Origin of the sequence: Aeromonas sp. FDAARGOS 1418, assembly GCF_019048585.1 — a bacterium.
Lineage (GTDB): Bacteria > Pseudomonadota > Gammaproteobacteria > Enterobacterales > Aeromonadaceae > Aeromonas > Aeromonas caviae.
In genome coordinates, this window is sequence record NZ_CP077387.1 from 1,075,001 (window position 1) to 1,131,469 (window position 56,469).

Genomic DNA, 56,469 nt, shown 5'->3' on the forward strand with positions numbered 1-56,469 from the left:
CGACTTACATTTTGTAGCGAGGTTAACCGTATAGGGGAGCCGTAGGGAAACCGAGTCTTAACTGGGCGTCTAGTTGCAAGGTGTAGACCCGAAACCGGGTGATCTAGCCATGGGCAGGTTGAAGGTTGAGTAACATCAACTGGAGGACCGAACCCACTAACGTTGCAAAGTTAGGGGATGACCTGTGGCTGGGGGTGAAAGGCCAATCAAACTCGGAGATAGCTGGTTCTCCCCGAAAGCTATTTAGGTAGCGCCTCGGACGAATACTACTGGGGGTAGAGCACTGTTTGGGCTAGGGGGTCATCCCGACTTACCAACCCCATGCAAACTCCGAATACCAGTAAGTACTATCCGGGAGACACACGGCGGGTGCTAACGTCCGTCGTGAAGAGGGAAACAACCCAGACCGCCGGCTAAGGTCCCAAAGTTCTGGTTAAGTGGGAAACGATGTGGGAAGGCTCAGACAGCTAGGATGTTGGCTTAGAAGCAGCCATCATTTAAAGAAAGCGTAATAGCTCACTAGTCGAGTCGGCCTGCGCGGAAGATGTAACGGGGCTCAAACCAGGCACCGAAGCCGCGGATTCACACTAAGTGTGAGTGGTAGGGGAGCGTTCTGTAAGTCTGCGAAGGTGTGTCGAGAGGCATGCTGGAGATATCAGAAGTGCGAATGCTGACGTAAGTAACGATAAAGGGGGTGAAAAGCCTCCTCGCCGGAAGACCAAGGGTTCCTGTCCAACGTTAATCGGGGCAGGGTGAGTCGACCCCTAAGGTGAGGCCGAAAGGCGTAATCGATGGGAAGCAGGTTAATATTCCTGCACGACTTGTAATTGCGATGGGGGGACGGAGAAGGCTAGGTGGGCCAGGCGACGGTTGTCCTGGTGAAAGTGCGTAGGTGGTGTTTCTAGGCAAATCCGGAGACACAACACTGAGACACGAGACGAACGCACTACGGTGCGGAAGCCATTGATGCCCTGCTTCCAGGAAAAGCCTCTAAGCTTCAGATTACAAGTCATCGTACCCCAAACCGACACAGGTGGTCGGGTAGAGAATACCAAGGCGCTTGAGAGAACTCGGGTGAAGGAACTAGGCAAAATAGAACCGTAACTTCGGGAGAAGGTTCGCTCTTGATGGTGAAGTCCCTTGCGGATGGAGCTGTCGGGAGTCGCAGTGACCAGATGGCTGGGACTGTTTATCAAAAACACAGCACTCTGCAAACACGAAAGTGGACGTATAGGGTGTGACACCTGCCCGGTGCCGGAAGGTTAATTGATGGGGTTAGCGCAAGCGAAGCTCTTGATCGAAGCCCCGGTAAACGGCGGCCGTAACTATAACGGTCCTAAGGTAGCGAAATTCCTTGTCGGGTAAGTTCCGACCTGCACGAATGGTGTAACCATGGCCATGCTGTCTCCACCCGAGACTCAGTGAAATCGAATTCGCCGTGAAGATGCGGTGTACCCGCGGCTAGACGGAAAGACCCCGTGAACCTTTACTACAGCTTGGCACTGAACATTGAACCTACATGTGTAGGATAGGTGGGAGGCTTTGAAGGCGTGACGCCAGTTGCGCTGGAGCCGTCCTTGAAATACCACCCTTGTATGTTTGATGTTCTAACGCAGGGCCCTGAATCGGGCTCGCGGACAGTGCCTGGTGGGTAGTTTGACTGGGGCGGTCTCCTCCCAAAGAGTAACGGAGGAGCACGAAGGTTGGCTAATCCTGGTCGGACATCAGGAGGTTAGTGCAATGGCATAAGCCAGCTTAACTGCGAGACGGACAGGTCGAGCAGGTACGAAAGTAGGTCATAGTGATCCGGTGGTTCTGAATGGAAGGGCCATCGCTCAACGGATAAAAGGTACTCCGGGGATAACAGGCTGATACCGCCCAAGAGTTCATATCGACGGCGGTGTTTGGCACCTCGATGTCGGCTCATCACATCCTGGGGCTGAAGTCGGTCCCAAGGGTATGGCTGTTCGCCATTTAAAGTGGTACGCGAGCTGGGTTCAGAACGTCGTGAGACAGTTCGGTCCCTATCTGCCGTGGGCGTTGGATGATTGAAGGGAGTTGCTCCTAGTACGAGAGGACCGGAGTGAACGAACCTCTGGTGTTCGGGTTGTCACGCCAGTGGCACTGCCCGGTAGCTAAGTTCGGAATCGATAACCGCTGAAAGCATCTAAGCGGGAAGCGAGCCCTGAGATGAGTCATCCCTGACCCCTTGAGGGTCCTAAAGGGCCGTTGGAGACCACAACGTTGATAGGTGGGGTGTGTAAGCGTAGCGATACGTTGAGCTAACCCATACTAATTACCCGTGAGGCTTAACCATACAACACCCAAGAAGTGTTCTAAGGCTTGTAGCAAATACGAACGAATTACTTACATCAGCTTTTTCAGATTGAAGATTTTGCCTGGCGGCAATAGCGCAGTGGAACCACCTGACCCCATGCCGAACTCAGAAGTGAAACGCTGTAGCGCCGATGGTAGTGTGGCATTCGCCATGCGAGAGTAGGACACTGCCAGGCACCCAATTAAACGGTGACGTGAAAAAATCACGTTACTGGCTGCGAGGATGACACCTCACAAACAAGCAGCAAATGATTTAGCGAAAGCTAACCGAATGCGGAGCGGTAGTTCAGTCGGTTAGAATACCGGCCTGTCACGCCGGGGGTCGCGGGTTCGAGTCCCGTCCGCTCCGCCACTAAATTGAAAGGCCTTCCCTATCGGGAAGGCCTTTTTGCTATCTGACATTTACCCAGTCTCTCATCCTCAGTAGCAGGTAGCTTGGTTGGGTTATCACCCATCCCTACGGCAATCTCCGCCCTATAGAATGGCATTCATGCTTCATTCGTGGTCACACACATAGACAGTTCAGGGATGACTCAACAATCTGCCTGGCTGAGCAGAAGTCAGTGGCCATCGTTACCTGGAGTTAGTCGCCGGGAAATATCCTGGCTGGTTGGTTGCGGCTGATCTGCTGTGTTCTGAGGGCCTAGTGGATGTCGCTGAGCATAGACGAGGGAGGGCGGAGGAAAGGCAAGGAGCGCTACTGTGGCTGCCTCTGGTGGGTATACAAACAGGTTATCAGTGATGCAGATGGCGTGATGTGGGCAGGATCGCTCAGGCTGATTCCATTCTCTGATGTGTGGCCGCACAAAAGAAAAGGGGACAGCAGATGCTGTCCCCTCAAGTCATTTCGTCCATTCCCTGAACTGCCATGCTCCCTGCAATCCTTGACGCTATCCTTTCCTTTGGAAATTCCCCTTCCCAATCCGTTGGGGTGTCCTGTGGCCTTCCTAGCCTGGCAATCTGTCCTGATTGCTTCACCCTCTCCTTCCTGGAGGTGTCCATTACCACATCCCGTGGTGTTCCTGCGTCATCCTGACTGATAACCACCCTGGCTATCACACTTCATCTTGAAGCTGTTCCTGACCGCGTCTTGCGGTGTCCTTACATCCTTGATGAGCGACAATCCGTGCCACTCAACCTCATCCCGAGGTATCCAACTACCGCATCCTGCGGTTGTCCTGTCGATCCTTGTGATAACCATCCTGGCTATCAACCCCATCCCGAGGTGTTCCTTGCCCACATCCTGCAGGCTATTCCTTGTTTATGCGCTGTTTCTGCATCCTGCCGAATCAGCTCGTCCTTGTGAGACCCATACTAAGGCAATTGCAGGCTCGAACAAGGAGTGCAATCGGATTGCGCTCCGTGATACGCGGTACAGAAATGGGCTTGTGTGGAATATTGTCTACGTTTATCAGTCACTTAGATAGTTTCCATGGAAAGCATACCCAGTGCGGGATGGCTTCACGTACGGTTCAACACTGAGGGGTCTTACAGGGGGAATGGCAGATCTCTTACAAGCAGAAATCGGTAGGAAAACGATGGTACAGCCGCTTCAATCAGGGGTGTAAGAGTTCAAAATTAATTGAATACTTATGCTTTAAAAGTAGACAAAAGCCGAGATAAATCTCGGCTTTGTATTGTCTGCTGGTTTCTTTAGCTGACCCTTGTCCCAGGAGTCGGGTAGGCCTTGCGCAGTGATTCGGGTGCAAGTACCTCCAGGTTGCCGCTCATGTTGTTCAGCCAGGAGCGGAACTCGGGCGTATCCTGCACTTCGGTCTCCACCACCACGCTGCGCTTGTCGTAACGGGTCATACGCGGGTTATGCCCCGGGATTTGTCCATCGATCAGGGTCGGGCAGTTGGCATCGATGCGCCCGACGAAGCGGATCGGACCGCTGACGTCCTGATAACCCTGGTCGCGGATCAGCTTCTGGATATTGAAGTCCTTCGGCTGGGTCGCGCTGAAGTTGGTCAACTCCACGTTCTTGATGTGATCGAACGGAATGCCGTAGACCTTGGGATCCAGCTCGGACAGGGTACAGAGCAGGATGGGGCCATCGGGCTGGTTCAGGATGCCGAGGGGATTGATGCGGTCATAGCAGAGCCAGACAGTACGCTCCTTGATGACACGCTGGATCTCGGCGCTGAACTTGCGGCCACGCCAGAGGGCGTCGCGGATCAGGGTGCTGCGGCGGATCTCCGGATTGCCGGCGAAGGGGCGAGGTGACTGGTGCACGCTCTCCAGCCAGCGCTCGGCCAGTTCGCTCTGGCTGTCGCGGATCACCTGACCAGCCTTGTCGATCAGCGGGTTCAATTCGGTCAGCACGCTTGCCGGCAACAGTTGGCTTGCCTGGTCGCTCCAGGTTTTCAGGGCCACTGCCAGCGAGAGCGGCATGATGTTGGCAAAGTCATTGAGACCATGGCGCTCGAAGCACCAGCCATGAGGCTTGCTGCGCTCATCGGAGGTGAGGTCGAACAGTCCCATGCCGGACATCTCTTCCAGGTCCCGTTGCACGGTACGGAGACTGACGTGAATGCCTTCCTCTTCCAGTTTTACCTGGAGTTGGCTGGCGGTCAGCTTGTAAGGGCGGTGCGGGATGCAACGCGCCAAGGTCAGTTGTCGTAACAGCTTCTTACTCATGGTGCATGCCTTCACTGGTTTAGCGTTGAGTGTATCCTAGCTATGGCCTGCGACAGTCTATGTCGCAAGTTTTGCTGCGACAACTGTCGCCATTTTCATACATGAAGAATCAAGTCATTGATAAATAAAACAAAACAACAAGCAAAAGGGGTTGTTTGAGCCCTTTTTTTATTGAAAACAAGCCTTGCGAGGATGCTCGCGACCAGGGTGACAGGAAGGAAATGGAAGCAGTAAGGAGGGGGAGGTGGGAAGGAGGTGGGGGACGGGCCCCCACCTCGACACGTCGTTATGCCAGCCAGGACCAGGCTGATTTGGTGATGGCTGCGCCCACCATGTAGCCGAATACTGCGAGAGCGGCCACTCCGGCCACCAGCTTCTGACCGCGGGCAGGGCGCTTGAGCGCCATGACGCCCAGGCCGATGTAGATCACCAGGGCAATCAGCTTGGCCATCAACCAGGGCTGCTGGCCAGGGCTCATCTGCAGGGTCACCGCCAGCAGCACGCCAAACAGCAGCAGGAAGGTGTCGTTGATGTGGGGCAGCACCTTCAACCATTTCTGTTGCAGCCGCCCGCTGCCCGCCAGCGCCAGGCTCCAGCGGTAGAGGAAGAGCAGCAGGCTGACCAGGGCCAGGGTCATGTGAAGGTGTTTGAGCATGGGGTAATAGGCAATCATGTTGCTTCCTTGTCGTTGTCGGGCAGACCGCTGTTCCATTGATGGGCGTGGGTACGCTCCTGTCCTTCCTGGTCGTCTTGCAGCAGGTCGGAGAGGATGTCGCGGTATTGCAGGCTCTTGTTGATATAGGTGTGCTCGTCGTCCAGGTAGTTGACCTGTTCCCGCAGCAGCCGGTTGTCATACTGCTTGAACATCTGCCCCGCACGCCAGGCCTGATTGGCCCTGAATCCCAAGAGGGTGAGTGCTTCTACCCCAAGATCCACGGCCGACCCCAGGGTTTCGCGGTGCACGCTGTCTATCCCGTGGCGCAGGATCTCGTGGGCATGGGGTCTATCCTGGGCACGGGCCAGTATTCTGAGGTGCGGGAAGTGCTTTTTCACCATCTCGATCACTTCGAGGGAGGTGGCCGGGTCATTGAGGGAGAGCACCAGGAGTTTGGCCTTGTGGGCGCCGGCCGCGTGCAGCAGGTCGAGTCGGCTGGCATCCCCATAAAACACCTGGTAGCCGTACTTTCTCAGCATTTCTATCTGGCTGGCATCCTGCTCCAGGATGGTGGTGCCAATACCATGGCCGTGGAGCAGACGCCCCACTATCTGACCGAAGCGACCGAAGCCGGCGATGATGACCGGGTGTTCCACCAGCTCGGGCTGTTCGTGTTCGGGGGTGTCGCTCTGGTTGCGGTAGTCGAACCAGGGCTGGATCACCCGATCGTTGAGGATAAGCAGCAGCGGTGTCAGCGCCATGGAGAGGGCGACGACCAGAGTCAGCAGTGAGATGGTGCTGCCCGGCAGTACCTTGTTCTGGGCGGCGAACGAGAACAGCACGAAGGCGAACTCACCGCCTTGGGCCAGGGCCAGGGCGAAGGTCCAGCGCTGGTTCGGGGAGAGGCGAATGACAAAGCCGAGCCCCATCAGCACCAGCCACTTGAGCACCATCAGACCGATCACCAGTGCCGGGATCAACAGGGGATGGGCAGCAAAGAGGCTGAAGTCGATGCCGGCACCCACCGACATGAAGAAGAGGCCGAGCAGAAGCCCCTTGAACGGCTCTATGTCTGCTTCCAGCTCGTGGCGGTATTCGCTGTCCGCCAGTACCACGCCGGCGAGGAAGGAGCCGAGGGCGGGGGAGAGACCGACGGATTCCATCAGCACGGCGATGGCGATCACCAGCAGCAGGGCGGCAGCGACGAAGATCTCCCGCATGTGGGACTGGGCGATGGCGCGAAACACCGGCCGCATCAGGTAATGACCACCCAGCACGATGCCGGCGATGGCGGCCACCACCAGCAGGCCGTGCTGCCAGCCTGCCAGCTCTGAGCTGCCGCTGCTGGCGACCGGCGCGATGGCCAGCAGCGGCAGGATCGCCAGGATGGGGATGACGGCGATGTCCTGGAACAGCAACACCGCAAACGCGGAGCGGCCACTCTCGCTCTGCATCAGTTTGCGCTCCTGCAGGCTCTGCAGCACGATGGCGGTGGAGGAGAGCGCAAGAATGAGACCGATGGCGAGCCCCTGCTGCCAGGGCAGACCCAAAAGATAACCCACCCCGGTCAGGGCGACACTGGTGAGCAGCACCTGCAGACCACCGGTGCCGAGGATGGGCCCTTTCAGTTGCCACAACAGGGCCGGGCGCAGCTCCAGACCGACCAGAAACAGCATCAGCACCACCCCGAACTCGGCGAAGTGCATCACGTCTTTCTGCTCGCCCACCAGACCAAGCAGGAAGGGACCTATGATGATCCCCGCCAGCAGGTAGCCAAGGACGGAGCCCAGCCCCCACCGCTTGGCCAGCGGGACGGCGATCACCGCCGCCGAGAGGTAGATCAGGGCATCAAACAGCAATCCATGTCCCATCAGCGGCTCCTCCTTAACATGATGAATGCCGGTGAGGGCTGGCCGGGCCTGCGCCCGGATCGAGTGTGTGTCATGGGAGCACTCCCAGCAGATCGCGCAGATAGGGGCTCTCGGCCAGCTGGGCCGGGGTCAGCTGCTCGTCACGCAGGGCGCACAGCAGTTGGCGATAGTCCTGGCCGCAGCGGCGCAGCGCCTCGGGATCCTCGAGTTTGTGGAAGGAGTGCAGCACGAAAGGGGGCAGCCAGCGCATGCCGCACAGCTGTGCGGTCTGCTGGAAGGGGAGCAGGAAGTCGAGCAGCGGGCGCTGGTTGTAGCCGGCGCGGCAGTAGGATTCGGGGCCGCCCCCCGTGGTGATGGCGCTGAGCCACTGCTTGCCGCTGAGGGCGTGGGCCTCGGGGCCGTAGGCATAGCCGTACTCCAGCACCAGGTCCATCCACTCTTTCATGATGGCCGGGCAGGAGTACCAGTAGAAGGGGTGCTGGAAGACGATGATGTCGTGCTCCGCCAGCAGGGCCTGTTCCCGTTTCACGTTGATGAACATGTCCGGATAGCGCTGGCAGAGATCGTGCAGGGTGATCCCCTCCAGCCCCTCGATGGCGTGCAGGAGTTGCTTGTTGGCCCGGGAACTCTGCAGCGCCGGGTGTGAAAAGATGACCAGAATGCGTTTCATGGGATTCCTGAAGAGGGTCTGCTGCCGGCACATGCGACAGATTGTGAGCTGAAACGTTATCAAGAAGCTCCCTGGCCCGCCAGTTCCGGGATCAGTGCGCGCAGCGCCGGATTCAGGGTCTGGTGGGCGGGGTAGCAGAGGCCGATTCGGCGGAACATCCGGGGGCCGCTCACGGGCAGGGTGCACAGGCCCGCTTCGTCCTCCACCAGCCCGTCGGGCAGGAAGCTGATGCCCACCCCGGCCAGCACCAGCGCCATCACCAGCCCCTTGCTCTCGGCCTTGGCCACCAGATTGAGGGTGAGCCGGTCACAGGCCAGCAGGCCTATGGTTTGCTGATGGGCTTCGCAGGGTGGGCACTCAATAAAATCATAATGTTGCAACTCAGCCAGCTCGATACGCGCCCTGCCCGCAAGAGGGTGTCCCCTGGGAACGCACAGCACGTACTCCTCTTCCCAGAGCGGCAGGAAGATCTCGTCCTCCCGGCGCAGGGCATCCAGGGTCAGCCGGCAGTCGGCCGGAGTGCCGTAATCGGAGAGGGTGAGATCCAGCTCGGGCAGCACCCCCTGCACCCGCCGAAGCAATCCCGCCAGCCGACGTCGGCTGAGGTCGGGCATGATGGCCATGTTGAGTCTCGCACGCGTCGCCTTCTGGCGAAACAGGGTCGGCAGGCGACGCGCCTCTTCCACCAGCTTGACGGCGTGGGGATAGAGATAGTGGGCCGGATCCTTCGCTTCCACCCCCTTCTTGCCCCGGATGAAGAGGCTGTCCCCCAGGCTCTCTTCGAGCTGGCGAAGGCCGGCGGAGAGGGAGGGTTGGCTCACGTGGCAGCGGGCTGCCGCCGCCGTGATGTTCTTCTCTTCATAGATGGCGATGAAGAAGCGCAGCAATCTCAGGTCCAGCATGGGGATACCATAGTTAATTCAGATGATAACCAGCGGAAAACTATATTTATCGCCGATGGATGTAGCGACTATAGTGACTGGGTCCCGTGCTGGCCAGCCCTTGTTTGACGCCCATTTCAACGCATCAGAAGGAAAACTCCATGTCCAAGTCCCTCGTGGTGATCACCGGCGCGTCCGCCGGGATCGGTGCCGCCATTGCCCGCGCCTTCTCCGCCGCCGGCCATCCGCTGCTGTTGCTGGCCCGCCGGGTCGAGCCCATGCAGGCGCTGAACCTGCCCGATACCCTCTGCATCGGGGTCGATGTCACCGACACCGCCGCCATGAAGGCCGCCGTGGCGCAGGCGGAGGCGCAATTCGGCCCGGTGGGATGTCTGGTCAACAATGCCGGCGTCATGCTGCTGGGACAGGCCGACGTGCAGGATCCCGCCGAGTGGCAGCAGATGCTCAACATCAACGTGATGGGGGTTCTGAATGGCGTGCATGCGGTACTGGCCGGCATGAAGGCCCGCCGCAGCGGAACCATCATCAACATCAGCTCCATCGCCGGTCGCAAGACCTTCCCGAACCATGCCGCTTACTGCGCCACCAAGTTCGCCGTTCACGCCCTGACCGAGAATATCCGGGAAGAGGTGGCCGATGTCGGCGTGCGGATGGTGACCATCGCTCCGGGCGCGGTGGAGACCGAGCTGCTCAGCCACACCACGGACGAGCGCATCAAGGCGGGCTATCACGACTGGAAGGATCAGATGGGAGGCGTCATTGCACCCGAGGTGATCGCCGACGCCGTGCTCTACGCCTGGCACCAGCCGGCCAACGTCTGCGTGCGGGAGATCGTGCTGGCAGCCACCCGTCAGCAACCCTGATGCAAACGGGGGAGGGGTTGACCCTCCCCCTGGGCCAAGGGTTACCATAGGCCCTCTTTCGTCATTGAGTCGTCTCATGGTCCTGACCCGTCGCCAACTCGCTCGCGCCCGCCGCTGGCTCCCCCTGTGGAGTCTGGTGCTGGTGCTGATGTCGTTTGGCAGCCGTGCGGCCACCGATCTCTGTACCCTGACGCCCCATTGCAGCCAGAGCGAGCGTACCCTGGAAAAAGCCATGCCCTGCGGCAGCTTCACCTCGGCGCTCGCCATGACGGTGCTCACCAGCGACAGCCTGACGGTTGCCCGGCTTGAGCCCGACAGGCCGACATACCTCTCTCCCTCTCTGTTCATGCCGGAGGCGCCCCTGAAGCGTCTCGAGCGTCCGCCCCGTCACCACGGCTGAGTCGAGTTTCCCTTTCCGGGCATTTCTTCTTAACCGAGGTGAGATATGTACAAGTCCCTGTTACTGGCCGTGCTGGCCGGTACCGTCAGTTTTTCTGCTCTGGCAACCGGGCAGATGACCGTCTACAAGTCCCAGTATTGCGGTTGCTGCAAGACCTGGATCAAGCACATGGAAGAGAACGGCTTTGAGGTCAATGTCGTGGAAACCGAGCAGCTGGACCCGATCAAGCAGCAGCATGGCATCACCCCGCAGCTGGCCTCCTGCCACACCGGGGTGGTGAACGGCTATGTGGTGGAGGGGCATGTGCCCGCTGCCGACGTGCAGAAGCTGCTCAAGGAAAAACCGGCGATCCGCGGTCTGACCATTCCGGGGATGCCCCAGAGTGCGCCGGGCATGGATATTCCGGGTCAGCCCTATCAGGTGCTGAGCATCAGTGACGAGGGCGCGACCAAAGTCTGGTCGAGCTACCCCGGCTGATGGATGCTGACCGTGAGCAGACACACTTCCATCATGTGAGGCACACCTGAGCGAACCCGTGTCGCTCACGGTCAGGGAGGAGGGCCGCCATCGCGAGATGGCGGCCCTTTTTCGTCGATTTGGGGGGGGAATGTCCGGGGAGCCCTTGCAACCCCGGGCGACAAGGGGCAGATTGATCGCCAATTTTTATTTTCTCAGGGACGCTTTTCCCACTGCCTGCCGGTGTGCCGTCTGGATGCGTGCAGCACCAGCGGGAGGGGCGGCCCTGTGACAGCGCAAAGGATGCGACATGTTCACCTTTTCCCGGGGGTTGCTGCTGGCTTGCCTGCTTGCTGCGCCCTGTTCCCATGCCAACGAAGAGTCCGCCATGCCTACAAGCGATACTTCCACCCAGCCTGTCATTGTCCCCCCGGTGGCTGCCAAGCACCCCCATACCCTGAAAAAACACGGGGACACGCGCGTCGACAACTACTACTGGCTGCGTGACGACGAGCGGCAGAAGCCCGAGGTGCTGGACTATCTCAAGGCCGAGAATGCCTACACCGAGGCCATGCTTGCACCAATCAAGCCGCTGCGCGAGCAGCTCTACAAGGAGATGGTGGCCCGTATTCCCCAGCAGGACGAGTCTGTCCCCTATGTGAAGAACGGCTACCGCTATCAGACCCGTTACGAGCCGGGCAAGGAGTACGCCATCTACTCCCGCAGCAAGGTGGAAGGGGACGGGGCGTCCACCCTGCTGCTGGATGGCAACCAGCGCGCCGAAGGCCACGAGTTCTATGCCCTGGGGGCGCTCGAGGTGAGCCGCAACAACCGCTGGCTGGCGGTGGCGGAAGATTATCTCTCCCGCCGTCAATACAGGATCCAGTTCCTCGATCTGGAGAGCGGCGCCTGGGCCGCCGACACCCTCGAGAACACCTCCGGCAACCTGGTGTGGGCCAACGACAGCAAGACGGTCTTCTACGTGCGCAAGCACCCCAAGACCCTGCTGCCCTACCAGGTCTATCGCCACGAGCTGGGCACGGACCCCGCGAAGGATACCCTGGTCTACGAGGAGAAGGACGACTCCTTCTATGTGAGCCTCTACGCCACCACCTCGGAAGATTTCATCGTCATCTCCCTCTCCAGCACCACCACCAGCGAGGCGCGCCTCATTGATGCCAATGTGCCGGGCCAGACGCCACGCCTGTTCCTGCCCCGTCAGGTGGATCACGAATACAGCCTGGATCACTACCGCGGTCGCTTCTATGTGCGCTCCAACAAGGACGGCAAGAACTTCGGCCTCTATGAGACCAAGGAGAGCCCGGTGGATCGCTGGAAGGCGGTGATCGCCCCCAATCCGGACGTGCTGCTGGAGAGCTATGCCCTGTTCAGGGACTGGCTGGTGCTGGAGGAGCGCAGCCAGGGGTTGACCCGGTTGCGTCAGGTCAACTGGCAGAGCGGCGAACAGAAGGAGATCGCCTTCGACGATCCCGCCTATGTCACCTGGCTTGCCTACAACCCGGAGCCGGACACCAGCGCCCTGCGCTATGGCTACTCCTCCATGACCACGCCGTCCTCCACCTACGAGCTGGACATGGACAGCGGCAAGCGGACTCTGCTCAAGCAGCAGCCGGTGGCGGGCTTCGTGCCTGCGCAATATGCCAGTGAGCGGCTCTGGATCACCGCCCGTGACGGCGTGGCCGTGCCGGTGTCGCTGGTCTATCGCAAGGACAAGTTCAAGAAGGCAGGGGGGGGTGAAGGCACCAATCCCCTGCTGGTCTACGGCTATGGCTCCTACGGCGCCAGCATGGACCCGGACTTCAGCAGCTCACGCCTGAGCCTGCTGGACCGGGGCTTCGTCTACGCCATCGCCCATATCCGGGGTGGCGAGGAGCTGGGCCGCACCTGGTATGAAGAGGGCAAGCTGCTCAAGAAGCAGAACACCTTCAACGACTTCATCGACGTGACCGAGGCGTTGGTGGCGCAAGGCTACGGCGCCAGGGAGCAGGTCTATGCCATGGGAGGCAGCGCCGGCGGCCTGCTGATGGGGGCCGTCATCAACCAGGCGCCCCAGCTCTATCGCGGCGTGGTGGCCCAGGTGCCCTTCGTCGACGTGGTCACCACCATGCTGGACGAGTCCATTCCCCTCACCACAGGGGAGTATGACGAGTGGGGCAACCCGAACCAGAAGCGCTATTACGACTACATGAAGGCCTACAGCCCCTACGATCAGGTCAAGGCCCAGGCCTACCCGAATCTGCTGGTGACCACGGGGTTGCACGACTCCCAGGTGCAATACTGGGAGCCGGCCAAGTGGGTGGCCAAGCTGCGTGAGTTGAAGACGGACGACAACCAGTTGCTGCTCAGCACCGACATGGAGGCCGGTCACGGCGGCAAGTCGGGCCGTTTCAAGGCCTATGAGGACATCGCCCTGGAGTTCGCCTTCATTCTGGAGCTGGCCGGCAGCAAGGCGTGATGGCCGGGCCCAAATGAAATCAGCTTGTTACCAAACCCCGTTCCGGCAGCCTCGGATCGGGGTTTTTGCATCTTGGCGACAAAAGCGTCATTAACGTCGTGTTTATGCTGTTCAGTAAGCACTTCGCAATATAACGGACCAGGTTTCTAATCCTTGCCAGTCAAGGGTTGCGAAAGAATCTGGGCGTGCTTTTTATTGCTTCCCTTTAATAGTTCATGTAATTAATCTGCCCTTGAGAAATGAATGATCCGCTTCAAACTTCTCGCTATTTAAATCCGCCATTTTGCTGTTTTGTTTGATTTATGTTGGTGTTATGTGCTTAATCGGAGCGTTAATGCTTTTGAACTGACCCGTTTCTGGTCAGATCACCTCCGATCGGCATGACGCTGATTATCTCACCGCAGGATGATGGTGGCTTCTGGAAGGGCGCGTGCCGCTCGACCATTTCCTCGTACGAGGTCCTATAGGCGAACCCAGTCTTGATGCGGGTCTGTCTCATATTCTCCCGGGAAACGGGTGAAATAAATCAATGAAAAGGATGAAGAACATGAAAGGATTATCCTTGGCGTGCGCCTTGTCGGCGGCTCTGGTAGGTGTGTCGTTTGGTGGTCCGGTGCAAGCGCAGGAGCGCTTCGTGACCATAGGCACCGGCGGTCAGACCGGCGTCTACTACGTGGCGGGCCAGTCCATCTGCCGCTTCCTCAACCGCGGCGCCGCCGATCACCAGATCAAGTGCAACGCCCCGGCCAGTGGCGGCGGTGTTGCCAACGTCAACGGCATCCGCTCCGGCGAATTCAACTTCGGCATCATGCAGTCCGACCACCAGTACAAGGCGATGAAGGGCGTCGAGCCGTTCAAGGCCGAAGGTCCGATGGATGACATCCGCGCCGTCTTCTCCCTGCAGAGCGAAGTGTTCACCATCCTGGCCCGCAAGGACGCCAAGATTGCCAGCTTCGACGACCTGAAGGGCAAGCGCGTCAACATCGGCAACCCGGGTTCCGGTCAGCGTGACACCTTCGAAGAGATCATGGCCGTGAAGGGCTGGGACAAATCCGCCTTCAGCCTGGTTTCCGAACTGAAACCCGCCGAGCAGGCTTCTGCCCTGGGTGACAACAACATCGACGCCATGAGCTACTTCGTCGGCCACCCGAACGGCGCCATCCAGGAAGCCTCCACCACCACGGACACCGTGCTGGTGCCGGTCACCGGCCCCGAGATCGACAAGCTGCTGGCCGAGAAGAGCTACTACAGCAAGGCCGAGATCCCGGGTGGTCTCTACAAGGGCAGCCCGAACCCGACTCCGTCCATCGGTGGCAAGGCGGTGCTCTCCACCAGCGCCAAGGCCGATCCGGAAGTGGTCTACCAGCTGGTCAAGTCCGTGTTCGACAACCTGGACCGCTTCAAGCGCCTGCACCCGGCCTTCGCGGATCTGAAGGAAGCCGACATGATCAAGGTGGGTCTCTCCGCTCCGCTGCATGAAGGCGCTGTGCGTTACTACAAGGAACGTGGCTGGATGTAATCCGGCTGCGTCTTCGGATGTGCCCCGGACTCGCTCCTCCTTCGGGGGAGCGAGTCTCATTTATTGCAGTACCTACAGAGTCACACTATGCAGCAAACACAACAACAAGAGGCGCTCTCGGCCGAGGAGCTGATCGCCCAGGACGTCGGCGCCAGGCTGCCCGTCGGCCCCATGAGCTGGATCATCGCAGGTCTTGCGCTGATCTGGTCCCTGTTCCAGCTCTGGATCGCCTCGCCGCTGCCCTTCTCCCTCGGCATCGGCGTCCTCAACGACACTGAAACACGCTCGATTCACCTGGCCTTCGCCATCCTGCTCGCCTACCTGGTGTTCCCGGCCATGCGCAGCTCACCGCGAGACAGGGTTCCCCTTGCCGACATCGCCCTCGGCCTCGTCGGTGCCGCCGTCGCCAGCTATCTGTTCGTCATGTACCAGGAGCTTGCCCAGCGTCCCGGCAACCTGACCACCATGGACTTCGCGGTGGCCTGCGTCGGCATCCCGCTTCTGCTGGAAGCGGCCCGCCGCGCCCTGGGCCCGGCCCTGGCGGTCATCGCCATCGTCTTCCTGGCCTACAGCCTGGCCGGTCCCTGGATGCCTTCCCTGCTGGCCCACCGTGGGGTGAGCCTGCATGCGCTGGCCAACCACCAGTGGATCACCACCGAAGGGGTGTTCGGCATCGCCCTCGGGGTCTCCACCAGCTTCGTCTTCCTGTTCGTGCTGTTTGGCGCCCTGCTCGAGCGCGCCGGTGCGGGCCACTACTTCATCCAGCTCGCCTTCAGCCTGCTGGGTCACCTGCGCGGCGGCCCGGCCAAGGCGGCCGTGGTCGCCTCGGCCCTGACCGGCGTCATCTCCGGCTCCTCCATCGCCAACGTGGTGACCACGGGCACCTTCACCATCCCCATGATGAAACGGGTCGGTTTCTCCAAGGAGAAGGCCGGCGCGGTGGAAGTGGCCTCCTCGGTCAACGGCCAGATCATGCCGCCGGTCATGGGGGCTGCGGCCTTCCTGATGGTGGAATACGTGGGCATTCCCTATGTGGAGATCATCAAGCACGCCTTCCTGCCGGCGGCCATCTCCTACATCGCCCTGCTCTACATCGTGCACCTCGAGGCGCTCAAGCTCGGCATGCAGCCCATCGGCAACCGTCAGCCGCGCCCCTGGCTGCGTCGCCTGACCGGCTTCGCCTTCGGTGCCGCCCTCATTAGCGGCCTCTCCATGGCGGTCTACTACGGTCTGGGCTGGCTCAAGCCGGTACTGGGTGACTATGCCCTGCCGGGGATCAGCGTGCTGCTGGCCGTCGCCTACCTGGGACTGCTGAAGATCGCCGCGAGCAACGCACCGCTGCCGGCGGAAGACCCGGACAAGCCACTGGACGAGCTGCCCGAGACCCGCGCCGTGCTGCTCTCCGGCCTGCACTTCCTGCTGCCCGTGGTGGTGCTGGTGTGGTGTCTGATGGTGGAGCGCCTCTCCCCCGGCCTGTCGGCCTTCTGGGGGTCGGTGATGCTCATCATCATCCTGCTGACCCAGCGTCCGCTGCTGAACTGGCTGCGCACCGACGGCAAGCACGACTACGGCTCCTTCACCGATGGCGTGGTGGACCTGCGCGAGGGGCTGATTGCCGGTGCCCGCAACATGATCGGCATCGGCATCGCCACCGCCACGGCCGGCATCATCGTCGGGGCCGTCTCCCAGACCGGTGTCGGCCTGGTGCTGGCGGATCTGGTGGAGTACCTCTCCATGGGCAACCTGCTGCTCATGCTGATCCTCACCGCCCTGCTGAGCCTCATCCTCGGCATGGGGCTGCCGACCACCGCCAACTACATCGTGGTGTCCAGCCTGCTGGCCCCCGTGGTGGTGACCCTGGGGCAGCAGAATGGCCTCATCGTGCCGCTCATCGCGGTGCACCTGTTCGTCTTCTACTTCGGCATCATGGCGGACGTGACCCCGCCGGTGGGGCTGGCCTCGTTCGCCGCGGCCGCCGTCTCCAAGGGGGATCCCATCAAGACCGGGATCACGGCGTTCTACTACAGCCTGCGTACCGCGGCGCTGCCGTTCCTGTTCATCTTCAACACCGATCTGCTGCTCATCAACGTGGACTTTGCCCACGGCGTGCTGATCTTCATCGTGGCCACCATCGCCATGCTGATCTTCGCTGCCGCCACCCAGGGCTTCTTCCTAGTGAAGAGCCGCTGGTACGAGAGCGTGCTGCTGCTGCTGGTGGCCTTCACCCTGTTCCGTCCTGGCTTCTGGATGGACATGCTGCACGATCCGTATCGCGACGCCGCGCCGGCCGAGCTGGCCCAGACCATGGGCCAGGTGGAGGCCGAGAGCACCCTGCGCCTGCGCATGGAAGGGGAAGATGCGGTGGGCAAGTTGCGCCGCTTCACCGTGCTGCTGCCGGTGCCGGAGGGCGCGAGCGGTGAGGACCGTCTGGCCAAGCTGGGGATCCAGACCTATGAGCAGGACGGCAAGATCCTGATCGACACCGTCACCTTCGGCAGCCAGGCTGCCGATCTGGGGCTGGAGATGGATCAGCAGATCCTGAGCGTCAAGGCGCCCACCGAGCGCTGGCCCAAGGAGCTGATGTGGCTGCCGGGCTTCTTGCTGTTTGGGGCCGTGGTCTGGCTGCAACGCCGCCGGGTCGCTCGACCCTGATCATCACCCAATAAAAAAACGGCGCCTTCGGGCGCCGTTTTTTATGCTGGGCTGTGATGCCGGCCGCTTCGGGCCATCAGTCCAGGGCATCAGTTGGACTGGGTCTGCTTCTGTTTTTGCAGTTGGTCGAGGGTCTGCTGCTCCTGCGGGCTGAGGCCAAGCTGCTCGCAGGCCTGTTCAAAGCTGATGCCAAGATGGCACATCATGATATCGATAGCGGGCAGGTAGTTGGTCATAGCATCTTCCATGGTGATCCTCCAGAGCTGTCTCTTATGCCCGAGGGCGGGGATGGGGGCAATTAGACTTTAGGTGTAGGGAGCCATCTGCTTCAGCCTCTGCCACTGGCCGGGGGAATTTGCTACTCTTGCGGGCACTAAAGAGGTTGCCGCCCCAGGGCGAGCAGCCGGTGAGGAGCAGGGCATGTTATTGAGTTTCTTGATCATCGCATCGGGATGGTGGCACATCCGCGCGGCTTACGGCTCAGACTCCCGTCAGTTCTACATCAGCAAACCCCTGACCATGCTGTTCATCATCGCCCTGGCGTTTGGCTACCAGGGCGACGATCACAACGGCTCCCACGCCTGGATCCTGCTCGGTCTCTGCCTGTCGCTGGCGGGTGACGTGCTGCTGATGCTGCCACGGGATCGTTTCATCCAGGGGCTGGCGGCATTTCTTGTCGCGCACCTCTGCTACATCGTCGGGTTCGCCCAGGGGCCCCTGGTGCTCAAGCTGGTGGACGGCCTCCTGCTGTTGCTGGTGGCCGGCATGGTGTTCGGGCTCCTGTGGGGCCAGCTCGGCGAGATGAGGATCCCCGTCTTCTGCTACATGCTGGTGATCATCGCCATGGCCTGGGTGGCCGCCGGTGCCTGGCATGCCTCTCTCACTGCCGGCAGCGCCGCCGCCCTGGTGGGGGCGCTGATGTTCCTCTTCTCCGACAGCATGCTGGCACTGGACAGATTCCGCCGCCCCTTCCCCCATGCCACCGCCTGGATCATGAGCAGCTACTTTGCGGCACAGTTCCTGATCGCCGCCTCCCTGGCGGGCTGACCGGCGGGCAGCCATGAAAAACGGGCCTTCTGGCCCGTTTTGCTATGTGATCCCCACCTTTCACGCCTCGACCGGTTCTGCGTCAGGGTCCCTCGGGGCCGGCTGCTTGAGCAGCAGCATCAGGGCGCTGGCGATCAGCAGGAAGATACCCATCACGTAGAACACCTGGTTGTAGGCCATGATGGCCGCCTCGCGGCTGATGGTGTTCGACAGCATGGCCCGGGCCTGCAACTGGGCCTGCTCCGGCCCGGCTCCCTGGGCCATCATGTTCTGGGCCAGCTGCATCAGATAGGCCTGCCCCTCGATGCTGGTGGCGGCCAGGGTGCTGCCGATCTGGCTGACATGAGTCCGGGTGTCGTTGTCGATCAGGGTGGCGATGATGGCGATGCCGAAGGCGCCCCCCAGGTTGCGCAGCACGTTGAGCAGGGTCGAGGAAGAGGGGAGCTCGTCCGGCGTCAGGCTGGCGGTCGCCACCAGGGAGAGGGGCACCATGATGAAGGGCTGCCCCAGGGCTCGCACGATGAGGGACTGGATCAGCTGGGGCCCGGCGTAGTCGGCGTTCATGTTCACGTTCATGAAGCAGCTGATGGCGAAGACCAGAAAGCCGAAGCTCACCAGATAGCGCGGATCTATCTTGTGGGTCAGCTTGGGCACCAGGGGGAGCACCAGCAACTGGGGCAACCCCATCCACATCAGCACCTCACCGATTTCCAGGGCGTTGTAATTGTGGATCTGGGTCATGTAGAGGGGCAGCACATAGATGGATCCCATCAACCCCATACCGAGCACTAGATAGGCGAAGCAGGCCAGGGCGAAGCGCGGGTTGTGCAGCAGCCGCAGGTTGACCAGGGGGTGGCGGCGCAGCAACTGGCTGATGACGAAGAACACCAGGGCCACCACCGAGATGACGGTGAGCCGCACGATGAAGCTCGAGCCGAACCAGTCCTCCCGGTTGCCCTCTTCCAGCACCACCTCCAGGAGGCCGAGACCCACCGCCATGGTGAGGATGCCGATGAGATCCACCCGCTTGATCACCTCCCAGTCCACCGGCTTCCTGTCCAGTCCGTGGGCCAGCATGGCCATCACCAGCAGGCCGGGCGGCACGTTCAGATAGAAGATGTAGTGCCAGGACATCTGCTCCGTCAGCCAGCCCCCCAGGGTCGGGCCGATGGCGGGGGCGAAGGTGGCGCACAGGCCGAACAGCGCCATGCCGGTGGCTCGCTTGTGCAGCGGCAGCAGGCTGACGATGAGGGAGAAGGCCATGGGGATCAGGGCCCCGCCGGTGAAGCCCTGCAGCGCCCGAAAGACGATCATGCTGGTGAGGTTCCAGCTGAACGAGCAGAGCACGGAGGCGACGATGAAGGCGCCCGTGGTCCACAGCAGGTAGCGCCGCACGCTCAGTCCCCGGCTCAGCCAGCCGCTCAGCGGAATGGCGATCATCTCCGCCACCAGATAGGAGGTGGAGATCCAGGAGCTCTCGCTCAGGGTGGCCGAGAGTGCCCCCTGAATGTCTTTCAGGGAGGCGTTGGTGATCTGGATGTCGAGGATGGCCATGAAGGCGCCGATGAGGCCCCCCATGACCGCGATCCAGTTGCGGCGTGGTATGGCGTCCATCAGTGGGCGGCCACCACGGTATCAGGGATGCGGGTGTCGACGATCACCTCGGTGGAGAGGCCGGGCAGCAGCTTGCCCGCCAGGGCGCCCGGATCCGGGATGCGGATCTTGACCGGCACCCGCTGCACGATTTTGGTGAAGTTGCCGGTGGCGTTCTCCGGCGGCAGCAGGGCGAACTTGGCGCCGGTGGCCGGAGAGAGGCTGTCGATGATCCCCTCGACCGGTTGATCCGGATAGGCATCCAGGATCACCTCCACCTTCTGGCCCGGCTGCATGTGCTGCAACTGGGTCTCCTTGAAGTTGGCCTCGACCCACACCTGGCTCAGGGGCACCAGGCTGGCCACCTGCATACCGGACTGGACGTAGAGCCCTTCCCGCAGGCTGCGCTTGCCGATGATGCCGTCAGCCGGGGCTCGCAGCTCGGTGTAGCCGAGTTCCAGCCTGGCTTGTTCAAGCTGGGCTTCGCTCAATGCCAGCCTGGCCTGGTTCTGCTTGGCTTCGGCATCCAGCACCAACAGCCGCTCGCGGGCGGCCTGCAAGGCGGCTTTGGCCTCCAGTGCCTGGGCCTGGTTGACCTGCAAGCCGGCGCGCACCTCGTCCAGGCTGTCCTGGGAGCTGTAGTGACGCTCATTGAGCTGGCTGACCCGGCGCACCTGCTGCTGGGCCCGGACCTGCTCGGCATTGGCCGAGCTGACTTTTGCCTCGGCCTGGCGGATGAGGCTCAACTGCTGGATACGGGTGGCGGCGAGGTTATCCGCCGTCGCCTGGTTGAGGTGCAGATCGGCCTCGGCCTCCGCCACCTTGGTCCTGTATTCGCGGTCGTCGAGCCGGGCGATGAGCTGGCCGGCCTTCACCGCCTGGTTGTCGGTCACCAGCACTTCGCTGATGTAGCCGGAGAGCTTGGAGCCGATGCCGGTCACCTCGCTTTGCAGGTAGGCGTTGTCGGTGCTCTCGAAGTAGCGGCCATGCAGATACCAGTAACCGGCAAACAGCAGGCCGAGCAGGGCCAGCACCAGGGCGGCCAGCAGGGGGATCTTCTTGTGTTGACTCATGATATGGGTTTTCCTGAACTGTGGCGGGCAGGCTAACATCGTGCAACTGTTTCGATTAGTATCCATTCATGAGATATACAGTTTCACTGGTGAAACAATGGACCTGAATGCTGCCTTAATCCTCGTTCGTATCGTCGACAAGGGCTCCTTTACCGCCGCTGCCCAGGAGCTGGGCATGACCAAGGCGACGGTGAGCCGCCGCATCGCCGAGCTGGAGCAGCGTCTCGGCGCGCGGCTGCTCTATCGCTCCACCCGGCAGCTCACCCTGACGGAAGCCGGTGAACAATATTATCTACGCTGCAGCAAGGCGGTGGAGGAGCTGGCCCAGGCCGAACTGATGCTCAGTGCCAGCCAGCAGGAGGTGACGGGGACCCTCAAGCTGGCGGTGCCCATCGAGACTGGACAGCTGGTGGTGGGCAGGCTGGTGGCGAACTTCCTGCAAGCCTATCCGGGCATGAAGGTGGAGCTGGAGCTGACCAACCGCATCGTGGATCCCATCAGCGAAGGGCTGGATGCCATCGTGCGGGTCGGCGACATGAGCGACTCCAACCTGGCGGCGCGGCGTCTCTGGAGCACCGAGCGGCTGCTGTGCGCCAGCCCGGACTATCTGGCGCGCCACCCGGTGATCCAGAGGCCCGCCGATCTGGTGCATCACGAGCGGATCGCGGTCAGCACGGGGTTCCTCGCCTCGCACTGGTGTTTCGAGCTGGATGATCGCGAAGTGCTGGTGGATCCCCCGTCCCGCTTCCAGGTCAACAACATCACCTGTGCCAGGGAGGCGGCGAAGGCGGGGCTGGGGCTGGCTTCCCTGCCCGCCATGCTGTGCCATGATGAGCTGGCGAACGGGACGCTGGTCTCCTTGCTGCCGGAGTGGCAGCAACCCAGGGTACCCATCTACCTGCTGTTTCCCGAGCGGCGCCTGATGCCGCGCAAGCTGAGGGCATTCATCGATTTTCTGGTGGCCAACGGCCCGGCTTACGGTATCGACAAGCTGCTGTAAGGGTTTCGAGGACAACGTATGGAGCGGTGGATGAATCTGTATCGGGCATCTCGCTCCCGGAAGATGCTCGCCCTGGAATGATGGTAGTGCTGGTGATGACGGCACTGGCAAGGGTTTCGAGGACAACGTATGGAGCGGTGGATGAATCTGTATCGGGCATCTCACTCCCGGAAGATGCTCGCCCTGAAATGATGGTAGTGCTGGTGATGATGGCACTGGCAAGGGTTTCGAGGACAACGTATGGATCAGTGGATTAACTTGTATCGCGCCTCTCACTCCCTGGAGGCGCATGCCCTGAAAGGGGCCTTGGAGGTAGAGGGAGTCAGGGTGCGCCTCAGCGGCGAAGGGCTCTCCGGTGCGCTCGGGGAGCTGCCGGTGGATCTGCTGCAAGTGACCCTGATGGTGAACGAGCGGGATCGTCAGCGGGCGGGCCGGATCATCGAGCGCTACCAGCAGCGCCAGGGCAACGGCTGGCTGTGCGGCCAGTGCGGGGAGGAGAACGGCGCCAACTTCGATATCTGCTGGCGCTGCCATCACGATCCCCAGGATCATTGAACGCCCCTCGCGCCCTCAGCGCAGGGTGAAGTCGATGTCATCCCCCGCATGGGCGTCGTGGTAGGTGGCGAGATCCAGCTCCTTCTCGCTGCGGGCGATGAGCACGGAGACCAGGATGTCGCCGGAGACGTTGACCGTGGTGCGCGCCATGTCGAGGATCCGGTCTATGCCGGCGATGAGCGCCACCCCTTCCAGCGGCAGTCCCACTGCAGTGAGGGTCAGTGTCAGCAGCATCAGCCCGGTACCGGGTGTGCCCGCCGTGCCGATGCTGGCCAGTGTGACGATGCTGATGATGGTCAGGTAGTCCACCAGATGCAGATCCACCCCGAAGGCCTGGGCCACGAACAGGGCGGTGACCCCCTGATAGAGGGCGGTGCCATCCATGTTGATGGTGGCGCCGATGGGCAGCACCTTGGCGGTGATGGCGGGGGAGACCCCGAGCCGGCGTTCGGCGCAGGCCAGGCTGATGGGCAGGGTGCTGCTGCTTGAACTGCTGGTGAAGGCCACCGCCTGGGCATCGACGATGCTCTTGAAGTAGTGCAACGGGTTGAGGCGCGCCATCAGGAGCAGCAGGCTGCTGTAGACGCCGAGCACGTGCAGCAGGCAGCCGAGGTAGACGGCGCCGATCACCTTGAGCAGCGGCAACAGCAGGCTGACGCCGTACTTGCCGGTCATCCAGGCCATCAGGGCGCAGACGCCATAGGGGGCCAGGGCCATCACCATCTGGGTCAGCTTGAACATTCCCTCCGCCAGAGAGGTAAAGAACAGGATGGCGGGGCGGCCGCGTCGCCCGGTGGCGTTGAGGGCGAGAGCGAGGGCCACGGCGAACACGATCACCTGCAATATCTTGCCATCGCCCATGGCCTGCACCGGGTTGCGCGGCACCAGGTGGCTCAGCACGCTGGCCAGGGTAGGTTGCTGCGCCATGGCGCCCCGTTCATAAGGACCCATATTGGCGCCCATGCCCGGTTCCAGCAGCCAGCCCATCATCAGGCCGATGCAGATGGCGACGGCGGTGGAGCAGAGATAGAAGCCGATGGCCTTGCCGGCGATGCGGTCGAGCCGCTTGCCCTTGAGCAGGGCGGTGAGGCCTGCCAGGACGGAACAGAAGATGAGGGGCACCATCAGCATCTGGATGGTGTTGACGAACAGGACGCCGATGGGCTTGAGCAGCAGGGCCTGCTCGCTGAAGCAGAGCCCCAGACCTATCCCGGTCAGCATGCCGAGCAGAGTCTTCAACCAGAGCGGGCGACGGGTCCAGATCCGCCAGGGTTTGAAGACCAATCCATGGAACAGCATGACGCCAATGTCCTTATTTTCTGTCTGCGGTGGCAAAAAGGGGCGACAGTGTAGCCATCCCCCCGTCAGGTTGCCACATTATCGACAAAGCGGCGCTCACGACCAGCCCGCTGGCGTTAAAAAAGGCGTTTTGTTGGCCTATATCAAGAACCCTCTCCGGGCTTCGTGCTTTAATTGTCATCTGACATGATGATTAAAGAGGTTCGAGATGTCCCAATCGATACACGGTCACGAAGTGATGGAGATGATGCTGGAGCAGGAGAGTCCGTTTACCCGGGCCAGCCTCAGGGCGGCGATCGCCTCGCGCTTCGGTGCCGAGGCCCGGTTCCACACCTGCAGCGCCAGCGAGATGGACGCTGACGCCCTGATCGACTTCCTGGCCAGGCGCGGCAAGTTCATCGACTCGGAGTCAGGGTTCCAGACCCGCGCTGACAAGATCTGCAACCACGGATGATCGCCAGTGGTGAGCGCGGTGGGGCGCTCGCCGAATCCCGCCACCTTTGTTATATTTCGCCCTCCTTCCCCTCTTGTTGAAAGGTTCTGCCCGGGCGCTCTATGGACACATTCTCCGCTGCCGTCATGCTGTTTCTGATCATGGATCCGCTGGGCAACCTGCCGGTCTTCCTCTCCATCCTGCGCCATGTCGACCCCAAGCGTCGACGCAAGGTAATGCTGCGGGAGCTGTTGTTTTCACTGGTGATCATGATGGGCTTCCTGTTCGCCGGTCAGCAGATCCTGAGCTTCCTCAACCTGCGTCAGGAGGCGGTCAGCATCGCGGGGGGCATCATCCTCTTCCTCATCGCCATCAAGATGATCTTCCCGAGCCCCGGTGGTGTGACCGGGCTGGCGGCGGGGGAGGAGCCCTTCCTGGTGCCCATGGCCATCCCCATGATTGCGGGCCCTTCCATCCTGGCTTCCCTGCTGCTTCTGGCCAACCAGGAGCCGACCCGGATGGTGGACTGGTCATTGGCCCTGCTGATGGCCTGGGGGGCCAGCGCCGTGATCCTGATGTTCTACGAGCTGTTCAACAAGCTGCTGGGTGAGCGAGGACTCACCGCGGTGGAGCGGCTGATGGGCATGCTGCTGGTGATGATCTCGGTGCAGATGCTGCTGGACGGGGTACACCACTATCTGGCGGTGACGGGTCAGAACTGACGGGGCGAATGCTGATGTCAACGTGAAACGGGGCTTCTTGAGCCCCGTTTTTTTTGCGCGTCAGGCGGCAGCGGCCGGGCCATCCGCCGAGGTTTCCAGCTTGCCCATGATGAGGGTGAGCAGGGTCTCCCGCAGCCAGCGATGGCCCGGATCCTCCTCGTGGCGCTGATGCCAGATGAGCAGGTGGGAGATGCTGTCCAGGGCGATGGGCAGCGGCAGCGGCACCAGGGGATAGACCTGGGTGGCGTGGCGGGCATAGAGCCTGGAGAGGGTCACTATCATGTCCGAGTGCATGCCCATGCGCAGGGCCGCCTCGAAGGAGGGCACGGTCGCCTCGATCCGGCGATAGAGATCCTGCTCCGCCAGCTTGTGATCCAGCATCCAGCGATCCCGCCCCTCGCAGTAGGTCTGCACATGGGGGTAGGCGAGGTAGCGGGCGAGATCCCACTCGGGCTCCTGCAAGGCAGGGTGATCCCGTTGCACCAGGCAGGTGAGATCGTCGATGGTGAGCAACCGCTGGCAGATGGCGTTGGGCAGGGTGTCGAGGCGAAAATCCGAATTGATGCAGTTCTCCCGCACCGTGAAGGCGATATCCACCTGGCCCTGGCTCATCTCGGTCAGGCTGTGCTCGGTCCACTCCTCGTAGCGCAGGCGGATGCCGGGGGCCTGACGCTTCAGTTCGCTCAGGTAGAGGGGGGCAAACAGGGTGAAGGCGCTGTCCATGCTGGCGATGACGAACTCCCGCTCCGTGCTGGCGGGATCGAAGTCCGGCGGCTGGATCAGGTTGTCCAGGGAGAGCAGTATGGGCTGCAGTTGCTGCTGGAGATCCAGGGCGCGGGGAGTGGGATCCATCCCGTAGGCCGAGCGCACGAACAGGGGATCGTCAAAGGTCTCCCGCAACCGTCCGAGGGCCTTGCTGACGGCGGACTGGCTCAGGTGCAAGCGGCGTGCAGCCCGGCTGCCGTTGCGCTCTTCCAGCAAGACTTGCAGGATTATCAACAGATTAAGGTCTATGCGCCCGAGCTGTTCCAGCAACATGATATGAATCCTCTTCAATTCCTAGATGAATATATACCATTTGTTTTCATATCTTGGCGATCCTATGCTCGACGGGTCTCTCGCCCTGGTGGCGGCTGGTACAGGATGTAGCGGTTGAGGGGACAAGTAGCACCGACTCATACGGCGGCCATGGTCGCCGTATTTTTTTGCGCCTCGTCGCCGTTTTTGCGCGATTTTTTCGCCAACTTGCACCTGCCTTGATTTTGCCCAACAATCGATACGCTTTCTTTTGATACAACCTCCAGGTATCTAACAGTCAGGAGTCTCCCTATGGGACTGGGTGGCATTCATATCTGGCATCTGCTGATCCTGCTCGTGGTCGTCGTCGTGGTGTTTGGCAGCAAACGCCTGGCTGGCGCCGGTGAGGATCTGGGCACTGCCATCAGGGATTTTCGCAACGCCTTGCGCGACGATGACAATATCCGGAATAAGTAGGAGTGAACGTATGTCTGTAGACGAGAAAGTGGAACTGAACGAGACCTGTGACAGTTGCGGCTGTTTCGCCGAAATTGGCACCATCATCGGTGAAGGCGACGATGTGATGGAGCTGGCGATCGAGGCCGCGGCAGAAGCCGACGCCCGCGCCAAACTCGCAGCCTATGAGGCGCTGGCCAAGCAGGTGACTGCCGAAGCCGTGATCGACAGCGAACTGACCCAGGGCGCCAACGGCGTGATCCTGAAGGCCCGCCTGCAATTCACCTGCACCGCCGAGAAGTTGATTTTCGAGATGCGTGCCCGCTCTATCTGAGCCCCCCGATGAGACGGCAGGCTTGCCTGCCGTATTGCTTTGCCCCTCGCCTTTTCCCTCTCTTTGCGTTGTATAGTGAGTTATCCCACGGACGATCCGTTTTCCGTCCGGCATGCGCCGATCGGCAGAAGATCCCGCGACGCCCCATGACTTGGCGCAGGCGCCTTCTCTGACAGACCCGACGGTGCGCACCGGCCCACAGCGAGGTGGTTAAATCATGATGCGGCGATGGATCTGGGCCCTGCTGGCTCTCTGTTCTCTCCCTCTGCTGGCGGCGGATCTCAAGCCGCAGTTGCTGCCCCAGGCCGGTGATCTCGAACACATCCTGCAAAAAAAAGAGCTCAGGGCCCTGGTGGTCTATGAGCGGGGGTTTTTCTTTTTCGACAAGGGAGCCCAGTACGGCATCCTGGTCAATCAGCTTCAGGGATTCGAGCGCTGGTTGAACCAGACCTACCTGGCCAAGGAGAAGCTCAAGCTCAAGATCATTTATATCCCGGTGCGCCAGGACAAGCTGCTGGACTATCTGGCCGAGGGGCGCGGGGATCTGGTGGCCGCCAACCTGACGGTCACCCCCACCCGGCGCGAACAGGTGACCTTCTCCCAGCCGCTGATCGCCCCCATCGAGGAGTGGGTGGTGAGCCAGCGGGAGCTCCCTGCCTTCAATCGCATCACCCAGCTGTCCGGCCGGCGGATCTGGGTGCGAGCCAGCTCCAGTTATTTCGAGAGCCTGCACCAGCTCAACTGGCTGTTTCGGGAGCTGGGGTTGCCCCCGGTCTACATCGAGACGGTTCCCGAATACCTGCAGGACGGGGACCTGCTGGAGATGGTGTCAGCCGGGATCATTCCGCTGACGGTCACCGACAGCTTCAAGGGGCGGATCTGGCTCGACATGATTGGCGGCCTCAAGGCCCACAGGCTGATTCCGCTGCGGGACAAGGGGCGAAGCGCCTGGGCCCTGCGCAACAACAGCCCGGAGCTGCTCAAGGCGGTGAACGCCTACATCTCGGAGTCGAGCAAGCGGACCCTCTACAGTGACATGACATTGCGCCGCCTGCTGGCGCAAAGCGACCGCATGAGCAACATACTGGCGCCGGACCCGCTGGGGCGCCTGTCGACCATTCGCAAGGTACTGGAGGCCCAGGCGGACAAGTATCAGCTGGACTGGCTGATGCTGGCCGCGCTGGCTTACAAGGAGTCGGGGCTCAATCCCAATGTCGGCTCTCACCGGGGGGCCGTCGGCATCATGCAACTGCTGCCGAGTACCGGCAAGGAGGTGGGGATCCGAGGCGCCAGACTCACCAGTCTGGAGGGCAATGTGGAGGCGGCCTGTCGCTACATGCGGCTCATCCTGGACACCTACTTCAATGATCCCGGGATGGACAGGCTCAATCGCCATCTGTTCGCCCTGGCCGCCTACAATGCGGGTCCGAACCGTGTCCAGGCATTGCAGGCCAAGGCGGCCGATAAGGGGCTGGATCCGAACGTCTGGTTCGGCAACGTGGAGCAGCTGGTGGCCAACGACGTGGGCCAGGGGCCCATCAACTACGTTGGCACCATCTACAAATACTACGTGGCCTACCGTTTCAGCCTGCCCCAGCTGGAGGGCAAGTCAGAGGCCATCGAGGCGGTGCAGCCCTGAGCCTGTCAATGCTGGCCGGGGAGGGGATCCTCGTGATGCTGCGCAAGGGGTTCCCAGCCCAGATCCCGGTGCTGCTGGTACCAGGGCATCAACAGCCTGGCCGGGGTGGGATCCGGTTGGCTGGCATGAGGTCTCTGACTGAGGGAGGGGTGGTCGCGCAGTTCCATCATCGGCTCCTTGACACTGGGCTATCGGGGCGGTTGTCTGGGTTATGCCACCACCAGATGACAGGGAGATGACCCTTGATCCCCGCCGAGTTTGCCTTGCTCGCCGATCCCGGCGCCGCCCTGAAAGCCCGATGCCAGTTGATCCGCCAGGCTCGCCACCGGATCCTCGCCCAGTATTACAGCTGGGAAGAGGACGGCAGCGGCAAGCTGCTGCTGGCGGAGCTGGTGCGGGCGGCCCGGCGCGGAGTGGTGGTGCAACTGCTCATCGACGATCTCTACGGCGGGGAGAACCGCTTTCTGGAGGCGGTGGCGGCGGAACCGGGCATCGAGGTGCGCCTGTTCAACCCCTTCTGGCTGCGGGGCTGGCGTCCCCTTACCTTGCTGCTGGAAGGGGTGCTGAGCTTTCGCCGCATCAACCACCGGATGCACAACAAGCTGCTGCTGGTGGATGGCAGCCAGGCGGTGATCGGCGGGCGCAACATCGGTGATCGTTACTTCGGGCTGGGGATGTCGCCTCACTTCATCGACCTGGATCTGCTCTGCCGCGGCCCCCTCTGTCAGCAGGCCGAGCAGGGGTTCGCGCTGTTCTGGCACAGTCGCTGGAGCCACCCGGTCCGTCGCCTGTTGAGACGCCCCTTGCTGCCAGCCGAAACCCGGGCCCTGAACGACTTCCTGCTGACCCTGACCGACCCCGCCATGGCGGCCGCCTATGATCTGCCGGCCACTCTGTTTGATGAGTGCCCCGTTCCCCTTTGCTGGCATCCCGGGCGAGGGCTGTGCTGGTTCGATCGCCCCGGCAAGGGGCTGGTCGCCCGGCCGACCACGGCGCCCCTGCTGGGACGCACGCTGGCGAGCAATCAGGGGGCCCTGAGGTTGGTGAGCCCTTACCTGATCCTGACACGGGGGCTGCGTCGCCGGCTCAAGGGGCAGCGACGGCAGGGGGTCGACATCGAGATCCTGACCAACTCCCTGGCCAGCACGGATGTGCCCCTGGTCTATGGCGCCTATCGACGTCACCGCCCCTGGCTCGAGCGTCAGGGGATCACCCTGTTCGAGCTGACGACGGTGGCGTTCAGTCTGCATGCCAAGCTGATCCTGATGGGGAAGGAGGAGGCGCTGCTCGGCAGTTTCAACCTGGATCCCCGCTCCCTGATGCTCAACACCGAGTTGATGCTGCACCTCCATAGCCCGACGCTGTGCGACGAGTTGCAGCAACTCATCGATGGCTGGTTGCAGCAGGCCGTGCACCCGGTGGCGGCGTCCCCCTCTGCATGGCGGCGCCTGCTGGCGCAGTTGAGCGATTGGTTACCTTTGCATCGTTGGTTGTGAGTGGGATCCGCCTTGTGCGAGATCTCGCAAAGCCTTGTGCGCCTTCGAGGATAACGTTTGCCATCCAAAGACGGGACTGGATTGTATAGTATTGTTTTTAATCGATTTATATTAAGAGCGGAGTAACAATCCAGGTTCCTCGACTGCATAGAGGTGCGTGTAGAACGGTTTTTTATTTTATTTAACTGCGTAGTATCTCGAGTGCAAGGACATACACGGCGGCTGGTCTGCCGTGTGGGTGACGGCAACAGGGGAAATCGGCCAACCGGATTGCTCCGGCAGGCGAGGCGGATCGGGAGCGGAAACCCGTGATGCCAGACAGACCCCCGTGGTTGCGGGAGCCCAATATGGAACATGCTATTTGCGAGGGGGTGACATGCGAATGTTGCCCCATTTTTTTTATGCCCGCCGTCCACTTGCCCAATCAAAAAGACCGCCTGCTGGCGGTCTTTTGCGTGATGTCTCGGCGATCAGGCGAGGCCCGCCAGCAGACGACTCCAGTTGCGCTTGGCAACGAGGAAACCGTCTCGCAACGTGCGGTACTCCAGTTGCAGCCTGAGCCTGTCGTAGCGTGCGAGGGCTGTGCGCTTGCGCTGCTCCAGCAGTGACTTGCGGCTGGCATAGTAGTGCTGGATCTGCAGGCTCAGCTTGTCGTACTCCTCCTGCAGCAGTGCCTGCCAGCGTTCCCTGTCGTCCTGCTTGTGCACTCTGGCCTGGGCGCGCTTGAGCTGCATCTCCAGCCTGGCCTGTTCGATGCGTTCCTCCGGGCAGGATCTCAGGTCTTTGGCGAGCCCGCACCAGGCGGCTGTGCGGATCAGCCACTTGGTGGGGTCGAACTGCCACCACTGAATGCCGTTGCGGTAGTCGTTCTCGAACAGGTGATGGAAGTTGTGATAGCCCTCGCCAAAGGTGAAGAAGGCCAGGATACCGTTGTCCCGGGCGCTGTTGCGATCCGTGAACGGTTGGCTGCCCCAGATGTGGGCCAGGGAGTTGATGAAGAAGGTGGTGTGATGGGTCATCACCATGCGCAGCACCCCGGCCAGCAGCATCATGCCGAGCAGATCCCCGTGCAAGAGGCCGAGCAGCAGCGGAATGCCGATGTTGGTGACCAGGGCCAGGGCCAGATAGTGCCTGTGCTGGAAGGCGACCACGGGGTTGTTTTGCAGGTCGCGCACATTGCTGTAGTCGTGGTAGGTATCGCGCTGGTATTCCCGCAGCATCCAGCCGATGTGGGAGTACCAGAAGCCGCGACCCGCACTGTAGGGATCCTTCTGGTTGTCATCCACGTGGCGGTGGTGGCGGCGATGATCCGAGGACCAGTGCAGCGCCGAGTTCTGCAGGGCGAGCGCGCCTCCGATGGCGAAGGTCCATTGCAGGGCCGGGTGTGCCTTGTAGGCCTTGTGGGACCAGAGCCTGTGGTAGCCGGCGGTGATGGAGATGCCGCAATAGCAGAACAGCAGCAGGAAGCAGAGCCACTGCCAGAGGTCGTAGCCCTGGCTCAGTCCATACCAGGGGACCGCTATCAGTGCCGTCAGCCCGGAGAGGGCGAACAGCAGGGTGTTGGTCATGATGATCGGGGGGCGGTCCATTTCACTCGGCTCCTTTCAGCGAACAGATGTTCACTATTCTCCATTGAGCCGGAATGCGGGTCAATGGTAAAAAAGTCGGAGACAAACCTGATCCCGGCCCCGCCTTCGGGTTATCATCTGGCCTCGCTAATCTCAAGGTGACTGTTTTCGTGGGTATTCGCGCGCAACAAAAAGAAAAAACCCGGCGTACGCTGATCGAGGCGGCGTTCAGTCAACTCTGCGCCAACCGCAGTTTCTCCAACCTCAGCCTGCGGGAAGTGGCCAGAGAGGCGGGCATAGCGCCGACCTCCTTCTATCGCCACTTTCGGGACATGGAAGAGCTGGGGCTGACGCTGGTGGACGAGGGAGGGCTGACCCTGCGCCAACTGATGCGCCAGGCGCGCCAGCGCATTGCCGGTGGTGGCAGCGTCATCAGCACCTCGGTGCAGACCTTCATGGAATTCGTCGAAAACAACCCGAACATCTTCCGGCTGCTGCTGCGCGAGCGCTCCGGCACCTCGGCTGCATTCCGTCAGGCGGTGGCCCGGGAGATCCAGCACTTCATCGCCGAGCTGACCGATTATCTGGAAGCCACCACGCAGGCGCCACGGGAAGAGGCCTATATCCAGGCCGAGGCCATGGTGACCATCGTCTTCAGCGCCGGTGCAGACGCCCTCGACATGACTCCGGAAGAGTGCAAGGCACTGTCGGAGCGCACCATCAGCCAGTTGCGGATGATCGCCATGGGCGCCGAGGTGCAGAACCGCAAGCGCCACGAATCTCTCACATAACGCAAGGATGGACAGCCTCATGCATGAACCGAACGCGATTCCGAAGAAGCCCCTGGTGCTGGCCCTGCTGATCGGTATCTGTGGCGATGCCTTCCTGTCGGCCTTGACGGAGTCGGTCGTCCCCTTCTCCTTCTACCCCCTCATCGCCCTGTTGCTGGCGGCCAGCCAGCTCTATCAGCACTATCGCCATGAGCCCATGGTGGGCAACACACCCAGCTGCATCCTGCTCTGCTTCTTTATCGGCGTGTTCGGCCATTCTGCCCTGGTCAAGGTGCAGTACCCCGAGCTTGGCAGCAACTTCTTCTCCCTCATTGCCATGCTGCTGCTGCTCGCCGCTCTCTCCATCAAGCTGGGAATCAGCCTCGGAAAAACGCAAAAGGAGTGACGAATCACTCCTTCTGGTCGGGCCGGGGGTGGCCTAGTCGGCCCTGGGGGGAGTCTCTCCCTTCTTCCTGGCGTCTATGATGGCCTGCAGCTTGGTGCGGATATCCATCATGCCGAACACCCCGAAGATCAGCACCTGGGTGAATTCGAGACGAGTGACCGCGAAGTAGGGTTTGCAGGCCGCCTTGATCATGCTGGCCTGTACCCAGTGCATCAATATCACGATGACGCCGCACACCGGCAGAAAGCCGTTCAGTTTGCCCGGCAGGGTGCCCAGCAGGGCGAGTGCCACACCGAACCAGAAGAACAGCAGCACCCCCATCGCCAACAGATTAAACACCCGCTTCATCGTTTACCTCCCGTACATAGAGTTGATAGCAGGCCTGATGTGATCGACCTGCTTGTCCTTGAGCCGTTGTCCAAATTGACGGAGAAGGGGACTGTGCCCATCTCCCCTTTAAACAGCAGCGTCATGCTTGGTGTCCCGCAGATAGAGCTGATAGCAGACCTGACCCGCCTGCTTGTCCTTGAGTAGTTTCCAGCTGGCAGGCAGCGTCAGATCGGCCATCTCTTTTTCCCGCTCCAGATAGATGAGGGCATCGGATGCCAGCCAGCCGCGCTGCTCGAGCAGCTCGCACACCTGGGGCAGCAGCTCGCGACGAAACGGTGGGTCCAGAAAGACCAGATCGAAGGGGGTGGCGGTGCCTTGCAGCCAGCTCACGGCATCGGCCTGGATCACCTGCCCCTGGCTGCTGCCCAGGGTCGTCAGGTTCTTCTTGAGCTGGTCCGCGGCGCCTCTGTCCATCTCGATCAGGGTGACCTGTTCGGCATAGCGGGACAAGGCTTCCAGCCCCAGCCCGCCGCTGCCGGCGAAGAGATCCAGGCAGCGGGTACCGCGCACGTGGGGAGCCAGCCAGTTGAAGATGGTCTCCTTGACACGATCCGTGGTGGGTCTGAGCCCTTCCACATCCCTGACGGGGAGTTTGCGCCCCTTCCATTGGCCGCTGATGATTCGTACCACGCCCGCTCGCCCCTGGGGGGCCGGGCTCTTGCTCGGGCTGTTACGGCTGGATTTCACTCTGGGCATCGCGTTTCGTCGTCAGAAAATAAAGTGATAGTATAAGGCGGTTCATTTTTATGCCGACCCGCCTAGGGACGGCTATCTTAGCAGTCAGCCTTTGATGTGAGTATTTTTAGATGGCAAAAGGTTTGTTTTCCTGGCTGGGTTTCGGCCGCAAGAAAGAAGAGGCTGAGGCCGTTCCATCGCAGGCGCCCGACGCTACCCCGGCGGTCGTCGAGTCGCAGGCCGCCGCTGTTCCCGCGCCTGTCGCCGATGTTGCCCCGGCTGATGCCCCCGCCGCCAAGCCCGAAGCGCCGCTGAGCGGCCCTGACGAAGGCCCCCTGGTTGTGGAAGAGCCGGAGGGCGAGCTTGAGCCCGTCATCGTCAATGAGGCTTTGATCTCAACCGAAGCTCAGGTCGCAGACGACGCCATTTTTGCCGCCAAAACCCGCGCTGCGGAAGAGGCTCGCATTGCCGCCGAGGCTCGCGCCGCAGAAGAAGCCCGTGTTGCCGCCGAGGATCGCGCCGCAGAAGAAGCCCGTATTGCCGCCGAGGCTCGTGCCGCAGAAGAAGCCCGTATTGCCGCCGAAGCTCGCGCCGCAGAAGAAGCCCGTATTGCCGCCGAGGCTCGTGCCGCAGAAGAAGCCCGTATTGCCGCCGAGGCCCGCGCTGCGGAAGAGGCCCGTATTGCCGCCGAAGCTCGCGCTGCGGAAGAAGCTCGTCTTGCCGCCGAAGCCCGCGCCGCAGAAGAAGCCCGTGTGGCCGCCGAAGCCCGCGCTGCGGAAGAGGCTCGCATCGCTGCCGAAGCCCTTGCCGCGGAAGAAGCCCGTATTGCCGCCGAGGCTCGCGCCGCAGAAGAAGCCCGTATTGCCGCCGAAGCTCAGGCTGCCGAGGAAGCCCGTGTCGCCAAAGAGGCCCAGCGAGCGGAAGATTTGCGTCTGGTCGCCGCGATGGAGGCTGAGGCCGCCGCGCTGGCCGCTCTGCCACTTGCCGCCAAGGTGGACGACGACACTCAGGAGAAGCCGCAGCGGGAGGGCTTCTTTGCCCGCCTCAAGCGCAGCCTGGTGCGTACCAGGGAGAATATCGGTTCCGGTTTCTTCGGCCTGTTCAGCGGCAAGAAGATCGATGACGATCTGTTCGAAGAGCTGGAGACCCAGCTGCTGACCGCCGATCTTGGCGTCGACACCACCACCCGTATCATCGAGGGGCTGGTACTGCACGCGGACCGCAAGCAGCTCAAGGACGCCGAGGCGCTCTACGGTCTGCTCAAACAGGATATGGGCGAGATGCTGGCCAAGGTCGAGCAGCCCCTGGTGATCGACACCAGCAAGAAGCCTTATGTCATCCTGATGGTTGGCGTGAACGGCGTCGGCAAGACCACCACCATCGGCAAACTGGCCAAACAGTTCCAGGCCGAGGGCAAGAGCGTGATGCTGGCCGCTGGCGATACCTTCCGTGCCGCTGCGGTCGAGCAGCTGCAGGTGTGGGGTCAGCGCAACAACATTCCGGTGATTGCCCAGCACACCGGTGCCGACTCCGCCTCCGTCATCTATGACGCCATCGAGGCAGCCCGCTCCCGCGGGGCTGACGTGCTGATCGCCGATACCGCCGGCCGCCTGCAGAACAAGAGCAACCTGATGGAGGAGCTCAAGAAGGTGGTGCGGGTGATGAAGAAGCTGGACGATGCGGCGCCCCACGAGGTCATGCTTACCCTGGACGCAGGCACCGGCCAGAACGCATTGAGTCAGGCCAAGCTGTTCAGCGAGGCGGTGGGCCTGACCGGCATCACCCTCACCAAGCTGGACGGCACTGCCAAGGGGGGTGTCATCTTCGCGGTGGCCGACAAGTTCCAGATCCCGATCCGCTACATCGGGGTGGGCGAGGGGATCGACGATCTGCGCCCGTTCGTCGCCAACGATTTTATCGAGGCGCTCTTCAGCCGCGAAGAATAAATCCGGCTGACATGAGTCGGCCCGGCCGTGACAAGCATGTGTTCCATACCCCGACTCCGGTCGGGGTATGTCACTATGAGGGCGCAGGTATTGCTCATCCGGGCAAGGATGACACGCGGCATGCTTGTGACCGGTGTTGTCATCCAGGTGTTGTGCCGGTACGGGCGAGTGAGCGCCCCTTGCTTTATCCCGGTCGGGGTTTGTCAATCTCAGGGAACCGTTATGATTCGTTTTGACAAGGTCAGCAAGGTCTACAGTGGCGGTCATCAAGCGCTGCAAAAGGTCAGTTTTCACCTGCGCAAGGGGGAGATGGCCTTCCTGACCGGCCATTCGGGGGCGGGCAAGAGTACCCTCCTCAAGCTCATCAGCGTGATGGAACGACCGACCGACGGCCGCGTATTCTTCCACGGCGATGACGTCAGCCACATCCAGCGCAGTCAGATCCCCTACGTGCGCCGCCAGATCGGCATGATCTTCCAGGATCACCGCCTGCTGATGGATCGTACCGTGTTCGACAACGTCGCCCTGCCCCTGGTGATCGATGGCTACAGCCATGGGGACATCAACAAGCGGGTGGCGGCGGCGCTCGACAAGGTCGGGCTGCTCGGCAAGGAGCGCTACCAGCCTCGCATGCTCTCCGGTGGTGAGCAGCAACGTGTCGGCATCGCCCGCGCCATCGTCAACAAGCCGCCCCTGCTGCTGGCGGACGAACCGACCGGCAACCTGGATCCCCAGCTTTCCATGGACATCATGCGTCTGTTCGAGGAGTTCAACCGCTTCGGCGTCTCCGTGCTGATTGCCACTCACGATCTGGGGCTGATCGCCCGGATGCGCTACCGCACCCTGACCCTCAAGGCGGGTCGCATGTATTCGTCCGGGGAGGATCGCTGATGGCTATTGTTCGTCATAAACAGCCGCCGTTGCGTCGCTTGATGATGTATGGCGTGGATCACGTGCGCCAGGCCTTTGCCAGCCTGGGTGAGCTGTGGCGCAACCCGCTCGCCTCCCTGATGACCCTGGCGGTACTTGGCGTGAGTCTGGCGCTGCCTTCCTGTTTCCACGTATTGCTGAAGAATGCCGAAGTGGTAGAGGGGAGCTGGCAGACCAGCTCCCAGATCTCCCTCTATTTGCGCAAGGATCTGCCGGAGCAGAGCATCCTCGACATGAAGCAGCGGATCCTGCTCTATCCGGAAGTGGAGTCCGTCACTTATATGAACCGTGACGAGGCGCTCAGGGAATTTCGGGAGATCTCCGGCTTCGGTGATGCCCTGGATTATCTGGACAGCAACCCGCTGCCGCCGGTGCTGAGCGTGATCCCGGATCCTCGGTGGCAGAATCCCGAAGGGGCCGCCGAGCTGCTCGCCAAGCTGGAGAACGAGCCCGGTATCGAGCAGGGCAAGCTGGATCTGCAGTGGTTGACCCGGTTGCAGGGGATCATGAACCTGCTGCGCCACACCATCACAGGTATCGCGGTGTTGCTGCTCTCCGCCGTGTTGCTGATCGTGGGCAACACCCTGCGCCTGAATATCCTCAACCAGCGTTCCGAGATTGAAGTGCTCAAGCTGGTGGGCGCGACCGATGCCTTCATCCACCGTCCCTTCCTCTATACGGGTATCTGGTTCGGGGTCATCGGCGGCATGCTGGCCTGGTGGCTGACCGAGGTGATGGTGATCTGGAGCGAGGGGGTGGTGAAGGAGCTGGCGGGGCTCTACAACAGCAACTTCCGTCTGGTGGGGATGGGGGCGTTCGACGGCTTCAATCTCATACTGCTGGGCGCCCTGCTGGGGTTGATCGCCTCCTGGTTCTCGGTACACAGGCACATTCGCGACATAGAACCGTCCTGATTAATTTGTCAGCATTTTAAAGCGCTGGATTTTGCGAACTGGATCAAGTAAAAGAGTGGCCCGTTTCTGGCACGGGCCACTTTCTCAGAGTAATCTGAATGGTGTCTGCGCCGAGGATCATATGTGGATCCTCTGAACCTTTTGATTTATCAATGGTCTATTGACTGCAGCAGAATGAATACGGGTATGGCCCCTATGCCTTGCTCGTCTGACTTGGCAAGCATGTGAAGGTTGCGAGCTCCGCAACAATGGACTTAGCATGCTACTTTTCAGGGGTCCTTTACTGTGACCCCTTTTTTTTGACTGTTCATTTATGATTCATGCCGTCAGCCTAAGATAGGCCGGGTTCATGCTGGGGTGATGTATGATGCAGCACGCAGAATGATACCTGGTCGGTAGACACGTCTTCTCAGGGTGTTAGACTGATTCGATTGAAAAGTAAGAGGTAGAACATGGGAACTTCATTGCAACGCACTATGGCTCTGATTCCGCAAGGTAGTCTGGAAGGCTATATCCAGGCCGTCAACTCGATCCCTGTGCTGAGCGCAGAGGAAGAGCGCGAACTGGCGATGCGTCTGCAGCAGGATGGTGATCTCGAAGCTGCACGCCAGCTCGTTATGTCGCACCTGCGTTTTGTCGTTCACGTGGCCAAGAGCTACTCCGGCTATGGCCTGCCTCAGGCCGATCTGGTGCAGGAAGGCAACATCGGCCTGATGAAAGCCGTCAAACGCTTCGACCCGAGCGTGGGCGTGCGTCTGGTCTCCTTCGCCGTGCACTGGATCAAGGCCGAAATCCACGAATATGTGTTGCGCAACTGGCGCATGGTCAAGGTGGCGACCACCAAGGCCCAGCGCAAGCTGTTCTTCAACCTGCGTAAATCCAAGAAGCGTCTGGGCTGGCTGAACCACGAAGAGGTACAGGCCGTGGCTGCCGACCTCGGGGTATCCGCTGCCGACGTCACCGAGATGGAAGCGCGCATGAGCAATTACGATCAGGCCTTCGACCTGGTCGGTGACGATGAAGACGAGGGTGGCTTCGCGCCGGTGCACTATCTGGAAGACAAATCTTCCGATCTCGCCGCGAACATCGAGAACGACAACTGGGACAGCCATGCCACCCGTCGTCTGAGTGCGGCCATGGCGACCCTGGACGAGCGCAGCCAGCACATCATCCGTGCCCGCTGGCTCGATGACGAGAGCAAGACCACCCTGCAGGAGCTGGCCGATACTTACGGCGTCTCGGCCGAGCGGGTGCGCCAGCTTGAGAAAAACGCGCTCAAGAAGCTGAAAGATGCCATGGATGCCTGACGGCCTCCTCCGGTAAGAAGCAGGGCCTGATGGCCCTGTTTTTGTTTTGCGGGGATCTGGTCGGCCTTGCCTTGGTTACCCTTGTGTATGGTATGTTGCCGCCACTGCCACAGTAGGGAGAGCAGAAGTGAAACTGTTGAACGACTTGTTTACCAACAACCGTGAGTGGGCGGAACGGATCAAGGCCGAGGATCCCAATTTCTTCGCTACCCTGTCCGCCCAGCAGGCACCCGAGTACCTCTGGATCGGCTGTTCCGACAGCCGGGTTCCCGCCAACCAGCTGATGGGGCTCTTGCCGGGGGACGTCTTTGTCCACCGCAACGTCGCCAACCTGGTGGTGCACACCGACTTCAACTGCCTCTCGGTGCTGCAATACGCGGTGGAGGTGCTCAAGGTGAAGCACATCATCGTCTGCGGCCACTATGGCTGCGGTGGGGTCAAGGCTGCGATGCAGAACCAGGAGCTGGGTCTCATCGACAACTGGCTGCGCAACATCAAGGACGTCTACTTCAAATACGGCGAACAGCTCGAAGCCATCGAGGATGAGCACGAGCGCTTCGACTACCTGTGCGAGCTGAACGTGGCCGAGCAGGTCGCCAACGTCTGTCACACCACCATCATCCAGAATGCCTGGCGCAAGGGGCAGGAGCTGGCGGTGCACGGCTGGATCTACGGCATCAAGGATGGCCTGCTGCACGATCTCGATCTCTGCATCAGCGGCCCTGACCAGATCCCGGACGTCTATCGCGCCTGGCCGGACATGCGTCCGCCCCATCGTCGCCGCTGAGGACCAGCTGGTGGCTCCTGCGCTCTACCTTCAGATAAAGCAGCACATCCTGGACGGGATCCGCGAACGCCACTATCAGGCGGGCGACCGGATCCCGACCGAGGCCGCCCTGTGCGAGCAGTTTGCCGTGAGCCGCATGACGGTGAACAAGGCGCTGCGTGAACTGGTGGCCGAAGGCTGGCTGGTGCGCACCGCCGGATCCGGCAGTTTCGTGGCCGACAGGCGTACCGAGTCGCCGCTCCTGGCGATTCGCAATATTGCAGACGAGATCGCCGAGCGGGGCAGCGAGTACAGCGCGCGGGTGATCCGGCTGCAACGTCAGGCCGCCGACGAGAAAGTAGCGGTGCGTCTGGGCCTGCGGGTCGGGGCGCCCACCTTTCACAGCCTCATCGTCCATCAGGCCGATGGGGAGCCGCTGCAACTGGAGGAGCGCTTCGTCGATGCCGAGCGACTGCCCGGCTATGGCGAGCAGGATTTCACCCAGCAGACGCCAAACAGCTATCTGATGGAGATCTGCCCCCTCTCCGAGATGGAGCACGTGGTAGAAGCCGTGTTGCCGAGTGCTGGTGAAGCCGGACTGCTGCAAGTGAGGGTCGACACCCCCTGCCTGCTGCTGCACCGGCGAACCTGGTCAGACGGCTTTCTGGTCTCCTATGCCAGATTGTTGTCGCCGGGTTCCCGCTACAAGCTGAGCTCCAAGACGCGTCTCGCATAATTGTATATACATATTAAGCATTTAAAAGCCCACCTCTCGGTGGGCTTTTTTGTGCTTACACTCTAATAAAGCCGCTGTTATCAAGATGTGAACTTGATCCTTTCTTTCTTTTCAGAGATCGGCTATAAATTATTGTATATACATTTAGAGGTCGGTATGAACAAGGAACTGTTGAACTGCGAGCGGGTCTGGCTCAACGTGACACCCGCCACCCTGCGCCCCGATCTGGCGGACTACGGCCTGCTGGAGCCCCATGCCCTTGGCGTGCGGGATGGCAAGATCCACGCTCTTGTCCCCATGCAGGATCTCAAGGGCCCCTATGCCGCCTCCTGGCAGGACATGAAGGGGAAGCTGGTCACCCCCGGTCTCATCGATTGCCACACCCACCTCATCTTCGCCGGCAGCCGCGCCGAAGAGTTCGAACTTCGCCAGAAGGGAGTCCCCTATGCGGAGATCGCCCGCAAGGGGGGCGGTATCATCAGCACGGTGCGCGCCACCCGGGCAGCCAGCGAGGAGCGGCTCTATGAGCTGGCGTTGCCGCGGATCAAGTCCCTGATCCGGGAAGGGGTCACCACAGTCGAAATCAAGTCCGGCTACGGCCTCACCCTGGAAGACGAGCTCAAGATGTTGCGGGTGGCCCGTCGTCTGGGAGAGACGCAGCCCATCCGGGTCAAGACCACGCTGCTGGCGGCCCATGCGGTGCCGCCGGAGTATCGCGACGATCCAGACTCCTGGGTCGAGACCATCTGCCAGGAGATCATCCCGGCGGCGGCCGAGGCAGGTCTCGCGGATGCGGTGGATGTCTTCTGCGAACACATCGGCTTCTCCCTTGCCCAGACCGAGCAAGTCTATCTGGCGGCGGATCAGTACAACCTCGCGGTGAAAGGGCACATGGATCAGCTCTCCAACCTGGGGGGCAGCACGCTCGCCGCCCACTTCGGCGCCCTCTCGGTGGATCATCTGGAATATCTGGATCAGGACGGGATCCAGGCGCTGGCCCACCGTGGCGTGGTCGCCACCCTGCTGCCCACCGCTTTCTATTTCCTCAAGGAGACCAAGCTGCCCCCGATCGCCGCCTTGCGCAAGGCGGGGGTACCCATGGCTGTCTCCTCCGACATCAACCCGGGCACGGCTCCCATCGTTTCCCTGCGCATGGCCATGAACATGGCCTGCACCCTGTTTGGCCTGACCCCGGTGGAGGCCATGGCCGGGGTGACCCGCCACGCCGCCAGGGCGCTTGGCGAGCAGGAACGGCTGGGGCAGCTCAAGGTCGGCATGCTGGCGGATTTCCTTGTCTGGAACTGCGGCCATCCGGCCGAGCTCAGCTACCTCATCGGTGTCGATCAGCTGGTGAGCCGTGTGGTCAACGGGGAGGAGACCCTTCATGGATAAGTTCAACGGGATCGACATGTCGGTCTGGCAGGGGCGTCAGGATCCCGAAGACGGTGAGTTGGCCCTGCGCTGGCACGATAGGGTGCAACCCTGGCAGGAGAATCGCGAACCCGGCGTGGTGCTGCTCGGCTTTGCCTGTGACGAAGGGGTCCGCCGCAACAAGGGACGAGTAGGCGCGGCCGGTGCACCGCTGGCGGTGCGCAAGCTGCTGGCCAACACGGCCTGGCATCTGGGCGCCCCCGTCTATGACGGCGGGGATCTGGCCTGTGAGGACGGCGATCTCGATGCCGCCCACGGGCGCTTGGCCGAGCGGGTCGCGAGTGCGCTGGATCAGGGGCACTTCCCCCTGGTGCTGGGAGGCGGCCACGAGGTGGCGTTTGGCAGCTGGAGCGGCCTGAACCGTCATCTTGGCGGCGAAGGGCGGGTCGGGATCATCAATTTCGACGCCCACTTCGATCTGCGCATGAAACAGGAGCAGGCGAGCTCGGGCACCCCCTTCTTCCAGATTGCCGAGCAGTGTGCTGCCCAGGGCACCCCCTTTCACTATGCCTGTCTCGGAGTGGCCGAAACCGCCAATACCGCGGCGCTCTTTGCCCGCGCCGAGGCGCTGGGAGTCTGGCACGTGCTGGACGAAGCGATGACGCCGACCGAACTGCCAGCCTTGCTAGGCGGGCTGGATGCCTTTATCGCCCGTTGCGACCACCTCTATCTCACCATCGATCTCGACGTGCTGCCGGCGGCGGTGATGCCGGGAGTGAGCGCTCCCGCCGCTCGCGGCGTGGAGCTGGCGGTCATCGAACCGCTCATCGCCCATATCCGGGCCAGCGGCAAGCTCAGGCTCGCCGATCTGGCCGAGTACAACCCGAACCTGGATCAGGACAACCGCAGTGCCCGCGTGGCCGCGCGCCTGGTTCACCAGTTGACCAAGTAGTGGCGCACCGCGCCGCCTGACTGCATCGCTAAACAAGGAGTGTCTATGTCTGTACAACACCAGGATCCCCGCCACGATCCGAGCCGCGTGATCCGTGCTCCCCGCGGCACCCAGCTGACCGCCAAGAGCTGGCTCACCGAAGCGCCACTGCGGATGCTGATGAACAATCTGGATCCGGATGTTGCCGAGCATCCCCAGTCCCTGGTGGTGTACGGCGGCATCGGCCGCGCCGCCCGCAACTGGGCCTGCTATGACAAGATCGTCGAGGTGCTGACCCGGCTCGAGGACGATCAGACCCTGCTGGTGCAATCCGGCAAGCCGGTCGGGGTGTTCCAGACCCACAAGGATGCGCCGCGGGTGCTCATCGCCAACTCCAACCTGGTGCCCCACTGGGCCAACTGGGAGCACTTCAACGAGCTCGATAAAAAGGGTTTGATGATGTACGGCCAGATGACCGCTGGCTCCTGGATCTACATCGGTACCCAGGGGATCGTGCAGGGCACCTACGAGACCTTCTTCGCGGTGGCGAACCAGCACTTCAATGGCGAGCCCAAAGGCCGCTGGATCCTGACCGGGGGCCTGGGTGGCATGGGCGGTGCCCAGCCCCTTGCCGCCACCATGGCCGGTTTCTCCATGATCGCCGTGGAGTGCGACGAGACCCGTATCGATTTCCGTCTGCGTACCCGCTACGTCGACAAGAAGGCCCACAGCCTGGATGAGGCGCTGGCCATGATCGAGGAGGCCAAACGCAGCGGCACCGCCGTCTCCGTCGGCCTGCTCGGTAACGCCGCCGACGTCTTCGCCGAGCTGGTGGCTCGCGGCATCACGCCGGACGTGGTGACCGACCAGACCTCCGCCCATGACCCGGTACACGGCTACCTGCCCCAGGGCTGGAGCGTGGCCCAATGGCGCGATCTGCAAAAGAGCGCACCGGACGAGGTCAACGTGGCGGCTCGCCGCTCCATGGCCCGTCAGGTCGAAGCCATGCTGACCCTGCAATCCCGCGGCGCCGCCACGCTCGATTACGGCAACAACATCCGCCAGATGGCGCTGGAAGAGGACGTCAAGAATGCCTTCGACTTCCCGGGCTTCGTGCCGGCCTACATCCGCCCGCTGTTCTGCGAGGGCATTGGCCCGTTCCGCTGGGTGGCGCTCTCCGGCGACCCGGAAGACATCTACAAGACCGACCAGAAGGTAAAAGAGCTGATCCCGGACGACCCCCACCTGCACAACTGGCTCGACATGGCCCGCGAGCGCATCGCCTTCCAGGGCCTGCCGGCGCGGATCTGCTGGGTTGGCGTCAAGGATCGGGTGCGCCTGGGCCTGGCCTTCAACGAGATGGTGAAGAATGGCGAGCTGAAGGCTCCGGTCGTCATCGGCCGTGACCACCTTGACTCCGGCTCGGTGGCGAGCCCGAACCGCGAGACCGAATCCATGATGGATGGCTCCGACGCCGTTTCCGACTGGCCGCTGCTCAATGCCCTGCTCAACACCGCCGGCGGTGCGACCTGGGTCTCCCTGCACCACGGTGGCGGGGTCGGCATGGGCTTCTCCCAGCACTCCGGCGTGGTGATCGTCTGTGACGGCACCGACGATGCCGCCAAGCGGGTCGGCCGCGTGCTGCGCAACGACCCGGCCACCGGGGTGATGCGTCACGCCGACGCCGGCTACGAGATTGCCATCAACTGTGCCGTTGATGCGAAACTGGATCTGCCGATGATCGACGCCACCGGCAAAGGGGTGAAATAAGATGTTCGAACTCAATCTGCAACCGGGCAAACTCTGCCTCGCCACCCTGCGCCGTGTCAGCCGTGAGCCGGTACACGTCAGCCTGGATCCGGCTGCCCTGGCGGGGATCCACGCCTCCGCCGCCGTGGTCACCAAGGTGATCGAGCAAAACCGGGTGGTCTACGGCATCAACACCGGCTTTGGCCTGCTGGCCAACACCCGCATTCCGGTGGAGCAGCTGGACGAGCTGCAACGCTCCATCGTGCTCTCTCATGCGGCAGGGATTGGCGAGTACATGGATGACGCCACCGTGCGGTTGATGATGGTGCTCAAGGTCAACTCGCTCGCCCGTGGCTTCTCCGGCATCCGGCTGACGGTGCTCGAGGCCCTGATGACCCTTATCAACGCCGAGGTCTACCCCGTGGTGCCGAAGAAGGGCTCCGTCGGCGCTTCCGGCGATCTGGCGCCCCTGGCCCACATGAGCTGCCTGCTGATCGGTGAAGGCAAGGCCCGTCACAAGGGCGAGCTGATCGACGCCGCCACGGCCCTGAAGATTGCAGGACTGGAGCCCATTGCCCTGGCGCCGAAAGAGGGGCTGGCCCTGCTCAACGGCACCCAGGCGAGCACCGCCTTCGCGCTGGAAGGGCTGTTCCATGCCGAGGATCTCTACGCCGGTGCCATCACCATCGGTGCCATGAGCGTTGAAGCGGCCCTCGGCAGCCGCCGTCCGTTTGATGCCCGCATTCACGAGGTGCGCGGCCAGCGCGGCCAGATCGATGCGGCCGCCTGCTACCGCCACCTGCTGGTGGACGGCAGCGAGATCGGCATGTCCCACCACAACTGCGAGAAGGTGCAGGATCCTTACTCCCTGCGCTGTCAGCCCCAGGTGATGGGGGCCTGCCTGACCCAGATCCGTCAGGCCGCCGAGGTGCTGGTGTGCGAGGCCAACGCGGTCTCCGACAACCCCCTGGTGTTTGCCGAGGATGAGGAGATCATCTCCGGCGGCAACTTCCACGCAGAACCCGTGGCCTTTGCAGCCGACAACCTGGCCCTGGCCATCGCCGAGATCGGGTCGCTGTCCGAGCGGCGCATGGCGCTGCTCATCGACTCGCGCATGTCCGGCCTGCCGGCCTTCCTGGTGAACAACGGCGGGGTGAACTCCGGTTTCATGATCGCCCAGGTTACTTCGGCGGCCCTGGCCTCCGAGAACAAGACCCTGGCCCACCCGGCCTCGGTGGACAGCCTGCCCACCTCGGCCAACCAGGAGGACCACGTCTCCATGGCCACCTTCGCCGGTCGCCGGCTGGCGGACATGGCCGAGAACACCCGTGGCATCCTGGCGGTGGAACTGCTGGCAGCGGCCCAGGGGCTCGACTTCCGCGCACCCCTGCGCTCCACCGAGCTCATCGAGCTGGCCAAGGGCCGTCTGCGGGAAGAGGTCAGCTTCTATGACAAGGACAGGTACTTTGCACCGGACATCGAGGCGGCGGCCGCCCTGCTGGGCCGTGCCAGCTACAACGACCTGATCCCGGCCGGGACCCTGCCCAGCCTCTGAGACCCGGAGTCTGAGCAACCATAAATAAGACCGCCCATGGGGCGGTCTTTTCATTTCCGTCTCTTGCGCTCCGCGTCGGGGCCATCGGAAGCGGGCAGCGCAGAGTGGCAGCAGACAGAGGCGGCGGCTTTATCCGTGTTCAAACATCCGGAACAGATAAACCACGAACAGCACTGGGGTGAGTGCTGGCAGCCTTATCCGTGTTCAAACATCAGGAACAGGTAAACGACAAACAGCACAAGATGGGTGGCGCCGTGCAGGGCGTGGGTGCGGCCGCTGCTGAAGGTCACTTTACAGACCATGAGGGTGGTGATGAGCAGCACCATGTCGGCAGGGGAGAGGCCCAGGCGCACTTCCTGCCCCATCAGGGAGCCGATGAAAAGCACGGAGGGTACTGTGAGGGCGATGGTGGCCAGCACGGAGCCGAAGTAGAGATTCATGGCCCGCTGCAACTGGTTGTTGAAGGCCGCCTTGATGGCACCGACCGCTTCGGGAGCCAGCACGATACAGGCGACGATGAAACCACCCAGCGCCATCGGGGCTTCCATCACGTGCACCCCGTAGTTGATGGGGATGGCCAGGGTCTTGGCCAGCAGGATCACTACCACCAGGTAGGCGAGCAGCAAGAGGGTGTGATAGACGTTGCTCTGCAGCGGGCCGTGGTGATCCTCGAGATCCTCGTGATCGCTGTCGACGAAGAAGTGGCTGTGGCTGCGGGTCTGGATCAGCAGGAAGACACCATAGAGCAGGATGGAGATGATGATCAGCATCCATGACATGGCCTTGGAGAGGCTGCCCAGGGTGCCGCCCTGGGTGAAGTTCGGCAGGACCAGACAGAGCAGTGCCAGGGGAATGATGGCCACCAGATAGGATTTGACCCCGTCCAGATTGAAGTTCTGGGTGTGATAGCGCCAGCCGCCAAACAGCAGGGTGAAGCCCACCAGACCGTTGGTGACCAGCATCACCACCGCGAACATGGTGTCCCGGGCCATGGTGGGATTGGGATCGCCGGTCAGCATGACGGAGGAGATCATCACCACTTCCAGGGAGATGACCGAGAGGGTCAGGATCAGGGTACCGAAGGGTTCTCCGAGCTTGATGGCGAGGGCGTCAGAGTGACGCACGACGGAGAAGATGGCCCAGGTCACGATGGCAAGCAGGGCCAGCGACACCGGCAGATAGACCGCAAGGGGGGTTGTCTCTGCCAGCAGGTCGCTCCCCAAGGTTTTGAAGAAGAGCAGGGTCAGCAGACCGGCAGGCAGAGCAATCTCTTGTCGGATAAAAGACTTCATAGGCAGTGGTTCTCATCTCGGGGCGGCCTCGGCCGACGGGGTATGGAGCGACTTGGTGCACCCAAGGTGCACAGACCCATGATAAGGGGAGATGCTCCTCATGCGGAGCATCATTTTGTTGCAAAGGGTGAGAGACGGGGCAGATACCGCCTCAGTGCGGGTCGGAGGGGCTGGTTGTCTCGCCCTCTTGCCATGCCATCAGCCAGATCTTCAGTTTGCTCAGGGGCATGGGCTTGGCATAGACGTAGCCCTGGATCAGGTGGACTCCGTGGCGATGCAGGTATTCCACCTGCTCCTGGGTTTCGACCCCTTCGGCGATCATCTCCATGCCCGATTTGAGGCCGAAGGCGATGGTGGCATCCAGCACGCTGCGCTTGAGGTCGTCCGTGCCTATGGTATCCACGAACATCTTGTCGATCTTGATCTGGCGAATGCCGAGCCGTTGCAAGTAGGCAAAGCCGCCATAACCGGTGCCGAAGTCATCCAGCTTGAAGTGATAGCCCCTCTCCTGCAGGGCTGCGATCTCCGCCATGGCCCCCTGGATGTGCTTGATGGGATCCCGCTCGGTGAGTTCGAAGGTGAGGCGGGCCGGCGAGGGCCAGCCATGGCGCTGCAACTGGGTGCGCAGACGAGGCTGCTCGATATGGCCCGCCACCAGATTGACGCTGACCCACTGGTGCGGGGCCAGGACGGGGAGATCCGCCAGGATGCGCTCCAGCAGTTGATCCGTCATCGGCAGGATCAGCCCCTGCTCCTCCGCATAGGCGATGAAGGTGCCTGGCGACACCAGATCCCGTCCTCGCTGCCAGCGCAGCAAGGCCTCGAATCCCACCACCCTTCGGTTTCTGCTGTCCACTATGGGCTGATAGAAGGGGATGAACTCCCGCCGAGCCAGCCCTCTTTGCAGCAATCCTTTGAGGGAGCGCCGGTAGTTTCTAAGGCTCCAGTAGAGGGCCGCCAGCAGCGCCCCCAGCGCCCCGGCCGACCAGAGGCCATCACGGTGTATCTGTGAGCGGGCGTAGCGTTTCAGTGCCTCGCCAGCCCAGAGGGTCTGTTCCACCTGATGCTGGGGATCGAAACTGAGCAGCCGCATCGGGTGTGCCTCTTCTCGAATGTGCTTGTTGCCACGGGGGAAAAAGAGCCCGGACTGGGTCGGGTGCTTGTGGTTGAACTCCAGGTAGAAACAGTCGTTGCAGGGGGTGCGCAGCAGCTCATGGCTCCAGCTGCTGTCGAGTACCCAATAGGCCAGATTGCCGTTGCGCCTCGCATAGACCAGGGTTTCGCGTTCGGTATCGAACATGGGGGCCGTGCTGGATATATGAAAGTCGGGGGAGACCGGTATGCCGGCGTCGGCAAGCTGGGGGAGGGCGGGGCCCAGGGTGGAGCAGCCGCTCCCGTTGGCAAGCTGCAGGCCGGCCAGGCGAATATGGCGGTTGTAATACTGGGGTGAGCGCAGCAGCGCCATGTCTTTGGGGCCGCAATCGAAGGCAAAGTGGGCGAGTTGAGCGGGGACATCGTGATCCAGGAGCTGGTTGCGCTCCTGCTGGTAGTCGAGCAGAGCCCTTTCCTTTGTCTGCAACAGGTGGTGAGCCAGCTTGTCGCTCAACAGGGGGGTGAGCAACAGCATCAGCAGCGGGGGCAAACAGAAGAGGCCCAGAGGAATCCATAACGGAGATCGTGCAGACATGGTGGGCATCCTTCTTCCATGAAATGAAAAAACCCGATTGAGACTCAAGCATCATAGCATTAGCTGCATCGATTTGAGCCAAGTTGGTCACACTTGGAACAAAAACGATAATTAATTGATAAATAAAGGATATGGCTACACACCCGAACAAGATTCAATCGCTGACCTGTCATAAATGACAATTGTCCAGCTTATCTGAAGTGGCTAAAGTAGCGGTGCGGTTTGACTCACCGTGTGTTCAATACTCCTGTATCTATTTTTGTCAGTAGCACAGAGTGTTAGTTTTGATATGAGTGTTTCTTTTGGTCCCCGTTGTGGGACCATTTTTCTGTCCGCTCCTCAGCCTGTGTCCCCTCGTTCTCTCCCTTGATGCCTGTTTTGCGGCCCGCACAACGGCGCCGCATGACGCATCCGCCCGCTTATTTGCAGAAGCGGGATCTTCATCCATAGGCGGCGTTTGGTCTGGGCTGATACCATGATGCCCTATGGATGCTGTCGGCTACGGAAAGGCACATGAAACTGACCACTCAACTCGTCTCTTTTATTACGCTGTGCGTGATCTCGGCCATGGCCATGGTGATGCTCGGCGGGGTCTTCAGTTTCCGCCAGATGGGAATGGAGCTGCAGCAGAACCGGGTCGACTCCCTGGTAGAGATCATCGACAAGCAGCTCGGGGTGACCGATGACCAGCAAGCCCTTGCCCGCTGGCTGCCCTCCCTGTTGCGGGCCTCCCATGTGGTGGAGCTGGAGATCCGTCAGGACAAGCAGCGAGTCTACTGGTTTCGCGATGTGCAGCAGCAGACGGACGAGAGTCTGCTGATCGCCTACAGCGAGGCGATCCCCAATCAGGCCGGGATGCGGGCCGACTTCAAGCTGGACAGGCCGTTCAAGGAGTTCGAGTACTCCATGAAGGCGATGTTCGGCATCTCTCTGGGTATCTTCATCGTGGTGTTCGGGCTCTGGTACTCCATCCGCTGGCTCCGCCAGCAGTTGCGCGGTGCCGAGCTGCTGGCGGAGCGTGCCCAGCTGATCCTGGATGGCAAGTTGACCAAGCTGGCCCATGATCCTGCCGAAGAGTGGCCTGTCTCGGCCAGTCAGGCCCTCACCCATCTGCTGACCGAGCTGGCCGACGCCCGCAAGGAGCGCAGCCGCTTCGACAACTTCATCCGCAGCAACGCCTTCGTCGACAAGACGACGGGCATTGGCAATCGCCTCTTCTTCGACAACCGGCTGGAGAGCGCCATCATGGAGGCAAGCGTGATCAGCGGCGGCGTGTTGCTGATCGAGCTGGCCGGTCTGGAAGAGCTGGATCCCGAGCTGAGCGGGCGCCCGAGCCAGGAACTCCTGATGGAGGCGAGCGCCACCATCGCCGCCTTCGTGCGAAAGCACAGCGGAGCCCTGCAGGCGCGCTATGCCGGTCAGGTCTTTGCCGTGCTGCTGCCGAACATGTCAGAGAGCGAGATGGTGGACGGTGCCAGCCAGTTGCTCAAGAGTCTGCAGCGGCTGCACTGGCCCGAAGCGGTCAATGCCGACACCGCCGTCTATCTCGGTGCGGTCTGCTATCAAGCACAGGATTCCCTGCTCAAGGTGCAGGAAGAGGCGGAGCTGGCGCTCAAGAGCGCGCGCCTGCAAGGACACAGCGGCTGGTTCCTGTTCGAGAAATCCCTCAACGAGGAGGCGAGCAGCAAGGGAACGGTGCGCTGGCGCACCCTGATCAGCCGTCGCATCGAGGAGCAGGGCATCGACTTCTACGTCCAGCCTGTGCAACAGGAGCGGGATCAGGTGGTGTTGCTGCAGGAGCTGATCATCCGCCTTCACGACGAGCAGGGCCGGGAGCTGCAGGCGGGGGTCTTCATGCCCATGGCGGAGAAGGCCGGTCTGCTGCTGCCGCTGGACAGGCTGGTGGTGGCCCGAGCCTTGCGACTGCTGCGCCAGCGACCGGCATCGAGCTGCCCCATCAGCCTCTCTCTGTGCGCCCAGAACCTGCTCACCCGCGAGTTCCAGCGCGAGCTCTTCTTCGAGCTGTTCCAGTTGCCGCGCAGTACCAACGAGGGGTTGATCCTGCAGTTGTCGGAGTCCCAGGTGACCCGCCACTACGAGGCCCTCAAGCGACCGCTTCGGGCGATGCGCATGCTGGGGTGCAGGCTGGCCATCGATCATGCGGGCCAGGACGTGGTAAGCACCCAGTACATCAAGGAGTTCGAGATCCACTTCCTCAAGCTGCACCCCAGTCTGGTGCGGGAGATCCACCTGCGCCAGGTCAACCAGATGGCGGTACGCAGTCTGGTGGGGGGCTGTGCCAATACCCAGGCCCGGGTCATCGCGGTGGGGGTGGAGAGTGGCGACGAGTGGAAGATGTTGCGACACCTGGGCGTGCATGCCGGTCAAGGTCCCTGGTTTGCCGACCCCGAGCCCCTCAACCTGCCTGACTAGCGTCCCGGCCGGGGTGACAGGCGGCCCTGCTCCTCCAGGCCCGCCAGCCCCTGCAAGCCACCGGTGTGGATGAAGACGATCTTGCTGCCGCGCGCAATGCGGCCTGCCGCCAGTTCGCGAAACAGCCCCCACATCGCCTTGCCACTGTAGATGGGTTCCAGCGGCAAGCCGGTTTCGGCACTGAATGCCTGCACCCATTGCCAGAGTGCCGGACTGAACCTGGCATAGCCGCCGTCGTGGTGATCCAGCGCGATGCGCCAGCCCGGGGTGGTGGCCGCCGCCGGATGCAACCGGCATACCTCGCCGGTGATGAAATCGGCCCCCTTGAGCACGGCGATGGCCAGGATCTGCTCCTGCGCCCGCTTGCCCGCGATGAGCCCCGCCAGGGTGCCGCCGCTGGCGCAGGGCAGCACCCAGAGATCCGGCGAGAAGGGCACCTCGTCGACCAGCTCGGCCACCCCGGGGATGGCCAGCGGGCTGCTGCCTCCTTCCGGTACCAGCAGGGTGTCGTCATCCTCGAACCGGGCAAGCCATTCGGGATCCTGGCGCCGGCGATAGTCCTGCCGGTCGACAAAAACGAGATCCATGCCCCAGCCTTTCGCCGCTTTCAGGGTGGGATTGCTGACGGTATCCCCTTCACCGCGTATGATGCCCGTGGTGCGCAGTCCCAGTCTGAGTCCTGCTGCGGCCAGGGCGTGGATGTGATTGGAGTAGGCGCCGCCAAAGGAGAGGATGTGTCCCTTGTCCAGCATCTGTGCCTGTTGCAGATGGTATTTGAGCTTTCGCCACTTGTTGCCGGAGAGGGTCGGGTGGATCAGATCGTCCCGCTTGCACCAGAGCGTGACGTCATGGGCTGCCAGCAGAGGATGCCGGATCCGGTGCAGGGGGGAGGGGAGCTGAAGGGGGGCCATGGGATCGTCTCCCGTGGGTGCCAGCGTGGCCGTCGATGCGTCGTTTGTCATAAAGTTGGAGGCTAATAGCCTGTTTATGTTAAGGTTTAGTCCGTTTTACGCGGCCAGGTGAAGATCCAGATGAAGTCACTGTTCAGGCGTTCTCCCTCCAGCCATCAGGTCGGGATCCTGCTGGCCAGCGATCGCATTCTGCTGGCCTGCGTGGACCCCGTTCCCGTGTTTGCCAGCCAGCCTGTCAACGGCCCCCACGACTGGTCCAAGGCCCTGGCCGAGCTGTTTTCCCGGCACGGTCTGGCCAAGTCTAAGGTGCGGGTGGCCCTCGCGGCCAGCCTTTATCAGCAGATCCAGATCGACAAGCCCGCCGTCCCCGATGCCGAGATGGCGGGGGCCCTGCCCTGGGCCATCAAGGATTTCGTCAACGAGCCGGTGTTGCAGCTCGCCATGGATTATGTGGACCTGCCGACGCCCCCTGCCGGGCGTCCGCGCATCAACGTTGTCTGCATGCCCAAGAGCCGGGTGCAGCAGGTGGCGGATGCGGTCAACGGCGCGGCGACCCTGGAGGCGATCGTCAGTGACGAGCTGGCCATGACGGCCCTCTACGAGGCGGACCAGATGGTGCGCATGCTGCTCTGGCAACCCCGGGGGCAGGAGCTGCAACTGCTGGTCTTCCATCGGGGCGGACTCTGCTTCTCCCGCCAGTTGCGCGGATTTGCGAGCCTCACCGGCAGCCATGAGCCAGATGCCGACCAGCTCGACGCGCTGGCGCTGGAGATCCAGCGATCCATCGATTATCTGGCCGGCCATCTCAAGCTGCCCGAGCCCGGCCAGTTGCACCTGGCCATCGCCTCCTCCGCCATGGGGGTACTGGTGCGTCACCTAGAACAGACGTTCGGTTTCCCGGTGTCGGCCATGGCAAACAAGGCCGTACTGGCAGGAGTCGAATACCTCAGTGCCTATGGCGCGGCCCTGGGCAGGAGCGACTAATGAAACACCATATCAACCTCTATGGCGCCGAATTCCGGCCAAGACGCCTGTGGGCCAGCCTGCCCCAGATGGCATTGGTCTGGGGCGGCGTCCTGGTGCTGCTGCTGGGGGCCACCCTCTTCTATGGCTGGCAACAGCAGGGCCTCGATCGTGAATTGGCTGGCGTGCGGGCACAGCTCGACGTGCAGCGCGGCGAGGCCAGGCGTCTCGATGCGGAGCTGGCGCGCCATCTGGCGAATGCAGACTTGCAGCGGCAACTGGCCGACAAGCGGGAAGAGCTGGGGGCCAAACAGGCGCTGATGCAGCAGCTTGGCCACCTCTCCCTGCAAAAATCCCAGGGCTATGCAGGGGTGATGGCGGACCTTGCCCGCCTGCGGGATCCCCGTCTCTCCCTGCAACGGATCGAAATAAGCGACGGGCGCATCAACCTCGCGGGCGTGGCCGAACGCAGTCAGGACGTGCCCGCCTGGGTGAACCGCTTCAAACAGACCCCCTCCCTGGCGGGCAAGCAGTTTGGCGAGCTCACCCTGAGTCGGGACAAGGAGGGCCAACTTGCCTTCCAGCTCAGTGGCATAGCGCGGGAGACCCCCTGATGGACATGAAGGCACAATGGCAGGGATGGGCGCAGCAGATCGCAGCCCTCAGCCTGCGCGAGCGGATCCTCATTCTGTTGACCGGGGTCGTGCTGCTCGGGGCGATGGGCATCTATGGCTGGCTGGATGACGCCGACACCCGACTGGGCCAGGATCGGCAGGCCCTGGCTGCGGCGCAGCGGGATCTGGAGATCCTGACCCTGGAAAACCAGGGCAAGCAGGCCAGGCTGGGGCGGGATCCCGATGCCCAGGTACGCGAGCAGCTCGCCGGTGTCGAGACCACTCTGCGCCAGATGGATGCCGAGCTGCTGGCTCAGACGGTGGATCTGATCCCCGCCCACGAAATGCCCGCGGTGCTGGAAGCTCTGTTGTCCCGCTCCGCCAACCTGCATATGCTGGCGCTCACCTCCCTCAAGCCCGAGCCGCTGATGGCCGGGGAGCAGAAGGTGAACCTGTTCAGGCACGGCATCCGGCTTCAGCTGGAGGGCGGCTATTTCGATGTCTACCAGTACCTGAAAGCGCTCGAAGCCCTGCCTCGCCACTTCTACTGGAAGGGCTTTGACTACCGGGTGGTCGAGCATCCCAAGGCGGCGGTAGCGATGGAGATCTACACCCTCAGCACCAGCAAGGAGTTCATCCGTGGTTAAGCGGCATGTCGGCGGGACGGGATCCCGCATTTTTGCCTTCCCATCCTGGCGCTGGCTGGCCCTGTGGGGGAGCCTGCTCGCGCTGCAGGCCCAGGCCGAGGTGCTGCAGGATCCCACCATGCCCCTGGCGGGATCCGGCTCGGCGGCGAGTGTCGCCAAGGAGGCCGGTCTGCCCAGGTTGCAGAGCGTCATCCTGGGGAGCGGGCCCGCCCTGGCGGTGCTCGACGGTCAAAGCTACCGGGTCGGCCAGCAGGTCAACGGATTCCGGCTGGTGGGGATCAGCGCCGACAGCGTGGTGCTGGAAAAAGCGGGCAAACGCCAGACACTGACCCTGTTTGGCAGCAAGATCCGGATGTGAAGTGGGTGTCGCACGGGATGGTGCGGGCCAGGTTTGTCGAGTTTCATAGCGAGTCAGGTGCACGAATAACATGAAAAAACACCCTTTTTGTCTGCTTCCCCTCGCGCTGGCGGTGGCGGGTTGCACTACCTATCGTCACCCCGAGCCGGTACAGGCCAAAGATGCACTCAAGCAGGCGATGAGCGAGCAGAGCCCGACCGCCCCCCTGACTTCCCTGCCGCCCTCGGTGCAGAGCGAGCTGTTGCAGCTCAATCGTCCCCAGCAGCCGATGACCATTCCCGAGAAGCGGATGCGCATCGCGGCCCATGACGTGGACGCGGTGGAGTTCTTCGGCTCCCTGTTCAAGGGCTCCCGCTACAGCGTGGCGGTCCATCCCGGTGTGGCGGGCGTCATTTCGGTAGAGCTCAAGGACGTGACCCTGCAGGAGGCGCTGGCGACCGTCGGCGACATGTACGGCTTCGACGTACAGCGCAAGGGCAACGTGTTCCACGTCTATCCCGCCGGTCTGCGCACCGAGACCATTCCGGTCAACTACCTGATGATGGCCCGGCGCGGTCTCTCCCGTACCTCGGTGAGCACAGGCGGGGTGACGGCCAACGACAACAACAATGGCAATAACAACAACTTCGACAACGGCCTGAACAACAGCGGCAACAACAACAGCCAGGGCAACACCGCCAGCGGTGACAACAACACCAACAGCAACGGCACCCGCATCGAGACGGACAGCAACAACGACTACTGGACCGATCTGCGGGATTCCCTGCAGACCCTGATCGGCACAGGGGAAGGGCGGGCCGTCATCACCAGTCCCCAGGCGGGCCTGGTCACGGTGCGTGCCTATCCCAAAGAGCTCAAGGCGGTGCGCGAGTTCCTGGACCAGTCCGGCGAACACCTCAAGCGCCAGGTGGTGCTGGAGGCGCGGATCCTGGAAGTGTCCCTCAACGAGGGTTACGAGCAGGGGGTGGACTGGAGCGGCCTCTCCGCAAGCTGGGACGGCGGCAAGGGCATCACGGGGGGCGGCTCCCTCATGGACAGCCCCATCGCTTCGACCCCCAACCAGATCTTCCGGGCTCTGGGGGGCGGCGCCGGTTTCACCATCTCCGATGGCAACTTCAACGTCGCGGTCAGCCTGCTCAAGACCCAGGGGGACGTGAACACCCTCTCCAGCCCGCGCGTGACGGCCACCAACAACCAGAAAGCGGTGATCAAGGTGGGGACGGACGAATACTTCGTCACCAACGCCTCGACCACCACCACCACCTCGGGGACTTCGGCCCCCATCGTCACCCCGAACGTGGAGCTGACCCCCTTCTTCTCGGGGATAGCCCTGGACGTGACGCCCCAGATCGACGAGCAGGGCAAGGTATTGCTGCATATCCACCCCTCCGTCATCGACACCGAGGAGCAGAGCAAGACCATCAGCGTCGGCACCGCCGATCCCC

The 56,469-nt window shown here is 61.9% G+C and carries 50 protein-coding genes, 1 tRNA gene and 2 rRNA genes (2 of these 53 only partly in view); 36 read left to right on the top strand and 17 right to left on the bottom strand.

Features of this window, described 5'->3' with window-relative positions:
• The 3 genes from I6L48_RS05195 to I6L48_RS05205 all read left to right on the top strand — a co-directional run.
• Positions 1 to 2,317: ribosomal RNA gene (locus I6L48_RS05195) — 23S ribosomal RNA — on the top strand; it begins 572 nt to the left of the window's first position.
• A gap of 81 nt (positions 2,318 to 2,398) precedes the next feature.
• Positions 2,399 to 2,513: ribosomal RNA gene (gene rrf, locus I6L48_RS05200) — 5S ribosomal RNA — on the top strand.
• 99 nt (positions 2,514 to 2,612) lie between these two features.
• Positions 2,613 to 2,689: transfer RNA gene (locus I6L48_RS05205), tRNA-Asp, on the top strand.
• 1,301 nt (positions 2,690 to 3,990) lie between these two features.
• Here the strand turns inward: I6L48_RS05205 and I6L48_RS05210 are convergent.
• The 5 genes from I6L48_RS05210 to I6L48_RS05230 form a co-directional block, all read right to left on the bottom strand.
• The gene (locus I6L48_RS05210; protein ID WP_029313511.1) at positions 3,991 to 4,977 is read right to left on the bottom strand and encodes a YafY family protein; all 987 of its coding nucleotides are present in this window, start codon (positions 4,975 to 4,977) and stop codon (positions 3,991 to 3,993) included.
• Between the two features lie 286 nt (positions 4,978 to 5,263).
• Entirely contained in the window at positions 5,264 to 5,650 is a 387-nt protein-coding gene (locus tag I6L48_RS05215; protein ID WP_039040394.1) for a SirB2 family protein, read from the bottom strand.
• Entirely contained in the window at positions 5,647 to 7,503 is a 1,857-nt protein-coding gene (locus I6L48_RS05220) for a monovalent cation:proton antiporter-2 (CPA2) family protein (RefSeq protein ID WP_010672573.1), read from the bottom strand. Before I6L48_RS05220 ends, I6L48_RS05215 begins: the two co-directional genes overlap by 4 nt.
• 70 nt (positions 7,504 to 7,573) lie before the next feature.
• Entirely contained in the window at positions 7,574 to 8,173 is a 600-nt protein-coding gene (locus I6L48_RS05225; RefSeq protein ID WP_010672574.1) for an NAD(P)H-dependent oxidoreductase, read from the bottom strand.
• 59 nt (positions 8,174 to 8,232) lie between these two features.
• Positions 8,233 to 9,075: a LysR family transcriptional regulator gene (locus I6L48_RS05230; RefSeq protein ID WP_042015287.1), complete on the bottom strand. Its 843-nt coding sequence runs from the start codon at positions 9,073 to 9,075 to the stop codon at positions 8,233 to 8,235.
• A 140-nt stretch (positions 9,076 to 9,215) separates the two neighbouring features.
• On the opposite strand from I6L48_RS05230, the gene I6L48_RS05235 reads away from it, so the two are divergent.
• The 6 genes from I6L48_RS05235 to I6L48_RS05260 all read left to right on the top strand — a co-directional run bounded on the left by I6L48_RS05235 (position 9,216) and on the right by I6L48_RS05260 (position 17,441).
• A complete protein-coding gene (locus I6L48_RS05235) occupies positions 9,216 to 9,938 on the top strand; it encodes an SDR family oxidoreductase (protein ID WP_010672575.1) in 723 nt (240 codons plus the stop codon).
• A 76-nt stretch (positions 9,939 to 10,014) separates the two neighbouring features.
• Positions 10,015 to 10,338 carry a hypothetical protein gene (locus I6L48_RS05240; RefSeq protein ID WP_010672576.1) on the top strand — a complete coding sequence of 108 codons (324 nt, stop codon included), beginning with the start codon at positions 10,015 to 10,017 and terminating at the stop codon, positions 10,336 to 10,338.
• Positions 10,339 to 10,383: 45 nt separating this feature from the next.
• Positions 10,384 to 10,815, top strand: coding sequence for a DUF411 domain-containing protein (locus I6L48_RS05245; protein ID WP_113069462.1), 432 nt, complete (start codon positions 10,384 to 10,386; stop codon positions 10,813 to 10,815).
• A 289-nt stretch (positions 10,816 to 11,104) separates the two neighbouring features.
• Complete coding sequence (locus I6L48_RS05250; protein WP_113069464.1) at positions 11,105 to 13,270, top strand: S9 family peptidase; 2,166 nt, start codon at positions 11,105 to 11,107, stop codon at positions 13,268 to 13,270.
• Positions 13,271 to 13,817: 547 nt separating this feature from the next.
• Complete coding sequence (locus I6L48_RS05255; protein ID WP_041212355.1) at positions 13,818 to 14,789, top strand: TAXI family TRAP transporter solute-binding subunit; 972 nt, start codon at positions 13,818 to 13,820, stop codon at positions 14,787 to 14,789.
• 87 nt (positions 14,790 to 14,876) lie between these two features.
• Positions 14,877 to 17,441, top strand: coding sequence for a TRAP transporter permease (locus I6L48_RS05260; protein ID WP_201997614.1), 2,565 nt, complete (start codon positions 14,877 to 14,879; stop codon positions 17,439 to 17,441).
• Positions 17,442 to 17,530: 89 nt separating this feature from the next.
• On the opposite strand, the gene I6L48_RS05265 is transcribed toward I6L48_RS05260, so the two are convergent.
• Complete coding sequence (locus I6L48_RS05265; RefSeq protein WP_005332188.1) at positions 17,531 to 17,689, bottom strand: hypothetical protein; 159 nt, start codon at positions 17,687 to 17,689, stop codon at positions 17,531 to 17,533.
• A 172-nt stretch (positions 17,690 to 17,861) separates the two neighbouring features.
• Here I6L48_RS05265 and I6L48_RS05270 point away from each other — a divergent pair, with 172 nt between their 5' ends.
• Positions 17,862 to 18,488 (top strand): lysoplasmalogenase, encoded by a 627-nt coding sequence (locus I6L48_RS05270; RefSeq protein WP_045522987.1) that lies wholly within the window; start codon positions 17,862 to 17,864, stop codon positions 18,486 to 18,488.
• Between the two features lie 60 nt (positions 18,489 to 18,548).
• On the opposite strand, the gene I6L48_RS05275 is transcribed toward I6L48_RS05270, so the two are convergent.
• Together I6L48_RS05275 and I6L48_RS05280 are read right to left on the bottom strand one after the other, a co-directional pair.
• Positions 18,549 to 20,102 carry a DHA2 family efflux MFS transporter permease subunit gene (locus I6L48_RS05275; protein ID WP_216987833.1) on the bottom strand — a complete coding sequence of 518 codons (1,554 nt, stop codon included), beginning with the start codon at positions 20,100 to 20,102 and terminating at the stop codon, positions 18,549 to 18,551.
• A complete protein-coding gene (locus I6L48_RS05280; RefSeq protein ID WP_113069470.1) occupies positions 20,102 to 21,154 on the bottom strand; it encodes an HlyD family secretion protein in 1,053 nt (350 codons plus the stop codon). Before I6L48_RS05280 ends, I6L48_RS05275 begins: the two co-directional genes overlap by 1 nt.
• Before the next feature lie 97 nt (positions 21,155 to 21,251).
• Here I6L48_RS05280 and I6L48_RS05285 point away from each other — a divergent pair, with 97 nt between their 5' ends.
• Complete coding sequence (locus I6L48_RS05285) at positions 21,252 to 22,154, top strand: LysR family transcriptional regulator (RefSeq protein ID WP_010672586.1); 903 nt, start codon at positions 21,252 to 21,254, stop codon at positions 22,152 to 22,154.
• A 240-nt stretch (positions 22,155 to 22,394) separates the two neighbouring features.
• The gene (locus tag I6L48_RS05290) at positions 22,395 to 22,709 is read left to right on the top strand and encodes a DUF2007 domain-containing protein (protein ID WP_010672587.1); all 315 of its coding nucleotides are present in this window, start codon (positions 22,395 to 22,397) and stop codon (positions 22,707 to 22,709) included.
• A 15-nt stretch (positions 22,710 to 22,724) separates the two neighbouring features.
• On the opposite strand, the gene I6L48_RS05295 is transcribed toward I6L48_RS05290, so the two are convergent.
• Positions 22,725 to 24,008, bottom strand: coding sequence for a dicarboxylate/amino acid:cation symporter (locus tag I6L48_RS05295; RefSeq protein ID WP_041214291.1), 1,284 nt, complete (start codon positions 24,006 to 24,008; stop codon positions 22,725 to 22,727).
• A gap of 208 nt (positions 24,009 to 24,216) precedes the next feature.
• On the opposite strand from I6L48_RS05295, the gene I6L48_RS05300 reads away from it, so the two are divergent.
• Together I6L48_RS05300 and I6L48_RS05305 are read left to right on the top strand one after the other, a co-directional pair.
• A complete protein-coding gene (locus I6L48_RS05300; protein ID WP_039040405.1) occupies positions 24,217 to 24,462 on the top strand; it encodes a YecH family metal-binding protein in 246 nt (81 codons plus the stop codon).
• A gap of 101 nt (positions 24,463 to 24,563) precedes the next feature.
• Positions 24,564 to 25,163, top strand: a complete 600-nt coding sequence (locus I6L48_RS05305) for a YhgN family NAAT transporter (RefSeq protein ID WP_010672590.1) — start codon at positions 24,564 to 24,566, stop codon at positions 25,161 to 25,163.
• A 60-nt stretch (positions 25,164 to 25,223) separates the two neighbouring features.
• On the opposite strand, the gene I6L48_RS05310 is transcribed toward I6L48_RS05305, so the two are convergent.
• Positions 25,224 to 26,201: a LysR substrate-binding domain-containing protein gene (locus tag I6L48_RS05310; RefSeq protein ID WP_216987834.1), complete on the bottom strand. Its 978-nt coding sequence runs from the start codon at positions 26,199 to 26,201 to the stop codon at positions 25,224 to 25,226.
• A 291-nt stretch (positions 26,202 to 26,492) separates the two neighbouring features.
• On the opposite strand from I6L48_RS05310, the gene tatA reads away from it, so the two are divergent.
• From tatA to I6L48_RS05325, 3 genes are all read left to right on the top strand, one after another.
• Positions 26,493 to 26,657: a twin-arginine translocase TatA/TatE family subunit gene (gene tatA / locus I6L48_RS05315; RefSeq protein WP_010672592.1), complete on the top strand. Its 165-nt coding sequence runs from the start codon at positions 26,493 to 26,495 to the stop codon at positions 26,655 to 26,657.
• A gap of 10 nt (positions 26,658 to 26,667) precedes the next feature.
• The gene (locus I6L48_RS05320; protein WP_216987835.1) at positions 26,668 to 26,970 is read left to right on the top strand and encodes a YfcZ/YiiS family protein; all 303 of its coding nucleotides are present in this window, start codon (positions 26,668 to 26,670) and stop codon (positions 26,968 to 26,970) included.
• 217 nt (positions 26,971 to 27,187) lie between these two features.
• A complete protein-coding gene (locus I6L48_RS05325) occupies positions 27,188 to 28,609 on the top strand; it encodes a lytic transglycosylase F (RefSeq protein WP_010672594.1) in 1,422 nt (473 codons plus the stop codon).
• A 5-nt stretch (positions 28,610 to 28,614) separates the two neighbouring features.
• Here I6L48_RS05325 and I6L48_RS05330 read toward each other — a convergent pair whose 3' ends face one another.
• Complete coding sequence (locus I6L48_RS05330) at positions 28,615 to 28,776, bottom strand: hypothetical protein (protein ID WP_010672595.1); 162 nt, start codon at positions 28,774 to 28,776, stop codon at positions 28,615 to 28,617.
• A gap of 75 nt (positions 28,777 to 28,851) precedes the next feature.
• Here I6L48_RS05330 and I6L48_RS05335 point away from each other — a divergent pair, with 75 nt between their 5' ends.
• Entirely contained in the window at positions 28,852 to 30,105 is a 1,254-nt protein-coding gene (locus tag I6L48_RS05335) for a phosphatidylserine/phosphatidylglycerophosphate/cardiolipin synthase family protein (RefSeq protein WP_216987836.1), read from the top strand.
• A 470-nt stretch (positions 30,106 to 30,575) separates the two neighbouring features.
• On the opposite strand, the gene I6L48_RS05340 is transcribed toward I6L48_RS05335, so the two are convergent.
• Positions 30,576 to 31,694 (bottom strand): fatty acid desaturase, encoded by a 1,119-nt coding sequence (locus I6L48_RS05340; RefSeq protein WP_113069478.1) that lies wholly within the window; start codon positions 31,692 to 31,694, stop codon positions 30,576 to 30,578.
• 149 nt (positions 31,695 to 31,843) lie between these two features.
• Between I6L48_RS05340 and fabR the strand changes: the two genes are divergently transcribed.
• Positions 31,844 to 32,464 carry an HTH-type transcriptional repressor FabR gene (gene fabR / locus I6L48_RS05345; RefSeq protein ID WP_010672598.1) on the top strand — a complete coding sequence of 207 codons (621 nt, stop codon included), beginning with the start codon at positions 31,844 to 31,846 and terminating at the stop codon, positions 32,462 to 32,464.
• A gap of 19 nt (positions 32,465 to 32,483) precedes the next feature.
• On the top strand, positions 32,484 to 32,849 hold the full coding sequence (locus I6L48_RS05350) for a YijD family membrane protein (RefSeq protein WP_010672599.1): 366 nt from the start codon (positions 32,484 to 32,486) through the stop codon (positions 32,847 to 32,849).
• Between the two features lie 33 nt (positions 32,850 to 32,882).
• Here the strand turns inward: I6L48_RS05350 and I6L48_RS05355 are convergent, their stop codons facing one another.
• On the bottom strand, positions 32,883 to 33,197 hold the full coding sequence (locus I6L48_RS05355) for a DUF1145 domain-containing protein (RefSeq protein ID WP_010672600.1): 315 nt from the start codon (positions 33,195 to 33,197) through the stop codon (positions 32,883 to 32,885).
• A 108-nt stretch (positions 33,198 to 33,305) separates the two neighbouring features.
• Complete coding sequence (gene rsmD / locus I6L48_RS05360; RefSeq protein ID WP_043154418.1) at positions 33,306 to 33,935, bottom strand: 16S rRNA (guanine(966)-N(2))-methyltransferase RsmD; 630 nt, start codon at positions 33,933 to 33,935, stop codon at positions 33,306 to 33,308.
• A 110-nt stretch (positions 33,936 to 34,045) separates the two neighbouring features.
• On the opposite strand from rsmD, the gene ftsY reads away from it, so the two are divergent.
• The 10 genes from ftsY to hutH all read left to right on the top strand — a co-directional run bounded on the left by ftsY (position 34,046) and on the right by hutH (position 46,119).
• Entirely contained in the window at positions 34,046 to 35,860 is a 1,815-nt protein-coding gene (ftsY, locus tag I6L48_RS05365) for a signal recognition particle-docking protein FtsY (RefSeq protein ID WP_216987837.1), read from the top strand.
• A 222-nt stretch (positions 35,861 to 36,082) separates the two neighbouring features.
• The gene (gene ftsE / locus I6L48_RS05370) at positions 36,083 to 36,751 is read left to right on the top strand and encodes a cell division ATP-binding protein FtsE (protein WP_010672603.1); all 669 of its coding nucleotides are present in this window, start codon (positions 36,083 to 36,085) and stop codon (positions 36,749 to 36,751) included.
• Positions 36,751 to 37,704: a permease-like cell division protein FtsX gene (gene ftsX / locus I6L48_RS05375; protein WP_029313524.1), complete on the top strand. Its 954-nt coding sequence runs from the start codon at positions 36,751 to 36,753 to the stop codon at positions 37,702 to 37,704. Before ftsE ends, ftsX begins: the two co-directional genes overlap by 1 nt.
• A 452-nt stretch (positions 37,705 to 38,156) precedes the next feature.
• Entirely contained in the window at positions 38,157 to 39,011 is an 855-nt protein-coding gene (gene rpoH, locus I6L48_RS05380; RefSeq protein WP_029313526.1) for an RNA polymerase sigma factor RpoH, read from the top strand.
• A gap of 127 nt (positions 39,012 to 39,138) precedes the next feature.
• Entirely contained in the window at positions 39,139 to 39,798 is a 660-nt protein-coding gene (can, locus tag I6L48_RS05385; RefSeq protein ID WP_010672606.1) for a carbonate dehydratase, read from the top strand.
• A 10-nt stretch (positions 39,799 to 39,808) separates the two neighbouring features.
• A complete protein-coding gene (gene hutC / locus I6L48_RS05390; protein WP_010672607.1) occupies positions 39,809 to 40,513 on the top strand; it encodes a histidine utilization repressor in 705 nt (234 codons plus the stop codon).
• A gap of 156 nt (positions 40,514 to 40,669) precedes the next feature.
• Positions 40,670 to 41,905: an imidazolonepropionase gene (gene hutI / locus I6L48_RS05395; RefSeq protein ID WP_010672608.1), complete on the top strand. Its 1,236-nt coding sequence runs from the start codon at positions 40,670 to 40,672 to the stop codon at positions 41,903 to 41,905.
• On the top strand, positions 41,898 to 42,836 hold the full coding sequence (hutG, locus tag I6L48_RS05400) for a formimidoylglutamase (RefSeq protein WP_213319717.1): 939 nt from the start codon (positions 41,898 to 41,900) through the stop codon (positions 42,834 to 42,836). The genes hutI and hutG overlap by 8 nt, the downstream gene beginning before the upstream one ends.
• Before the next feature lie 45 nt (positions 42,837 to 42,881).
• The gene (hutU, locus tag I6L48_RS05405) at positions 42,882 to 44,585 is read left to right on the top strand and encodes a urocanate hydratase (RefSeq protein ID WP_216987838.1); all 1,704 of its coding nucleotides are present in this window, start codon (positions 42,882 to 42,884) and stop codon (positions 44,583 to 44,585) included.
• Position 44,586: 1 nt separating this feature from the next.
• A complete protein-coding gene (gene hutH / locus I6L48_RS05410) occupies positions 44,587 to 46,119 on the top strand; it encodes a histidine ammonia-lyase (protein ID WP_010672611.1) in 1,533 nt (510 codons plus the stop codon).
• Between the two features lie 194 nt (positions 46,120 to 46,313).
• Here the strand turns inward: hutH and I6L48_RS05415 are convergent, their stop codons facing one another.
• Positions 46,314 to 47,411 (bottom strand): calcium:proton antiporter, encoded by a 1,098-nt coding sequence (locus tag I6L48_RS05415; RefSeq protein WP_010672612.1) that lies wholly within the window; start codon positions 47,409 to 47,411, stop codon positions 46,314 to 46,316.
• Positions 47,412 to 47,562: 151 nt separating this feature from the next.
• Positions 47,563 to 49,098 (bottom strand): EAL domain-containing protein, encoded by a 1,536-nt coding sequence (locus I6L48_RS05420; protein ID WP_113069484.1) that lies wholly within the window; start codon positions 49,096 to 49,098, stop codon positions 47,563 to 47,565.
• A 513-nt stretch (positions 49,099 to 49,611) separates the two neighbouring features.
• On the opposite strand from I6L48_RS05420, the gene I6L48_RS05425 reads away from it, so the two are divergent.
• On the top strand, positions 49,612 to 51,531 hold the full coding sequence (locus tag I6L48_RS05425; RefSeq protein ID WP_113069486.1) for an EAL domain-containing protein: 1,920 nt from the start codon (positions 49,612 to 49,614) through the stop codon (positions 51,529 to 51,531).
• Here I6L48_RS05425 and I6L48_RS05430 read toward each other — a convergent pair.
• Entirely contained in the window at positions 51,528 to 52,442 is a 915-nt protein-coding gene (locus I6L48_RS05430) for a 1-aminocyclopropane-1-carboxylate deaminase/D-cysteine desulfhydrase (RefSeq protein ID WP_162726137.1), read from the bottom strand. The two genes, I6L48_RS05425 and I6L48_RS05430, sit on opposite strands and share 4 nt — an antisense overlap.
• 120 nt (positions 52,443 to 52,562) lie before the next feature.
• Between I6L48_RS05430 and I6L48_RS05435 the strand changes: the two genes are divergently transcribed.
• From I6L48_RS05435 to mshL, 5 genes are all read left to right on the top strand, one after another.
• The gene (locus I6L48_RS05435; RefSeq protein WP_113069490.1) at positions 52,563 to 53,426 is read left to right on the top strand and encodes an MSHA biogenesis protein MshI; all 864 of its coding nucleotides are present in this window, start codon (positions 52,563 to 52,565) and stop codon (positions 53,424 to 53,426) included.
• Positions 53,426 to 54,019, top strand: coding sequence for a PilN domain-containing protein (locus I6L48_RS05440; RefSeq protein ID WP_010672617.1), 594 nt, complete (start codon positions 53,426 to 53,428; stop codon positions 54,017 to 54,019). Before I6L48_RS05435 ends, I6L48_RS05440 begins: the two co-directional genes overlap by 1 nt.
• Positions 54,019 to 54,666, top strand: a complete 648-nt coding sequence (locus tag I6L48_RS05445; RefSeq protein ID WP_103259363.1) for an MSHA biogenesis protein MshJ — start codon at positions 54,019 to 54,021, stop codon at positions 54,664 to 54,666. The genes I6L48_RS05440 and I6L48_RS05445 overlap by 1 nt, the downstream gene beginning before the upstream one ends.
• Before the next feature lie 55 nt (positions 54,667 to 54,721).
• On the top strand, positions 54,722 to 55,024 hold the full coding sequence (locus I6L48_RS05450; RefSeq protein ID WP_029313533.1) for an MSHA biogenesis protein MshK: 303 nt from the start codon (positions 54,722 to 54,724) through the stop codon (positions 55,022 to 55,024).
• Between the two features lie 70 nt (positions 55,025 to 55,094).
• Positions 55,095 to 56,469, top strand: the 5' portion of a protein-coding gene (gene mshL / locus I6L48_RS05455; RefSeq protein WP_045522955.1) for a pilus (MSHA type) biogenesis protein MshL. Its footprint extends 302 nt past the window's final position; only the first 1,375 of its 1,677 coding nucleotides appear in the window; the start codon lies at positions 55,095 to 55,097; its stop codon lies off the right edge, out of view.

Excerpts from the sequence above, each read along its gene's own strand:
- I6L48_RS05210 (WP_029313511.1), bottom strand. The coding sequence starts at position 4,977 with ATGAGTAAGAAGCTGTTACGACAACTGACCTTGGCGCGTTGCATCCCG.
- I6L48_RS05215 (WP_039040394.1), bottom strand. The coding sequence starts at position 5,650 with ATGATTGCCTATTACCCCATGCTCAAACACCTTCACATGACCCTGGCC.
- I6L48_RS05220 (WP_010672573.1), bottom strand. The coding sequence starts at position 7,503 with ATGGGACATGGATTGCTGTTTGATGCCCTGATCTACCTCTCGGCGGCG.
- I6L48_RS05225 (WP_010672574.1), bottom strand. The coding sequence starts at position 8,173 with ATGAAACGCATTCTGGTCATCTTTTCACACCCGGCGCTGCAGAGTTCC.
- I6L48_RS05230 (WP_042015287.1), bottom strand. The coding sequence starts at position 9,075 with ATGCTGGACCTGAGATTGCTGCGCTTCTTCATCGCCATCTATGAAGAG.
- I6L48_RS05235 (WP_010672575.1), top strand. The coding sequence starts at position 9,216 with ATGTCCAAGTCCCTCGTGGTGATCACCGGCGCGTCCGCCGGGATCGGT.
- I6L48_RS05240 (WP_010672576.1), top strand. The coding sequence starts at position 10,015 with ATGGTCCTGACCCGTCGCCAACTCGCTCGCGCCCGCCGCTGGCTCCCC.
- I6L48_RS05245 (WP_113069462.1), top strand. The coding sequence starts at position 10,384 with ATGTACAAGTCCCTGTTACTGGCCGTGCTGGCCGGTACCGTCAGTTTT.
- I6L48_RS05250 (WP_113069464.1), top strand. The coding sequence starts at position 11,105 with ATGTTCACCTTTTCCCGGGGGTTGCTGCTGGCTTGCCTGCTTGCTGCG.
- I6L48_RS05255 (WP_041212355.1), top strand. The coding sequence starts at position 13,818 with ATGAAAGGATTATCCTTGGCGTGCGCCTTGTCGGCGGCTCTGGTAGGT.
- I6L48_RS05260 (WP_201997614.1), top strand. The coding sequence starts at position 14,877 with ATGCAGCAAACACAACAACAAGAGGCGCTCTCGGCCGAGGAGCTGATC.
- I6L48_RS05265 (WP_005332188.1), bottom strand. The coding sequence starts at position 17,689 with ATGGAAGATGCTATGACCAACTACCTGCCCGCTATCGATATCATGATG.
- I6L48_RS05270 (WP_045522987.1), top strand. The coding sequence starts at position 17,862 with ATGTTATTGAGTTTCTTGATCATCGCATCGGGATGGTGGCACATCCGC.
- I6L48_RS05275 (WP_216987833.1), bottom strand. The coding sequence starts at position 20,102 with ATGGACGCCATACCACGCCGCAACTGGATCGCGGTCATGGGGGGCCTC.
- I6L48_RS05280 (WP_113069470.1), bottom strand. The coding sequence starts at position 21,154 with ATGAGTCAACACAAGAAGATCCCCCTGCTGGCCGCCCTGGTGCTGGCC.
- I6L48_RS05285 (WP_010672586.1), top strand. The coding sequence starts at position 21,252 with ATGGACCTGAATGCTGCCTTAATCCTCGTTCGTATCGTCGACAAGGGC.
- I6L48_RS05290 (WP_010672587.1), top strand. The coding sequence starts at position 22,395 with ATGGATCAGTGGATTAACTTGTATCGCGCCTCTCACTCCCTGGAGGCG.
- I6L48_RS05295 (WP_041214291.1), bottom strand. The coding sequence starts at position 24,008 with ATGCTGTTCCATGGATTGGTCTTCAAACCCTGGCGGATCTGGACCCGT.
- I6L48_RS05300 (WP_039040405.1), top strand. The coding sequence starts at position 24,217 with ATGTCCCAATCGATACACGGTCACGAAGTGATGGAGATGATGCTGGAG.
- I6L48_RS05305 (WP_010672590.1), top strand. The coding sequence starts at position 24,564 with ATGGACACATTCTCCGCTGCCGTCATGCTGTTTCTGATCATGGATCCG.
- I6L48_RS05310 (WP_216987834.1), bottom strand. The coding sequence starts at position 26,201 with ATGTTGCTGGAACAGCTCGGGCGCATAGACCTTAATCTGTTGATAATC.
- tatA (WP_010672592.1), top strand. The coding sequence starts at position 26,493 with ATGGGACTGGGTGGCATTCATATCTGGCATCTGCTGATCCTGCTCGTG.
- I6L48_RS05320 (WP_216987835.1), top strand. The coding sequence starts at position 26,668 with ATGTCTGTAGACGAGAAAGTGGAACTGAACGAGACCTGTGACAGTTGC.
- I6L48_RS05325 (WP_010672594.1), top strand. The coding sequence starts at position 27,188 with ATGATGCGGCGATGGATCTGGGCCCTGCTGGCTCTCTGTTCTCTCCCT.
- I6L48_RS05330 (WP_010672595.1), bottom strand. The coding sequence starts at position 28,776 with ATGGAACTGCGCGACCACCCCTCCCTCAGTCAGAGACCTCATGCCAGC.
- I6L48_RS05340 (WP_113069478.1), bottom strand. The coding sequence starts at position 31,694 with ATGGACCGCCCCCCGATCATCATGACCAACACCCTGCTGTTCGCCCTC.
- I6L48_RS05350 (WP_010672599.1), top strand. The coding sequence starts at position 32,484 with ATGCATGAACCGAACGCGATTCCGAAGAAGCCCCTGGTGCTGGCCCTG.
- I6L48_RS05355 (WP_010672600.1), bottom strand. The coding sequence starts at position 33,197 with ATGAAGCGGGTGTTTAATCTGTTGGCGATGGGGGTGCTGCTGTTCTTC.
- rsmD (WP_043154418.1), bottom strand. The coding sequence starts at position 33,935 with ATGCCCAGAGTGAAATCCAGCCGTAACAGCCCGAGCAAGAGCCCGGCC.
- ftsY (WP_216987837.1), top strand. The coding sequence starts at position 34,046 with ATGGCAAAAGGTTTGTTTTCCTGGCTGGGTTTCGGCCGCAAGAAAGAA.
- ftsE (WP_010672603.1), top strand. The coding sequence starts at position 36,083 with ATGATTCGTTTTGACAAGGTCAGCAAGGTCTACAGTGGCGGTCATCAA.
- ftsX (WP_029313524.1), top strand. The coding sequence starts at position 36,751 with ATGGCTATTGTTCGTCATAAACAGCCGCCGTTGCGTCGCTTGATGATG.
- rpoH (WP_029313526.1), top strand. The coding sequence starts at position 38,157 with ATGGGAACTTCATTGCAACGCACTATGGCTCTGATTCCGCAAGGTAGT.
- hutI (WP_010672608.1), top strand. The coding sequence starts at position 40,670 with ATGAACAAGGAACTGTTGAACTGCGAGCGGGTCTGGCTCAACGTGACA.
- hutG (WP_213319717.1), top strand. The coding sequence starts at position 41,898 with ATGGATAAGTTCAACGGGATCGACATGTCGGTCTGGCAGGGGCGTCAG.
- hutU (WP_216987838.1), top strand. The coding sequence starts at position 42,882 with ATGTCTGTACAACACCAGGATCCCCGCCACGATCCGAGCCGCGTGATC.
- hutH (WP_010672611.1), top strand. The coding sequence starts at position 44,587 with ATGTTCGAACTCAATCTGCAACCGGGCAAACTCTGCCTCGCCACCCTG.
- I6L48_RS05415 (WP_010672612.1), bottom strand. The coding sequence starts at position 47,411 with ATGAAGTCTTTTATCCGACAAGAGATTGCTCTGCCTGCCGGTCTGCTG.
- I6L48_RS05420 (WP_113069484.1), bottom strand. The coding sequence starts at position 49,098 with ATGTCTGCACGATCTCCGTTATGGATTCCTCTGGGCCTCTTCTGTTTG.
- I6L48_RS05425 (WP_113069486.1), top strand. The coding sequence starts at position 49,612 with ATGAAACTGACCACTCAACTCGTCTCTTTTATTACGCTGTGCGTGATC.
- I6L48_RS05430 (WP_162726137.1), bottom strand. The coding sequence starts at position 52,442 with ATGGCCCCCCTTCAGCTCCCCTCCCCCCTGCACCGGATCCGGCATCCT.
- I6L48_RS05435 (WP_113069490.1), top strand. The coding sequence starts at position 52,563 with ATGAAGTCACTGTTCAGGCGTTCTCCCTCCAGCCATCAGGTCGGGATC.
- I6L48_RS05440 (WP_010672617.1), top strand. The coding sequence starts at position 53,426 with ATGAAACACCATATCAACCTCTATGGCGCCGAATTCCGGCCAAGACGC.
- I6L48_RS05445 (WP_103259363.1), top strand. The coding sequence starts at position 54,019 with ATGGACATGAAGGCACAATGGCAGGGATGGGCGCAGCAGATCGCAGCC.